At 66.8% G+C, this 55,814-nt stretch carries 57 protein-coding genes (2 of these 57 only partly in view); 36 read left to right on the top strand and 21 right to left on the bottom strand.

Annotated elements, in window-relative coordinates; all coding sequences use genetic code 11:
• Positions 1-716, top strand: the 3' portion of a protein-coding gene (locus AC5P57_RS01125; protein WP_262236051.1) for a LysR family transcriptional regulator. The gene continues 181 nt to the left of window position 1, outside the view; the window shows 716 of its 897 coding nt (coding positions 182-897); its start codon lies beyond the left edge, outside the window; its stop codon occupies positions 714-716.
• Positions 717-758: 42 nt separating this feature from the next.
• Here AC5P57_RS01125 and AC5P57_RS01120 read toward each other — a convergent pair whose 3' ends face one another.
• The 3 genes from AC5P57_RS01120 to AC5P57_RS01110 form a co-directional block, all read right to left on the bottom strand.
• Positions 759-1,742 (bottom strand): aldo/keto reductase, encoded by a 984-nt coding sequence (locus AC5P57_RS01120; protein ID WP_142807415.1) that lies wholly within the window; start codon positions 1,740-1,742, stop codon positions 759-761.
• Positions 1,743-1,863: 121 nt separating this feature from the next.
• Entirely contained in the window at positions 1,864-3,027 is a 1,164-nt protein-coding gene (locus AC5P57_RS01115; RefSeq protein WP_049400675.1) for a PilT/PilU family type 4a pilus ATPase, read from the bottom strand.
• A 79-nt stretch (positions 3,028-3,106) separates the two neighbouring features.
• Positions 3,107-4,144 carry a type IV pilus twitching motility protein PilT gene (locus tag AC5P57_RS01110; RefSeq protein WP_004147099.1) on the bottom strand — a complete coding sequence of 346 codons (1,038 nt, stop codon included), beginning with the start codon at positions 4,142-4,144 and terminating at the stop codon, positions 3,107-3,109.
• A gap of 87 nt (positions 4,145-4,231) precedes the next feature.
• Between AC5P57_RS01110 and AC5P57_RS01105 the strand changes: the two genes are divergently transcribed.
• On the top strand, positions 4,232-4,909 hold the full coding sequence (locus tag AC5P57_RS01105; RefSeq protein WP_262236049.1) for a YggS family pyridoxal phosphate-dependent enzyme: 678 nt from the start codon (positions 4,232-4,234) through the stop codon (positions 4,907-4,909).
• 18 nt (positions 4,910-4,927) lie between these two features.
• A complete protein-coding gene (proC, locus tag AC5P57_RS01100; RefSeq protein WP_262236048.1) occupies positions 4,928-5,749 on the top strand; it encodes a pyrroline-5-carboxylate reductase in 822 nt (273 codons plus the stop codon).
• A gap of 59 nt (positions 5,750-5,808) precedes the next feature.
• Here the strand turns inward: proC and AC5P57_RS01095 are convergent, their stop codons facing one another.
• A complete protein-coding gene (locus AC5P57_RS01095; RefSeq protein WP_099553948.1) occupies positions 5,809-6,684 on the bottom strand; it encodes a LysR family transcriptional regulator in 876 nt (291 codons plus the stop codon).
• A 98-nt stretch (positions 6,685-6,782) separates the two neighbouring features.
• On the opposite strand from AC5P57_RS01095, the gene AC5P57_RS01090 reads away from it, so the two are divergent.
• Positions 6,783-7,385 carry a short chain dehydrogenase gene (locus tag AC5P57_RS01090; protein ID WP_099553946.1) on the top strand — a complete coding sequence of 201 codons (603 nt, stop codon included), beginning with the start codon at positions 6,783-6,785 and terminating at the stop codon, positions 7,383-7,385.
• Positions 7,386-7,451: 66 nt separating this feature from the next.
• Here AC5P57_RS01090 and soxR read toward each other — a convergent pair whose 3' ends face one another.
• The gene (soxR, locus tag AC5P57_RS01085; RefSeq protein ID WP_099553943.1) at positions 7,452-7,886 is read right to left on the bottom strand and encodes a redox-sensitive transcriptional activator SoxR; all 435 of its coding nucleotides are present in this window, start codon (positions 7,884-7,886) and stop codon (positions 7,452-7,454) included.
• Positions 7,887-7,915: 29 nt separating this feature from the next.
• Here soxR and AC5P57_RS01080 point away from each other — a divergent pair, with 29 nt between their 5' ends.
• Entirely contained in the window at positions 7,916-9,337 is a 1,422-nt protein-coding gene (locus AC5P57_RS01080) for an MFS transporter (RefSeq protein WP_262236045.1), read from the top strand.
• Between the two features lie 96 nt (positions 9,338-9,433).
• Here the strand turns inward: AC5P57_RS01080 and AC5P57_RS01075 are convergent, their stop codons facing one another.
• Both AC5P57_RS01075 and AC5P57_RS01070 read right to left on the bottom strand, forming a co-directional pair.
• Positions 9,434-11,455 (bottom strand): esterase/lipase family protein, encoded by a 2,022-nt coding sequence (locus AC5P57_RS01075; RefSeq protein ID WP_099553939.1) that lies wholly within the window; start codon positions 11,453-11,455, stop codon positions 9,434-9,436.
• Positions 11,455-12,444, bottom strand: coding sequence for an Lnb N-terminal periplasmic domain-containing protein (locus tag AC5P57_RS01070; RefSeq protein ID WP_447385411.1), 990 nt, complete (start codon positions 12,442-12,444; stop codon positions 11,455-11,457). The genes AC5P57_RS01075 and AC5P57_RS01070 overlap by 1 nt, the downstream gene beginning before the upstream one ends.
• A 157-nt stretch (positions 12,445-12,601) precedes the next feature.
• Between AC5P57_RS01070 and AC5P57_RS01065 the strand changes: the two genes are divergently transcribed.
• Positions 12,602-13,006 (top strand): GFA family protein, encoded by a 405-nt coding sequence (locus AC5P57_RS01065; RefSeq protein WP_180851415.1) that lies wholly within the window; start codon positions 12,602-12,604, stop codon positions 13,004-13,006.
• 268 nt (positions 13,007-13,274) lie between these two features.
• Here AC5P57_RS01065 and AC5P57_RS01060 read toward each other — a convergent pair whose 3' ends face one another.
• Positions 13,275-16,376, bottom strand: a complete 3,102-nt coding sequence (locus tag AC5P57_RS01060) for an efflux RND transporter permease subunit (RefSeq protein WP_262236040.1) — start codon at positions 16,374-16,376, stop codon at positions 13,275-13,277.
• Positions 16,377-16,379: 3 nt separating this feature from the next.
• Positions 16,380-17,567, bottom strand: a complete 1,188-nt coding sequence (locus AC5P57_RS01055) for an efflux RND transporter periplasmic adaptor subunit (RefSeq protein WP_262236038.1) — start codon at positions 17,565-17,567, stop codon at positions 16,380-16,382.
• 157 nt (positions 17,568-17,724) lie between these two features.
• Between AC5P57_RS01055 and AC5P57_RS01050 the strand changes: the two genes are divergently transcribed.
• The 3 genes from AC5P57_RS01050 (at position 17,725) to AC5P57_RS01040 (ending at position 21,964) form a co-directional block, all read left to right on the top strand.
• Positions 17,725-18,408: a response regulator transcription factor gene (locus tag AC5P57_RS01050; RefSeq protein ID WP_099553929.1), complete on the top strand. Its 684-nt coding sequence runs from the start codon at positions 17,725-17,727 to the stop codon at positions 18,406-18,408.
• Positions 18,395-19,771, top strand: a complete 1,377-nt coding sequence (locus AC5P57_RS01045; RefSeq protein ID WP_099553927.1) for a sensor histidine kinase — start codon at positions 18,395-18,397, stop codon at positions 19,769-19,771. Before AC5P57_RS01050 ends, AC5P57_RS01045 begins: the two co-directional genes overlap by 14 nt.
• Before the next feature lie 99 nt (positions 19,772-19,870).
• Positions 19,871-21,964: a TonB-dependent siderophore receptor gene (locus AC5P57_RS01040; RefSeq protein WP_262236037.1), complete on the top strand. Its 2,094-nt coding sequence runs from the start codon at positions 19,871-19,873 to the stop codon at positions 21,962-21,964.
• Here the strand turns inward: AC5P57_RS01040 and AC5P57_RS01035 are convergent.
• Positions 21,948-23,465, bottom strand: coding sequence for an MFS transporter (locus AC5P57_RS01035; RefSeq protein WP_262236036.1), 1,518 nt, complete (start codon positions 23,463-23,465; stop codon positions 21,948-21,950). The two genes, AC5P57_RS01040 and AC5P57_RS01035, sit on opposite strands and share 17 nt — an antisense overlap.
• A gap of 106 nt (positions 23,466-23,571) precedes the next feature.
• Here AC5P57_RS01035 and AC5P57_RS01030 point away from each other — a divergent pair, with 106 nt between their 5' ends.
• On the top strand, positions 23,572-24,471 hold the full coding sequence (locus tag AC5P57_RS01030; RefSeq protein WP_142807395.1) for a LysR family transcriptional regulator: 900 nt from the start codon (positions 23,572-23,574) through the stop codon (positions 24,469-24,471).
• Here AC5P57_RS01030 and AC5P57_RS01025 read toward each other — a convergent pair.
• The 3 genes from AC5P57_RS01025 to AC5P57_RS01015 all read right to left on the bottom strand — a co-directional run bounded on the left by AC5P57_RS01025 (position 24,382) and on the right by AC5P57_RS01015 (position 27,298).
• Entirely contained in the window at positions 24,382-25,356 is a 975-nt protein-coding gene (locus AC5P57_RS01025; RefSeq protein ID WP_262236034.1) for a LysR family transcriptional regulator, read from the bottom strand. The two genes, AC5P57_RS01030 and AC5P57_RS01025, sit on opposite strands and share 90 nt — an antisense overlap.
• Entirely contained in the window at positions 25,353-26,276 is a 924-nt protein-coding gene (locus AC5P57_RS01020) for an SDR family NAD(P)-dependent oxidoreductase (protein WP_262236033.1), read from the bottom strand. Before AC5P57_RS01020 ends, AC5P57_RS01025 begins: the two co-directional genes overlap by 4 nt.
• A gap of 158 nt (positions 26,277-26,434) precedes the next feature.
• Positions 26,435-27,298 (bottom strand): DMT family transporter, encoded by an 864-nt coding sequence (locus AC5P57_RS01015; RefSeq protein ID WP_099553919.1) that lies wholly within the window; start codon positions 27,296-27,298, stop codon positions 26,435-26,437.
• A 133-nt stretch (positions 27,299-27,431) separates the two neighbouring features.
• Between AC5P57_RS01015 and AC5P57_RS01010 the strand changes: the two genes are divergently transcribed.
• Positions 27,432-28,811 (top strand): aminotransferase-like domain-containing protein, encoded by a 1,380-nt coding sequence (locus tag AC5P57_RS01010; protein WP_262236032.1) that lies wholly within the window; start codon positions 27,432-27,434, stop codon positions 28,809-28,811.
• On the opposite strand, the gene AC5P57_RS01005 is transcribed toward AC5P57_RS01010, so the two are convergent.
• Positions 28,750-29,694 (bottom strand): LysR substrate-binding domain-containing protein, encoded by a 945-nt coding sequence (locus tag AC5P57_RS01005; RefSeq protein WP_262236030.1) that lies wholly within the window; start codon positions 29,692-29,694, stop codon positions 28,750-28,752. The two genes, AC5P57_RS01010 and AC5P57_RS01005, sit on opposite strands and share 62 nt — an antisense overlap.
• A gap of 115 nt (positions 29,695-29,809) precedes the next feature.
• Here AC5P57_RS01005 and AC5P57_RS01000 point away from each other — a divergent pair, with 115 nt between their 5' ends.
• Together AC5P57_RS01000 and AC5P57_RS00995 are read left to right on the top strand one after the other, a co-directional pair.
• Positions 29,810-30,508: a glutathione S-transferase family protein gene (locus AC5P57_RS01000; protein WP_099553913.1), complete on the top strand. Its 699-nt coding sequence runs from the start codon at positions 29,810-29,812 to the stop codon at positions 30,506-30,508.
• Positions 30,509-30,595: 87 nt separating this feature from the next.
• Positions 30,596-31,270: a class I SAM-dependent methyltransferase gene (locus AC5P57_RS00995; protein WP_099553911.1), complete on the top strand. Its 675-nt coding sequence runs from the start codon at positions 30,596-30,598 to the stop codon at positions 31,268-31,270.
• A 3-nt stretch (positions 31,271-31,273) separates the two neighbouring features.
• Here the strand turns inward: AC5P57_RS00995 and smqnr are convergent, their stop codons facing one another.
• The gene (smqnr, locus tag AC5P57_RS00990; protein ID WP_099553909.1) at positions 31,274-31,921 is read right to left on the bottom strand and encodes a SmQnr family pentapeptide repeat protein; all 648 of its coding nucleotides are present in this window, start codon (positions 31,919-31,921) and stop codon (positions 31,274-31,276) included.
• A gap of 159 nt (positions 31,922-32,080) precedes the next feature.
• On the opposite strand from smqnr, the gene AC5P57_RS00985 reads away from it, so the two are divergent.
• Positions 32,081-32,857: a DeoR/GlpR family DNA-binding transcription regulator gene (locus tag AC5P57_RS00985; RefSeq protein ID WP_142807389.1), complete on the top strand. Its 777-nt coding sequence runs from the start codon at positions 32,081-32,083 to the stop codon at positions 32,855-32,857.
• Positions 32,858-32,868: 11 nt separating this feature from the next.
• The gene (locus AC5P57_RS00980; protein WP_262236029.1) at positions 32,869-34,002 is read left to right on the top strand and encodes an MFS transporter; all 1,134 of its coding nucleotides are present in this window, start codon (positions 32,869-32,871) and stop codon (positions 34,000-34,002) included.
• Positions 34,003-34,068: 66 nt separating this feature from the next.
• Here the strand turns inward: AC5P57_RS00980 and AC5P57_RS00975 are convergent, their stop codons facing one another.
• The 6 genes from AC5P57_RS00975 to AC5P57_RS00950 all read right to left on the bottom strand — a co-directional run bounded on the left by AC5P57_RS00975 (position 34,069) and on the right by AC5P57_RS00950 (position 40,396).
• Positions 34,069-35,349, bottom strand: a complete 1,281-nt coding sequence (locus AC5P57_RS00975; protein WP_099553902.1) for an RICIN domain-containing protein — start codon at positions 35,347-35,349, stop codon at positions 34,069-34,071.
• Positions 35,350-35,523: 174 nt separating this feature from the next.
• Positions 35,524-37,029 (bottom strand): PepSY domain-containing protein, encoded by a 1,506-nt coding sequence (locus tag AC5P57_RS00970; protein WP_262236028.1) that lies wholly within the window; start codon positions 37,027-37,029, stop codon positions 35,524-35,526.
• 11 nt (positions 37,030-37,040) lie between these two features.
• Complete coding sequence (locus AC5P57_RS00965) at positions 37,041-39,179, bottom strand: TonB-dependent receptor (RefSeq protein ID WP_262236026.1); 2,139 nt, start codon at positions 39,177-39,179, stop codon at positions 37,041-37,043.
• A 128-nt stretch (positions 39,180-39,307) separates the two neighbouring features.
• Positions 39,308-39,694, bottom strand: a complete 387-nt coding sequence (locus tag AC5P57_RS00960; protein ID WP_262236025.1) for a DUF2946 family protein — start codon at positions 39,692-39,694, stop codon at positions 39,308-39,310.
• A 211-nt stretch (positions 39,695-39,905) separates the two neighbouring features.
• The gene (locus tag AC5P57_RS00955) at positions 39,906-40,160 is read right to left on the bottom strand and encodes a hypothetical protein (RefSeq protein WP_005408345.1); all 255 of its coding nucleotides are present in this window, start codon (positions 40,158-40,160) and stop codon (positions 39,906-39,908) included.
• Positions 40,161-40,171: 11 nt separating this feature from the next.
• Complete coding sequence (locus AC5P57_RS00950) at positions 40,172-40,396, bottom strand: hypothetical protein (protein ID WP_005408344.1); 225 nt, start codon at positions 40,394-40,396, stop codon at positions 40,172-40,174.
• Between the two features lie 488 nt (positions 40,397-40,884).
• Between AC5P57_RS00950 and AC5P57_RS00945 the strand changes: the two genes are divergently transcribed.
• From AC5P57_RS00945 to AC5P57_RS00845, 21 genes are all read left to right on the top strand, one after another.
• A complete protein-coding gene (locus tag AC5P57_RS00945; protein WP_495219413.1) occupies positions 40,885-43,221 on the top strand; it encodes a VapE domain-containing protein in 2,337 nt (778 codons plus the stop codon).
• Entirely contained in the window at positions 43,222-43,497 is a 276-nt protein-coding gene (locus AC5P57_RS00940) for a DUF7696 family protein (RefSeq protein ID WP_262236022.1), read from the top strand.
• A gap of 74 nt (positions 43,498-43,571) precedes the next feature.
• On the top strand, positions 43,572-43,799 hold the full coding sequence (locus tag AC5P57_RS00935) for a hypothetical protein (protein ID WP_012510243.1): 228 nt from the start codon (positions 43,572-43,574) through the stop codon (positions 43,797-43,799).
• A 41-nt stretch (positions 43,800-43,840) separates the two neighbouring features.
• Positions 43,841-44,479 (top strand): deoxynucleotide monophosphate kinase family protein, encoded by a 639-nt coding sequence (locus AC5P57_RS00930; protein ID WP_262236020.1) that lies wholly within the window; start codon positions 43,841-43,843, stop codon positions 44,477-44,479.
• Between the two features lie 152 nt (positions 44,480-44,631).
• Positions 44,632-45,015 carry a hypothetical protein gene (locus AC5P57_RS00925; protein ID WP_049444117.1) on the top strand — a complete coding sequence of 128 codons (384 nt, stop codon included), beginning with the start codon at positions 44,632-44,634 and terminating at the stop codon, positions 45,013-45,015.
• A gap of 355 nt (positions 45,016-45,370) precedes the next feature.
• On the top strand, positions 45,371-45,799 hold the full coding sequence (locus tag AC5P57_RS00920; protein WP_239503738.1) for a helix-turn-helix domain-containing protein: 429 nt from the start codon (positions 45,371-45,373) through the stop codon (positions 45,797-45,799).
• Positions 45,796-46,146 (top strand): hypothetical protein, encoded by a 351-nt coding sequence (locus tag AC5P57_RS00915; RefSeq protein ID WP_043033662.1) that lies wholly within the window; start codon positions 45,796-45,798, stop codon positions 46,144-46,146. Before AC5P57_RS00920 ends, AC5P57_RS00915 begins: the two co-directional genes overlap by 4 nt.
• A complete protein-coding gene (locus AC5P57_RS00910; RefSeq protein ID WP_262236019.1) occupies positions 46,143-46,628 on the top strand; it encodes a glycoside hydrolase family 24 protein in 486 nt (161 codons plus the stop codon). The genes AC5P57_RS00915 and AC5P57_RS00910 overlap by 4 nt, the downstream gene beginning before the upstream one ends.
• Positions 46,629-46,708: 80 nt before the next feature.
• Positions 46,709-47,002, top strand: coding sequence for a hypothetical protein (locus tag AC5P57_RS00905; RefSeq protein WP_262236017.1), 294 nt, complete (start codon positions 46,709-46,711; stop codon positions 47,000-47,002).
• Positions 46,926-47,237 (top strand): hypothetical protein, encoded by a 312-nt coding sequence (locus tag AC5P57_RS00900; RefSeq protein ID WP_158230222.1) that lies wholly within the window; start codon positions 46,926-46,928, stop codon positions 47,235-47,237. Before AC5P57_RS00905 ends, AC5P57_RS00900 begins: the two co-directional genes overlap by 77 nt.
• 117 nt (positions 47,238-47,354) lie before the next feature.
• The gene (locus AC5P57_RS00895) at positions 47,355-47,909 is read left to right on the top strand and encodes a hypothetical protein (protein WP_262236016.1); all 555 of its coding nucleotides are present in this window, start codon (positions 47,355-47,357) and stop codon (positions 47,907-47,909) included.
• Complete coding sequence (locus AC5P57_RS00890; RefSeq protein ID WP_262236015.1) at positions 47,906-48,496, top strand: phage baseplate assembly protein V; 591 nt, start codon at positions 47,906-47,908, stop codon at positions 48,494-48,496. The genes AC5P57_RS00895 and AC5P57_RS00890 overlap by 4 nt, the downstream gene beginning before the upstream one ends.
• A 52-nt stretch (positions 48,497-48,548) precedes the next feature.
• Entirely contained in the window at positions 48,549-48,887 is a 339-nt protein-coding gene (locus tag AC5P57_RS00885; protein ID WP_005408332.1) for a GPW/gp25 family protein, read from the top strand.
• A gap of 2 nt (positions 48,888-48,889) precedes the next feature.
• Complete coding sequence (locus AC5P57_RS00880; protein ID WP_262236014.1) at positions 48,890-49,786, top strand: baseplate assembly protein; 897 nt, start codon at positions 48,890-48,892, stop codon at positions 49,784-49,786.
• Positions 49,787-50,009: 223 nt separating this feature from the next.
• Positions 50,010-50,558 carry a phage tail protein I gene (locus AC5P57_RS00875; RefSeq protein ID WP_227860081.1) on the top strand — a complete coding sequence of 183 codons (549 nt, stop codon included), beginning with the start codon at positions 50,010-50,012 and terminating at the stop codon, positions 50,556-50,558.
• A 7-nt stretch (positions 50,559-50,565) separates the two neighbouring features.
• Positions 50,566-52,557 (top strand): tail fiber domain-containing protein, encoded by a 1,992-nt coding sequence (locus AC5P57_RS00870; protein WP_262236013.1) that lies wholly within the window; start codon positions 50,566-50,568, stop codon positions 52,555-52,557.
• 1 nt (position 52,558) lies between these two features.
• Positions 52,559-53,218, top strand: coding sequence for a hypothetical protein (locus AC5P57_RS00865; protein ID WP_262236012.1), 660 nt, complete (start codon positions 52,559-52,561; stop codon positions 53,216-53,218).
• 106 nt (positions 53,219-53,324) lie between these two features.
• Positions 53,325-54,527, top strand: coding sequence for a phage tail sheath C-terminal domain-containing protein (locus tag AC5P57_RS00860; protein ID WP_262236011.1), 1,203 nt, complete (start codon positions 53,325-53,327; stop codon positions 54,525-54,527).
• 2 nt (positions 54,528-54,529) lie between these two features.
• On the top strand, positions 54,530-55,033 hold the full coding sequence (locus AC5P57_RS00855) for a phage major tail tube protein (RefSeq protein ID WP_262236009.1): 504 nt from the start codon (positions 54,530-54,532) through the stop codon (positions 55,031-55,033).
• An 80-nt stretch (positions 55,034-55,113) separates the two neighbouring features.
• Positions 55,114-55,404, top strand: a complete 291-nt coding sequence (locus AC5P57_RS00850) for a phage tail assembly protein (protein ID WP_262236007.1) — start codon at positions 55,114-55,116, stop codon at positions 55,402-55,404.
• Positions 55,405-55,524: 120 nt separating this feature from the next.
• Positions 55,525-55,814: the beginning of a phage tail tape measure protein gene (locus AC5P57_RS00845; protein ID WP_430542882.1), read on the top strand. Its footprint extends 2,158 nt past the window's final position; only the first 290 of its 2,448 coding nucleotides appear in the window; it begins with the start codon at positions 55,525-55,527; the stop codon falls past the right edge of the window.

Genomic DNA, 55,814 nt, shown 5'->3' with positions numbered 1-55,814 from the left:
CCGAAGCCGGTGCCCGCCTGCTCGATACCCTGGGCCCGCGCCTGGCCGAGATCGAGGAGGGGCTGGCCGCGCTGGCCGAATACCGTGAACGCCCGGCCGGCACCATCCGCATCAATGCCACCGGCCACGCCGCCGAGTACATCGCGTGGCCACGGCTGGCGCCGCTGCTGCAGCAGTATCCGGATTTGAAGGTGGAACTGGCGGCCGACTACGGGCTGGCCGACATCGTGGCCGAACGCTACGACATCGGCATCCGCCTCGGCGAGCGGCTGGCCCGTGACATGATCGCGGTGCCGATCAGCCCGCCGCTGCGCATGCGCGTGGTCGGCGCACCCAGCTACTTCCGCCAGCATGTGGTGCCACGGCATCCGGACGAACTGGCCGAACACAACTGCGTGACCCTGCGCCTGCCCACGCATGGCGGGCTGATGCCGTGGGATTTCGGCCAGGACGGCAACGAACTCAGTGTGCGCGTGTCCGGCCAGTGGACCTTCAACACCATGGGCATGACCCGCGCCGCTGCGCTGGCCGGCAGCGGACTGGCCTGGCTGCCGGAAGACCAGGTGCAGCCGATGCTGGACGACGGCCGCCTGCAGTCGGTGCTGGACGACTGGTGCCCGCACTTCGATGGCTACTACGCGTACTACCCGTCGCGCCGCCACGTCACCGTGGCGATGCGCACGGTGCTTGATGCGCTGCGCGGGCCGATGGGGTGAGGGTCAAGGAGTGCGGACCAACGGTCCGCACCCGCCTGATGGTCAGCCCTTGGCCTGGGCCGCACGCTGGGCGTTGTAGCGCTCACCAACAATCGATACTTCGTCCAGCGCCTGCGCGATGCGCTGCAGTTCCTCCGGCGCCAGCTGCAGGTCGATCGCGCCCAGGTTTTCTTCCAGGCGGTGGACCTTGGTGGTGCCCGGGATCGGCACGATCCACGGCGCCTGCGCCAGCAGCCAGGCCAATGCCACCTGCGCCGGGGTCGCACCCCGCGCCGCGGCGATCGTGCTGATGCGATCCACCAGCGCCTGGTTGGCACGACGCGCTTCCACTTCGAAACGCGGCACGGTGTTGCGGAAGTCGTTGGCGTCGAAGGTGGTGTCGGCGTTGATCGCACCGGTCAGGAAACCGCGGCCGAGCGGGCTGAACGGCACGAAGCCGATGCCCAGTTCCTGCAGCGTCGGCAGCAGTTCGCGTTCCGGCTCGCGCCACCACAGCGAGTACTCGCTCTGCACGGCAGCCACCGGCTGCACCGCGTGCGCGCGGCGCACGGTGGCGGCACTGGCCTCGGACAGGCCGAAGTGGCCGACCTTGCCCTCGGCGATCAGATCGCGCACGGTGCCGGCCACGTCCTCGATCGGCACGTTCGGATCGACACGGTGCTGGTAGAACAGGTCGATGTGGTCGGTACGCAGGCGCTTGAGACTGGCTTCGGCCACCGCACGGATGTTCTCCGGGCGGCTGTCCAAACCGGTGTCGACACGCGCATCCTTGAAACCGAACTTGGTGGCGATCACCAGCGTGTCGCGGTACGGCGCCAACGCCTCGCCAAGCAGATCTTCATTGGTGTACGGGCCGTACACCTCGGCGGTGTCGAAGAAGGTCACGCCGCGTTCAACGGCGGCCTGCAGCAGGGCGATGCCCTGGCTGCGCTCGACCGGCTGGCCATAGCCATGGCTCAGGCCCATGCAGCCCAGGCCCAGGGCGGAAACCTTCAGGCCACTGCGGCCGAGTTCACGTGTCTGCATCGTCGTGCTCCAGAGGGGGAGCGCTGACGATACGCCCGCTTGGGCGATGGATTGAACCGACGGGATGGCAGTCGGTCATGACTGGAATTCATCAATCCAGTCACGACCGTTGCCGGCCGGGTCACCGGATCTCCGAGATCTCCACGCCATCCAGCCCCTGCGACAGGGTGCGGGCGTCGCCGCCCTGGCTGAGCTTGATGCGCAGGCGTACCTCGTTCTGCGAATCGGCGTAGCGCAGCGCGTCCTCGTAGCTGATCTCGCCGGCCTGGTACAGCTCGAACAGGCTCTGGTCGAAGGTCTTCATGCCCAGCTGGACCGAGTCCTTCATCACTTCCTTCAGCTTGTGGATCTCGCCGTCGCGGATGTAGTCCTGAACCAGCGGCGTGCCGAGCAGGATCTCCATGGCAACCTTGCGCGAACGGCCATCGGGAGACGGCACCAGCTGCTGCGCGACCACGCCCTTGAGGTTCAGCGACAGGTCCATCAGCAGCTGGTTGCGGCGGTCTTCCGGGAAGAAGTTGACGATGCGGTCCATCGCCTGGTTGGCGTTGTTGGCATGCAGGGTGCACAGCACCAGGTGGCCGGTCTCGGCGAAGGCGATGGCGTGGTCCATGCCTTCGCGGGTACGCACCTCGCCGATCATGATCACGTCCGGCGCCTGGCGCAGGGTGTTCTTCAACGCGGCTTCCCAGCTGTCGGTATCGATGCCGACTTCACGCTGGGTGATGATGCAGCCTTCGTGCTTGTGCACGAACTCGATCGGGTCTTCGATGGTGATGATGTGGCCGGTCGAATTCTGGTTGCGGTAGCCGATCATCGCCGCCAGCGAGGTCGATTTACCGGTACCGGTGGCACCGACGAACAGGATGATGCCGCGCTTGGTCATCGCCAGCGTCTTGATGATCGGCGGCAGGCTCAGTTCTTCCACGGTCGGAATGCGCGTCTCGATGCGACGCAGCACCATGCCGACCTGGTTGCGCTGGTAGAAGCAGCTGACACGGAAGCGGCCGACACCGGACAGGCCGATGGCGAAGTTGCATTCATGGGTCTTCTCGAACTCCTCGCGCTGCGCCGGGGTCATCACGTTGAGGACCAGGTCGCGGCTTTGCTGCGGCGTCAGCGGGGTCTGCGTGATCGGCGAGATCTTGCCGTTGACCTTCATCGCCGGCGGCATGCCCGCGGTGATGAACAGGTCCGAGGCGCGCTGGTGCGCCATCAGCTTGAGGAACGAAGTGAAATCGATGGTGGTCGCGGTGGTGTTCACGGCGGGCTCCCAATGGGGCATGTACCAGGAAACGGTCGGTGGAGGAAACGGCGCGGGAACGGCGGCGCACTGGCACACGCCGCCCCGTTGCGGCCCCGCCTTACTCGAACAGGCGCTTGTCCTTGGCGTACTCGCGGGCCTGGTTGCGGGTGATCAGGCTGCGCTTGACCAGGTCCTGCAGGTGCTGGTCCAGGGTCATCATGCCGTACTGTTGGCCGGTCTGGATGGCCGAGTACATCTGCGCCACCTTGTCCTCGCGGATCAGGTTGCGGATGGCAGGGGTGCCGACCATGATTTCCCACGCTGCGGTACGACCGCCGCCAACCTTCTTCAGCAGCGCCTGCGAGATCACCGCACGCAGCGATTCGGACAGCATCGAGCGCACCATCGGCTTTTCGCCGGCCGGGAATACGTCGATGATGCGGTCGATGGTCTTGGCCGCCGAACTGGTGTGCAGGGTGCCGAACACCAGATGGCCGGTCTCCGCGGCGGTCAGCGCCAGGCGGATGGTTTCCAGATCGCGAAGTTCGCCGACCAGGATGATGTCCGGGTCCTCACGCAGTGCCGAGCGCAGCGCTTCATTGAAGCCATGCGTGTCACGGTGCACTTCGCGCTGGTTGATCAGGCACTTCTGCGAGGTGTGCACGAATTCGATCGGATCCTCGACGGTGAGGATGTGGCCGTACTCGTTCTTGTTGATGTAGTCGATCATCGCCGCCAGCGTGGTCGACTTGCCCGAGCCGGTCGGGCCGGTCACCAGGATCAGGCCCTGCGGCTGCTGGATCACCTCGCGGAACAGCGGCGGGCAGGCCAGGTCCTCGAGGGTGAGCACCTCGGACGGAATGGTACGGAACACCGCACCGGCACCGCGGTTCTGGTTGAACGCGTTCACTCGGAAGCGCGCCAGCGATGGAATCTCGAAGGAGAAGTCCACTTCGAGGAATTCCTCGTAATCGCGGCGCTGCTTGTCGGACATGATGTCGTACACCAGCGCATGGACCTGCTTGTGGTCCAGGGCTGGGATGTTGATCCGGCGAACGTCGCCGTCCACGCGGATCATCGGCGGCAGGCCTGCGGACAGGTGCAGGTCGGACGCTTTGTTCTTTACGGAAAACGCCAACAGTTCGGCGATATCCATGAGCGGCTACTCCCCAATAACGGCTTCGACTGGAAGGATCTTTCCCCGGGCGGCAGTATAGCCTCCTGATTCAACGGAACGCGTTACGTGGCCACTCCCCTGCCCCAGATCCTGAGCAACCTGCATGCCGCCGCCGAGGCCGCGGGCAGGCCCGATCCACGCCTGCTGGCGGTGTCCAAGACCCAGCCTGCCGAGGCTGTGGCCGCGCTGGCCGCACAGGGCCAGCACGCCTTCGGCGAGAACTACGTGCAGGAAGCGCTCGCCAAGATGCAGGCGCTGCAGCACCTGGCGCTGGAATGGCACCTGATCGGCCACCTGCAGTCGAACAAGGCCGATGCCGTGGCCAGCCATTTCGACTGGGTGCAGAGCGTGGACCGCCCCAAGCTGGTGACCGCGCTGGCACGCCATCGCCCGGCCGCGCGCGGCCCGCTGAACGTGCTGATCCAGGTCAACATCGACGACGAATCCAGCAAGCATGGCTGTGCACCGGAAGAAGTGGATGCACTGGCCGCCGAGATTGCCGCCGAACCCACCCTGCGCCTGCGCGGACTGATGGCGATTCCCGCGCCATGGCCCGAGGCCGAGCGCCGTCGGGATGCATTCGTGCGCATGCGCACACTTTTCCAGTCGCTGGCTGCCCAGCACGCGCAGGTCGACACGCTGTCGATGGGCATGAGCAGCGACTACGCCGAAGCCATCGCCGAGGGTGCCACCCTGGTGCGCATCGGCACCGCCCTGTTCGGCGCCCGCCCGCGCCCGGCTTGATTTTCCAAGGAGACTTCCATGGCAGCTGATTCCATCACCTTCATCGGCGGCGGCAACATGGCCCGCAGCCTGATCGCCGGCCTGATCCGCCAGGGCGTGCCGGCCGCGCACATCCACGTGGCCGAGCCGGTGGCCGAACTGCGCCAGGCGCTGGCCGCCGACTTCGGTGTGCAGGTGCACGACAACGCCGCCGATGCCGCCGCGCAGGGCCGCACCTGGCTGCTGGCGGTGAAGCCGCAGGTGCTGCGCGATGTCTGCCAGTCGCTGCAGGCACTGGCCCAGGCAAACCAGCCGCTGGTGGTGTCGATTGCCGCCGGCATCACCAGCGCCCAGCTGGAACGCTGGCTGGGCGGCAACCTGCCGGTAGTGCGTGCGATGCCGAACACCCCGGCCCTGCTCGGCGCCGGTGTGACCGGCCTGTACGCCACGCCCTCGGTGGATGCGCAGCAGCACGCGCAGGCCGAACAGGTGCTGGCCAGTGCCGGGCGCACGGTGTGGATCGACAGCGAGTCGCTGATGGATTCGGTGACTGCCGTTTCCGGCAGCGGACCGGCCTATGTGTTCCTGCTGGCCGAAGCGATGGAAGCGGCGGGTATTGCCCAGGGCCTGCCGGCCGACGCCGCGCGCACGTTGGTGGTGCAGACCCTGCTGGGCGCCTCGCGCATGCTGGATGAGGCTGGTGAGAGCCCGGCGGAACTGCGCCGCCGCGTGACCTCGCCCAACGGCACCACCCAGGCCGCGATCGAGAGCTTCCAGGCCGGTGGCTTCGAGGCCCTGGTGGATACGGCACTGCGCGCCGCGCAGGTGCGTGGGCAGGAACTGTCTGCGGCGAATGATTGATCCCCTGGGGTCAGATCCCTTTGCCGAGGCAAAGGGATCTGACCCCATCTACCCGATGATCACCGCCCCAATGTGGTCATGACGAAATCAACGAAGCACTGCAACCGCGGGCGCGGCCTGCGGTCGGGCAGGTAGATCAGGTGCATCGGCCGCGGTTCGGGCAGGTAGCCGCGCAGCAGCGGCTTCAGGCGCCCGGCGGCAATTTCGGCAGCCAGCAACGCCGTCGGTTGCAACACCAGGCCGGCACCGGCCACGGCAGCTTCACGCAACGCGAAGCCATCGTTGCAGGTCAGGCGTGCGTCCCAATCCACCTGTTCGCCATTGGCCAGCTGCCAGCCGTGGCCACCACGCCAGGCCAGGTGGCTCAGGCAGTCGTGCCCTTCCAGATCATCGGGTGTGCGCGGCGTGCCGCGCCGGCGCAGGTACGCGGGCGCCGCGCACAGGCTCATCGCGTACGGCGGCAGCGGTCGCGCCACCACTTCCTGCGACGGCAGCGGCCCCACCCGGATCGCCACGTCGAAACCATCCTCGATCAGGTCCACGCGGCGGTTGCTCAGGTCCAGCTCGATGTTCAACTGCGGCTGCGCGCGCAACAGCGTGGCCAGCTGCGGAGCCAGCACACAGCTGCCCCAGGTGGTCGGCGCGCTGACCCGCAGCAGGCCGCGTGGCTGCACCTGCAGGCCGGCCACATCCGCCTCGGCCTGCTGCACCTGCTCCAGCACCTGCCGGCAACCGGCCAGGTAGGCCCCGCCGGCTTCGGTCAGGCGTTGGCGGCGGGTGTTCCGCTGCAGCAAGGCCGTGCCCAGATGCGCCTCCAGCTGCTGGATGTACTTGCCGACCATCACCGCCGACACCTGCAGCTGTTCGGCAGCCCCTGCAAAGCTCCCGCGCTCGGCCACGGCGACGAAGGCCTGCATGCAGCGCAACGTATCCATTACTAATCCAGAGTTAGGAATCAGCGAAGCATACGCTCCTTACCTAACCCCTTTGTGAGGGTGCAGACTGCGCCCATCCCCCTCCTCAAGGAACGGCCATGAAGATTCTCCTCGTCGGTGCCAGCGGCACCCTCGGCCAGGCAGTCGCCCGCCAGCTCGGCCAGCATCACCAGATCCTTGCCGCCGGTCGCCACAGTGGCGAACTGCGCGTTGACCTGACCGACGATGCCAGCGTTGCCGACCTGTTCGCACGCAGCGGACCGGTCGATGCGGTGATCTCCACCACCGGCGCGGTGCACTTCGGCCCGCTGCAGGCGATGACGCCGGCACAGTTCAACCTCGGCCTGCAGGACAAGCTGCTTGGGCAGGTGCGGTTGGCGCTGGCCGCCCAGCACCACCTCAATGCAGGCGGTTCGATCACCCTGACCAGCGGGATCATCAGCGCGCATCCGATCCGCGACGGCGTCAACGCCACCGCAGTGAATGCCGCACTGGAAGGCTTCGTGCGTGCCGCTGCGCTGGAGCTGCTGCCACGTGGCCTGCGCATCAACGTGATCAGCCCCAACGTGCTGGTCGAGTCGATGGCCGACTACGGCCCCTACTTCCCGGGCTTCGAAGCGGTGACCGCACAGCGCGCGGCACTGGGTTACCAGCGCGCGGTGGAAGGCATCCAGAGCGGCGAGACGATCACGGTCTGGTAAGAAAAAGGGGACGGAGGGGATTAAGTCGTTTGTGCACTTGCGACTTAATCCCCTCCGTCCCCTTTTTCATTCCCAGCGCATCGGGCCGTCACCGCGTTCGCCGAGGACGTCACCGGGGTTGGCCAGGCGGCAGCGCTGCAGCGACAGGCAGCCGCAGCCGATACAGCCGGTCAGCTCATCGCGCAGCAGCTGCAGCATGTGGATGCGCTCCTCCAGCTCGGCGCGCCAGCGCGCGGACAACTTGGCCCAATCCGCCTTGGTCGGTGCGCGGCCGTCGGGCAGGCTCTCGAAGGCCCGGCCGACCGCTTCCAACGGCATGCCCACGCGCTGCGCTACGCGGATCACCGCCAGCCGGCGCAGCACGTCGCGGCTGTAGCGGCGCTGGTTGCCCGAAGTGCGCAGGCTGCTGATCAGCCCCTTGCGCTCGTAGAAGTGCAGCGCCGAAACCGCCACGCCACTGCGCTGGGAGACTTCGCCAACGCTCAGTTCCTGGGACACCATTGCTTGACCTCAACTACAGTTGAGGTGTCATGCTGCTATCTTCGCCGCCTGTTGACAAGCGCGGCCCGCATCTGACCCGTATGACCCCCACGCTCTCCCCCGCCAACGCCAGTTCATCGGCTGACACTTCGATCCTGTCCGCGCGCTACCGCGCCACCACCATCGGCATGGTCGCGCTGGTCGCGCTGCATGCCTTCGAGGCCCTCGCGGTGGCGGCCGCCATGCCGACCGTGGCCGTGGCACTGGACGGCCTGCGCCTGTACGCACTGGCCTTCGGCGGTACCTTGGCCACCAGCGTGATCGGCATGACCCTGGCCGGGCGCTGGGCCGACCAGCATGGGCCGGCACGGCCACTCTGGTACGGGTTGGCCTGCTTCGTGCTGGGCCTGCTGCTGGCTGGCTTTGCCATGCGCATGGGCATGCTGGTGGCGGGGCGCCTGCTGCAGGGCCTGGGTGCGGGTGCGATCTCGGTCTCGCTCTATGTGATGGTCGGGCGCAGCTACCCGGAGCACCTGCGGCCGAAGGTATTCGCCGCGTTCTCCGCAGGCTGGGTGGTGCCGTCAATGATCGGCCCCGCGCTGAGCGGGCTGATCGTGCAGCATCTCGGCTGGCGCTGGGTGTTCCTGGCCGTGCCGCTGCTGGCCATTCCGGCCGCGCTGCTGCTGCGCCCGGCACTCACGCGCATGCAACCCACCGATGGCGGCCTCGCCGACGATGGGCGAGGCAACGTGGTGCGCTGGGCCAGTGGTGCCTCGTTGGCGGCGCTGCTGCTCTACTTCGGCGGCCAGCAGCAGGGCCTGCCTGCACTGCTCTGCATCGGCGTGGCCATGCTGGCCCTGATGTTCTGCGTGCATCGCCTGCTGCCGGCCGGCACATTGATCCTGCGCCGCGGACTGCCCAGCGTGATCGCGCTGCGCGGCGTCGCGGCAGCCGCATTCTTCGCCTGCGAGGCCTATCTGCCCCTGCTGTTGCAGCGCGAACGCGGGCTCTCACCCAGCTGGGCCGGTGCCGTGCTCAGTCTTGGCGCACTGGGCTGGTTCGCCGGTTCATGGCTGCAGGGCCACCAGCAGCGTGGCTGGTCGCGCCAGCAGCTGCTGCGCATGGGCACGCCGCTGATGACGATCGGTATTGCCGCCACACTGGCCGTGCTGTTCAACGCAGTGCCGCTGCCGGTGGCCCTGGTCGGCTGGGCCATGACCGGCTTCGGCATGGGCATGATCTACGCCAGCCTGTCGGTGCTGACGCTGTCGTTGTCCGCACCGCACGAGCAGGGTGCCAACACCTCGGCACTGCAGCTGAGCGAAGCGCTGTCGGTGACCACCGCGCTGGCGGTTTCCGGTGCACTGTTCGCGCTGTTCGTGCAAAGCGCACCCCACACCGGCTACGTGCTGTGCCTGGCGATCACCTTCGGCCTGGCGCTGCTGGCCACGGTGATCGCACGGCGGGTGTAGCGCCGCCGGACTCCGGTAGTGCCGGCCGCTGGCCGGCAACCTCCGCGCACGCGGAAATCCCGTGATGGTGCCTGCCAGCGGCCGGCATTACCGGCATTACCGGGTGCCAGTCCCCATGTCATCGATATCCCGGTGAAGGATGCGCCGCACCTCCAGCACCGCCTGTGGGGTCTCCTGCACGCTGTGGCCGGAAATGATCACCTTCTCCGACAGTGCGGCCGGCAGGTGCGCGCTCCAGTACGGCACCAGCCCATCATCGGACTTTTCCACCGGCAGCTCCGGCTTGCGCTGGGCGATGATCGAGTGGTACTTCAGGCCCGCTTCGATCGGCAGCTGCGCGGACGCCTTCACGAATGGATCGCTGGCCTTGAGATTGTCGATGCTGTTGGGGATCTTGGGCTTGGCCGTACCATCGACCTGCTGTTCGGCCTGCGCCAGCGCCAGGAACACGTCCTCGAACTTGCCGAGGATGGTCAGCGGCAGGCGCACCAGGCGACCGATCAGGCGACCGACCTTGTTGCCGGCGATGTCGGTGCCCTGGTGTGGCGCGGCGATGAAGATCGCGCGCTCCACGTTCGGTTGCGCCTTGAAATGCAGCAGCGGCCCCAGCTTGTTCTGCACCCGCTTCAGGCGCTCGCCCTTCAGGTCGTAGTTGGCCAGCAGGTCATTCCACAGCACGTCGCCAGAGTCGCTGACCAGCAGGCGCGCCAGCACGCCGCCCATGCTGTGCCCGATGTAGACCATGTCCTTCGATGCACGCGTACTGCCATTGGGATCGAAGTGCTTGAGCGTATCGTTGAACGCATTGGCGATCTCGTAGCGGTTCAGCGCGATCGGCGCATTGGTCGGGTAATAGACCTGCCAGACCTGGAACTGCTGGCGCAGCTCGGGGTCGCCCATGATCTCGTTGGCTAGGTTCACCCAGGCTTCCGGGCTGCTGGCCAGGCCGTGCAGCATGAAGATGATGCGGCGGTTCGGGTCCCACGGCTGCATCAGGTAGATGTGCGGTTCGCCGATGCCCTCGCTCATGCCGAACAGGGTGCGCAGTGATTGCCGGGCGAAACCGCTCTGCGCCAGCCACAAGCCGTAGGCAGCCGTGAAGTTGCCGGCCAGCGGCACCTGTTCGCCGTGCAGGGTGATGCGCTCGGTGGCTTCCGGCGAATAGGCATCCAGTTCGACCCGGCGCGTGCGCATCACATCGTCCAGGCTGCTGCCCTCGAAGCGCAGCAGCGCAGTGACGTTGATCGAGGACATCTCGCTGAACTCAGGCACCGAGTCGTCATGGCGATGGCGGCGGCCACGGCGCGCGTCGTCCTCATCCTCCTGCGGCGTCTCGGCCTTGGGGCCATCGGGTGCGATCACCGGCGCGACCAGCTTCGGCGGGTCCATCACCATCACCAGCTCGGCACCGAACCCATCGCGGCGATAGGTACTGCGCAGGCCGACGAAGCTGACCGTGCCAGCCGGCACCAGCTGCGCGGGAATGCTCTTCAGGTTCAGCTGCTGGTAGTTGGAGGCCAGCGACCAGCTGCCGACCGTGAGCGGCTTCGTATAGTCCTCGCCGGCCAGCGCAGCGGCGCGTGCGCGCACGAACAGCACCACCGCCGCCTTCTCGGCCGCGTAGTTGTAGTAGTCACGCACCTGCGTCTGCCGGTCCTCGAAAGCACGATCAGACGGAGACCGGCCGCTGTAGAACAGGTAGGCGTAGGCATAGCGCGCCGCTTCCAGCCAGGCATCCAGCGCCGCATCGCTCATCGGCGGATCGCCGGCAGCGGTCTTCTTCGGGGTCAGCGCCAGCGCTGCCTTCACCCACAGTTCGGACAGCGCCGACAACCTCTGCTCGACATTGAGATCGTCGGTCATCAGCAGCGTGCTGCGGCAGACCAGGAAGTCCTTCTCGCACTGCGACTCGTCCAGGCCTGCCGCGCTGAGCGTCTCGCGCGCGGCCGGGCTGAGCTTGCCGGTGTTGAGCACGTCGGCACGCTTGTTGACCAGCGAATCACTGGATTTGACCTGCTTGACGGTGACCATCGCGCAGCCACTGCTGCCCAGCAGCAGGAAGACGGCGAACAACACCGGCAGCAGGCGCTGCCAGCGGGATGGGAAGAATCGTGTCATTACTGCGGGTCCTGCTCGGTGCCGGGCACGCCCTGGCGGATTGCGGTGGAGAAATTGGCGCCATCGCCCAGGTCCAGCGCACGCTGGGTGATGCGGCCCTTGTCGTGCAGCTCGGCGTACGGCACGCCCGGGGTGAGCGCGCCGACCTCCTGCGCGTACTCGGCCAGGTAACCGGACAACAGCAGGCGGTAATCCAGCGGCAGGCGCGGTGCGATGTGGCGGGCCAGGTCGAAGACGATCGTGGTGCAGTTGCTGGTCAACGTGTTGTAGAAGCCGGGCTTCGCATCCAGTTCACGGGCCTGCGCAATGTACGCAGCGAACAGTTCCTTCAGCTGCGCGCGGTCCATGCCATGCAGCCGGTACAGGTAGACATCCTCGCCACGCGCATTGGTGCGTGTGCGGATGATGTCGGTCTCCTCCGACGCCACCAGGGTCATCTCGAACTTGCGGAAGAAACCGCCCAGTGCCGAGAACGATTCACCGCGTTCCTTGCGGATCTCCAGCGAGAACACCACGTGGCGGCCATCCTCGAAGCCGAACGAGATCAGCGTGTGGGCGATGGCCGGGCCCATCCAGTACGACAGCACCAGGTCGGCCGAGCGCAGCTGGTCCAGGTCGTACTCGCGACGCACCCAGTGCGCGTCATAGTCGGTCTCGGTGCGCCAGGTGAAATCACGCACGTTGTTGAACACCACGTGGCGGCCATCGAAGGACACCACGTGCAGACGCTGCGCGACGTCGTCGGCCCACAGGCGGTCCTGGCGCGGGGTCAGCAGCAACCACCAAAGCACGGCCAGCGCCAGCGACGCGCCGAACATCAGGCCCGACCTGCGTGAACCGCGGCCACGCGCGATCCTCCACGACGCCCACAGGGCAACCAGCAGCCACAGCACGGCCACGCCGATGGCCAGCCAGCCCGGCCCCGGCAACTGGTACGCCAGCAGCCCGGTCACCCACAGCGCCGCCAGCGCTGTGGCACTTCCTGTCATCCAACGTCCTGCGGCGTTCACTGGCATCCTGTCGCGGTCTTGAAGCCGCATAGTTAGCCACAAGCCGGATCAGCGTGGCATCTACGGTCCGTTCAGGCTGGCCGGCGCAGGGTCGGCAGCGGCCCTTGTGGCCGCCTTCCACCACACAGGAGCAACGATGGGTATCACGTCCGTGGCCGGCGTTCCGGTCCAACCCCGGCACCGCGCCACCTGCCACTGCGGTACGGTCGAACTGCTGCTGGACCTGCCCGACGGCATCGTCGACCCGCGCCGCTGTGACTGCTCCATGTGCCGCCGCCGTGGCGCCATCGCCGCCAGCGTCACCCGCGCGGGCCTGCAGGTGGTGCGCGGGCAGGACCACCTGCAGCTGTACCAGTTCAACACCCATGTGGCCGAGCACTACTTCTGCGGCGTGTGCGGCATCTACACCCACCACCGGCGTCGCTCCAACCCGGACCAGTACGGCTACAACGTGGCCTGCCTGGAGGGCATCGACCCGTTCGCACTGGGCATGATCCCGGTCAACGACGGGGTCAACCACCCCGCCGACCGCACCGCCTAGTGGCGTGTGCGCCGCGGCGGTGCGGCAACCTTCTGCCAGGGGGCCATGCCGCTGCGCCCGGCCCGCACCGGGCGTTTCAGCCAGGGGCGACGGGGCGTCGCCTGCGGTTCGACGGCGACCGGGGGAGGGACAGGTCTGCGGCCGGGCCAGAGATGATCGAGCAGCCACATGGCAGATCTCCGTGGGGGACGGGGACGGCCTACGCTAGCGACACCTGGGCAAAGGACGGGTGATGGTGCTGCGGCAGCCAGATGACAGCCGCGCCCCCTCAGTCCTGCAGCCGTGACCGGCCCAGGCGGCGCACCAGCACGAAGAACAGCGGCACCAGCACCACCGCCAGCACCGTGCCGGACACCATGCCGCCGATCACGCTCATGCCGATTTCACGGCGACTGACTGCACCCGCACCGGTCGCCAGCGCCAACGGAATCACGCCGGCCACGAAGGCCAGCGACGTCATCACGATCGGTCGCAGGCGCAGGCGTGCGCCCTGCAGCGCAGCCTCCACCGCGGAGTTGCCCGCACGATAACGGGCCTCGGCGAACTCCACGATCAGGATCGCATTCTTCGCCGACAGGCCGATGGTGGTCAGCAGACCCACCTGGAAGTAGATGTCGTTGACGAAGCCTGCCGCCGTGGTCGCCAGCACGGTACCGATTACGCCCAAGGGAATCACCAGCACCACCGCCACCGGCACCGTCCAGCTTTCATAGAGCGCAGCCAGGCACAGGAAGATGAAAGCAATCGAGGCAAGGTAGAGCCAGATCGTCTGGTTGCTGGCCAGCCGCTCCTGGTAGGACAGGCCACTCCACTGCAGGTCGAATCCCGGCTGGTCCGCAACCAGCGCCTGCATGCGCTGCATCGCTTCACCCGAACTGCGTCCTTCCGCGGCGCTGCCCTGGATCTGCATCGCCGGCAGACCGTTGAAGCGCTGCTGCAGCTGCGGCCCGCGTGCCCAGTGGCTGCTGGCGAAGCTGGCGAACGACGCCATCTGGCCGTTGCCACCGCGCACATACCACTGGCCGATGTCGTCGGGCACGCTGCGGTAGGGCTGGTCGCCCTGCATGTAGACACGCTTGACCCGGCCGCGATCGAGGAAATCGTTGATGTAGCTGCCGCCCCAGGCCGCGGACAGGGTGGAATTGATGTCAGCCTGGGACAGCCCCAGCGCGCTGGCCTGGGCATGGTCGATGTCCAGCCGCAGTTCGGCCTTGTCGCCCAGGCCATTCAGGCGCACCGAGGTGAGCCCATCGTCTTCGCCGGCCGCACGCACCACCTGTTCCTGCGCCGCCTGCAGGGCCACGCGCCCGGCGGCGCTGGTGTCCTGCAACCACAGTTCGAAGCCGCTGGACTGGCCCAGTCCACGCACCGCCGGCGGTGCCAGTACATTGACCTTGGCATCCGGCAAGCTGCGGAAGTAGGCATTGGCACGCGTGATGATCGCCGCAGCGGTGTTGTCGCCGGTACGCTCATCCCAGGGTTTCAAGGCGAGAAAGCCCTGTCCGGCGTTCTGGCCGGTGCCGGCATTGTTGCGGCCGACCACCACGAACACCACGTCCAGGTTCTGCTTCTCGTGCTCCATGAAGTAGCGGCTGATCTGCTCGCCCAGCGCTTCGGTACGCGCCATCGGGGTGCCCTCCGGCGTGGAGAACTGGAAGGTCACCTGGCCCTGGTCTTCCACGGGCAGGAAGCCGGTGGGCATGCGCGCGTACAGCGCAATCATGGCGACCACCAGCAGCAGGTAGAACGCCATCCAGCGCCGCGGCCGGGCGACCACGCCACCGAGCTTTCCCTGATAGGCCAACTGGCTGCGCTCGACACCGCGGTTGAACGCCCTGAAGAAGCGGCCCTGCGGTTTCTGCGCCGAAGAGGGCTTGAGCAGGGTCGCGCACAGCGCCGGGGTCAGCGTCAGTGCGACCAGCGCCGACAGCGCCATCGCCGAAGCAATGGTGATCGAGAACTGGCGGTAGATGATGCCGGTGGAACCACCGAACAGGGCCATCGGCAGGAACACCGCGCCCAGCACCACGGTGATGCCGATCAGCGCGCCGGTGATCTCACCCATCGATTTTTCGGTGGCCTCGCGTGGCGGCAGGTGCTCGTCGTGGATGATGCGCTCGACGTTCTCCACCACCACGATGGCATCGTCGACCAGCAGGCCGATCGCCAGCACCATCGCAAACAGGGTCAGCGTGTTGATCGTGAATCCGGCGACCGCCAGCACGCCGAACGTGCCCAGCAGTACCACCGGCACCGTGATCGCGGGGATCAACGTGGCACGCAGGTTCTGCAGGAACAGGAACATCACCACGACCACCAGCACGATGGCCTCGATGAGGGTATGGATGACACCTTCGATCGAGACCCGCACGAACGGCGTGCTATCGCGGGGATAGGCGACCTGCAGCCCGGGCGGGAACGTTGGTCGCAGGCGTTCGATCTCCTCACGGACCGCATCCGCGGTGGCCAGCGCATTGGCCCCGGAAGCCAGCGTGACCGAGAAACCCGCCGCCGGATAGCCATTGAGATAGCTGCTGGTCTGATAGTTCTCGGCACCGATCTCCACCCGTGCCACGTCGCCCAGGTGTACGGCGGCGCCGCTGGGAAGCGTGCGCAGGATGATCGCGCGGAACTGTTCGGGCGTCTGCAGGCGCGACTGTGCGGTGACGGTGGCATTCAGGCTCTGCGTTGCGCTGGATGGCAACGCCCCCAGCTCACCGGCGGTGACCTGGGTGTTCTGGGCCTGGATGGCCGTGCGCACGTCGGCCGGCATCAGGTCGTAGGCGCGCAGCTTGTGCGGGTCCAGCCACACGCGCATCGCATAGGCCGAGCCGAACACATTGATCTCGCCGACACCCGGGATGCGGCTGATCGGATCCTGCACGTTGCTGACCAGGAAATCGGAAACGTCCACCCGTTCCATGCGCCGGCTGGTGTCGTACAACGAGACCACCATCAGCGAGTCGCCCTGCGACTTCGCCACGGTCACGCCCTGCTGCTGCACTTCCTGCGGCAGTCGGTTGATGGCCTGGTTGACGCTGTTCTGCACCTGGACCTGGGCGATATCCGGATTGGCGCTCTGGTCGAACGTGACCGTGATCCGCGCCTGCCCCGATGACGAACTGGTGGAGGAGAAGTACAGCAGGTGATCGATGCCCTTGATCTGCTGTTCGATCACCTGGGTAACGCTGTCTTCCACCGTCTGCGCCGAGGCGCCGGTGTAATTGGCGGTGATGTTGACCTGCGGCGGTGCGATATCCGGGTACTGTTCGATGGGCAGCTGGCTGACGGCGATCGCGCCGAAGGCCATGATGCAGATCGCCAGCACCCAGGCGAATACCGGGCGATGGATGAAGAAGCGCGGCAACATGGCTCAGCCCTTCCCGGCGGCTGCCGGCGCGACTGCCGCCACGGGCTTCACCTGCACCGCCATGCCATCGGAGAGCCCCTGTGCGCCGGCCACGACCACCCGTTCGCCGGCCACGATGCCATCCAGCACCAGCCACTGGTCGCCAATCGCCCGCGCGGTACGGAACAGGCGCAGCTTCGCCTTGCCGCCCTCATCCACCACCCACACCTGCGCCTCGCCCTTCGGGCTGCGGTCCACTGCAGACTGCGGCACCAGCAGCGCCTGCCGCTGCGTGCCCTGCCCCACCTGCGCGCGCACGTACATGCCCGGCAGCAGTTGCCCGGCGGGATTGGGGAAACGTGCCCGCAGGGTGATGCTGCCGGTTTCCTGCTGCACGTCGATATCGGCAAATTCCAGGGTGCCGGGCAACGGATACTCACTGCCATCGGACAGGCGCAGCCGCACTGCAGCGGTGGTGGCCTGCACGCCTCCGTCGGCGATCGCACGGCGCAAAGCCAGGTACTCGTTGCTGGACTGGGTGATGTCCACGTTCATCGGGTCGACCTGCTGGATCCGCGCCAGCGGATTGGCCTGGCCCGAGGTGACCAGCGCACCCGGTGTGAACAGCGCACGACCGATGCGACCGGCAATCGGCGCGGTAACCGTGGCGAAACCAAGCCGCGTGCGCGCGGTATCCAGGCTCGCCTGTGCCGCCTGCACCGCGGCTGCGGCCTGCTGCCCACTGGCGATGGCGTCATCCACGTCCTGGCGCGCGGCCAGCTGCTCGCCACCCAGCGCCTGCATCCGCTGCGCGCGCAGGCGTGCGGTGACCGCCGCCGCTTCGGCGGTTTTCAGGTTGGCCTGGGCCTGGTTCACTGCCGCCTGGTACAGGGCCGGCTCGATCTGGAACAAGGGCTGCCCGGCATGCACGGATTCGCCCTCTTCGAACAGGCGCTTGACCAGCACGCCATCCACCTGCGGGCGCACATCCGACTCCTGCGATGCGATGGTCCGCCCCGGCAGCTCCTGTTCCATCGCCAACGGCTTCTCCTGCAGGGTCAGCACTTCCACCTCATGAAGCCTGCCGGCCGGCTTGGGCGTCTCCTTGCCGCAGGCCGACAGCAGGCTGAGCAGAACGAGTGCAAACAGCGCCGGCCGGCGCATCCTCAGTGGCCGGGCGTGGCGTGGCAACGGGGTGTGCAGGAGGTTCATCGGTGGCCGGGATTCCGCGCGCCGGGGGGGAGACGCTCGGCGCCGAATATAGAAGACCCGTGCGTGGATTCCGGCGAATCGCGCATGAAACATTTTTCATTTGCAGTCACCGCGCGCGGTTGCGAGGATGGCAGCCATCCAACCTGCACACTGGCCCATGCCGCGCGTACTCACCATCGAGGACGACCTTGTCACCGCGGAGGAAATCGCAACCGAGCTGCGCAGCCATGGCTTCGAGGTCGACGTTGCCGTTGATGGCACTGCCGGCCTCGCATTGGCGCGTGCGGGCGACTACGCGGTGATCACCCTGGACCGCATGCTGCCCGGTATCGATGGCCTGGCGCTGGTCACTGCCCTGCGGCGCGAAGGTATCGTCACGCCCGTACTGATGATCAGCGCGCTGTCGGACGTGGACGAGCGCGTGCGTGGCCTGCGTGCAGGCGGTGACGATTACCTGACCAAGCCGTTCGCCTCGGATGAGATGGCGGCCCGCGTGGAGGTATTGATCCGTCGCCAGAGCCAGGCCGGCCCTGCAGACAATGTCCTGCGCGCCGGCGACCTCGAACTGGATCTGATGACCCGTTCGGCCCGGCGTGGCGGGCAGGAGATCAGCCTGCTGCCGACGGAGTTCAAGCTGCTCGAATTCCTGGTCCGCAATGCCGGCCAGGTGGTCACCCGCAGCATGTTGTTCCAGGAAGTCTGGGGCTATCACTTCGACCCCGGCACCAACCTCATCGACGTCCACATCGGCCGTGTTCGCAAACGCATCGAGCAGCCGGGCCGCCCGCAACCCATCACCACCGTACGTGGAACCGGTTATGTCTTCGATGCGCAACCCTGACCAATGGCGCTCGTCCAGCAGCCGCCTGCTCGGGTTGTACTGCATCCTGTTCGTCGCCTGGTCGAGCCTGCTGCTGGGCGTGATGTACTGGCGCATCTCGGACTATCTCAATGACCTGACCGAATCCGGGCTGCAGCAGCGTGCCCATCTGTTCATGGCATTCGACGGCCAGGCACTGGACGATGCATTGCGCGACAGCCAGCGCTTCGACCTGCACCAGGTGTACACCTACGGGTTGTTCGACCGCCGCGGTTCACCCATGGGCGGCACGCTGATCGCCATTCCCGAGGGGCTGCCACTGGATGGCCGCTCGCATCCGGTGCAGGGATGGACGCTGGCCGGCGGCCGGCACGACAGTGGTGGCAACGCGCTGGGCATTGCGACCCGGGATGGGCGGACGCTGGTGTTCGTCCGCCAGAACGGCAAGCTCACTGCGGTCAACAGCATCATCCTCGATGCGCTGTTGTGGGGGGTATCGCTGACCGTCATTCCCGGCCTGGTGGGCTGGCATCTGCTGCGCCGGCGCCCGCTGAAGCGGATCCAGCAGATCGAAGCCGCCACCAACCGCATCGTGGCCGGTGACCTCGGTCAACGCCTGCCGGTATCCAACCGTCGCGACGAGATCGATCGGCTGTCGAGCATCGTCAATGCCATGCTGGAACGCATCGAACAGCTGATGACCGAGGTCAAAGGCGTGTGCGACAGCATCGCCCACGATCTGCGCACCCCGCTCACCCGACTGCGGGCGCACCTGTACCGCATGCGCGTCGGCCTGGACGAGCAGGATCCGCATGCCGACCCGCTGGACAAGGCATTGGCGGAAACGGACATGCTGATGGCGCGCTTCACCGCGCTGCTGCGGGTGTCCGAACTGGAGAGCCACCAGCGACGTTCGGCCTTCGACGAGGTCGACGTTGCCGAGCTGCTGCAGGAACTGCACCAGTTCTACCTGCCTCTGGCCGAAGAGAAGCAGCAGTTGCTGGAGCTGCAGGTGGACCCACAGGTTGGCCTGCTGCGTGGCGACCGTGAACTGTTGTTCGAAGCGGTGGCAAACCTGCTGTCCAACGCCCTGCAGTTCACCCCTGCGCACGGGCGCATCCTGCTGCGTGCAGTCGACGATCACGGCGCGCCGAGGATCGATGTGATCGACAACGGGCCCGGCATCCCGCCGCAGGACCGCACGCTGATCTACCAGCGCTTCTTCCGAGGCAGCAGCAGCGCCGGCCAGGGGCCGGGATTCGGCCTGGGCCTGTCGATCGTGGCCGCCATCGCCGGCCTGCACGGCTTCCGGCTGCGCGCAGGCAGCGCCCCGGGCGGTGGCGCCTGGCTGAGCATCCGCGGCGCCTCGGACGGCCTGCCCTGACATCCACCCCGGACAACTCAATCGCATTTGGGAATCATTTGTATTTGCAGGCAGGCATCCGGATAATCCGCCGTCACCGCCCTTCCCGGATTCCTGACGATGCCCGCCCTGTCGCCGCGCCGCCCGCTGCTGTACACGCTCGCCCTGCCCACCCTGCTGGCCTCGGCCATCGCCCAGGCCCAGGACGGCCCGGCGGCACGCACATTGGACAAAGTGACCGTGGTGGCCGAGCGGGCCAGCACCGCGACCAAGACCGACACCGCCCTGACCGAAACGCCGCAGGCGATCAGCGTGGTCACCCAGCAGCTGTTCACCGATCGCGGCGCGCACAACCTGCAGGAAGTGCTGCGCTACAGCGCCGGCGTCACTGCCGATGCCTGGGGCCTGGATACCCGCAACGACGCGACCTCGGTGCGCGGGCTGGACCCGGTGCAGTACCAGGATGGCCTGCGCCGCAGCTATGGGTTCAGCCCCCTCGCCCGCCCGGAAATCTATGGCCTGGAGCGGGTGGAAGTGCTGCGCGGCCCTTCTTCGGTGCTGTACGGTGCCGGCGCCACCGGCGGCATCATCAATGCAATGAGCAAGCGCCCGACCTTCGGCGCCCTCGCTGGCGAGGTCGGCGTGCAGCTCGGCAGTTTCGACCGCAGGCAGCTACAGGGGGACTTCAGCGGCGCCTTGAACGATGCCGGCACGGTTGCCGGACGCTTCGTCGGGCTGCTGCGTGAATCGAACATGCAGACCGATGTACTGAAGGACGACCGCGTCTATCTGGCGCCCTCGGTCAGCTGGCGCGGCGAACGCAGCACGCTCACCCTGCTGGCCAGTTACCAGCATGACAGGACCGGCTCCAGCCAGCAGTTCCTGCCGCTGGCAGCGACCCTTCTGGCGCCGCCAGGCCGTCGCCTGGACACCTCCACCTTCATCGGCCACCCCGGTTTTGATCGCATCGATTCGCGCGTCTACAGCCTGACCGCGCTGTTCGACCACAGCTTCAATGATGTACTCAGCCTGCGCTCGGCGGTGCGCTACATCGATGGCAGGACCACCCTGCAGCAGATGTACGTGGACAGCTACAGCAATCCGGCAGATCCCTTCATCGACGCCGACCGCCGCGTGGTCAACCGCACCGCCTACGGCACCCGCCCCGACGTGCAGATCTTCAGCGCCGACAATGCGCTGCAGTTCGATTTCGCCACCGGTGCCTTCCAGCACCTGCTGTTGGCCGGCGTGGACTACAGCCAGTACAAGGAACAGCTGCAGCGGCTAGATGCCACCGGCACGCCCATCGATATCTACGCCCCGGTGTCGGTCGCGCCGATCGTGCGTGGCTGGGATCGTCAGCCGGACCAGACCTCCACCCAGCTGGGTGTCTATGTGCAGGACCAGATCCGCTGGGCCGACCGCGTCTCGCTGGTGCTGGGCGCGCGCCGCGACCATGCACGCTCCAAGACCGAAGGCCAACCCAGCCAGACCGACAACGCCACCACCTACCGCGCCGGCCTGATCGGCGACCTCGGCGCGGGCGTGTCGCCCTACCTGAGCTACAGCGAATCGTTCCTGCCGGTGGCCGGCCAGGACCTGTTCGGCCAGGCCTTCAAGCCGATGCGCGGCCGTCAGGCCGAGGCCGGCATCAAGTGGCAACCGGCGCGCAACCTGCTGCTGACGATGGCGGCGTACCGCATCACCGAAACCAACCGGCAGACCAACGACCCGGACAACGTATTGAACGTGGTGCAGACCGGGCAGATCCGCTCCAAGGGCGTGGAACTGGAAGGCCAGTTCCAGTTCGCCAACGATCTCACCGTCACCGCCGCCGTGGCACGCAACGAGGCCGAAGTCAGCCGCAGCAACTTCGCGCTGGAAGTGGGCCAGCGCCTCAATGACACCCCGCAGGACCTGGCCTCGGCCTGGGTCTCGAAGGGCTTCCAGCTGGACGATGCCGCACGCCTGCGCCTGGGCTTGGGCGTGCGCCACGTCGGCAACACCGTATCGCTGGGCAATGGCGGACGCATCATCACGCCCAGCTACACGCTGGCCGATGCATTGGTGGAAGTGCAGGTGACCGACTGGACGATGGCATTGAACATCACCAACCTCACCGACAAGCGCTACTACGCCCCGTGCCGTACGTTTGGCGACTGCTTCGCCGGCTACCCGCGGGTGGTCACCGGCACCATCAGCTATCGGTTCTGAGCATTGCCATTGCCGGCCGCCGCAGCAGCAGGTGCAACAGCACCGCGCATGCGGCGGTCAGCAGTGCCAACAGACGCAGCAGCACCGCCAGCGCCTCGGCACTGGCGTGCTGCAGCTGTGCGCCGCTCATCGCCGGAAGCAGTGCCTGCGCCTGTGCCTGCGCCCCCGTGGCCAGATAGGCACCGGCACGCGCCAGCGACGCGGGCGACGCTCCCTGCAGCTGGTGGCCGATCAGCAGCGCAAGCAGGGCAGTGACTGCGGCCAATGCGATGCCTTCACCGGCCACCCGCACGGTTCCGAAGATGCCCGCAGCCATGCCCGCACGTTGCACCGGTACCACGCTCACCGACAGCCCATCCATCAGCCCCCATGGCAAGGCCGTCCCTGCACCGACCAGCATCAGCAACGGCACCCACTGCGACGGCGACGGCTGCGACGCGTGGCGCGACAACAGGTACAGGCCAGAGGCACAGACCAGCAGTCCCAGCGTGCACAGCCGCGCAGTTCCCACGCGCTCGACCCAGCGCGCGGCCAGCATCGGCAGCACCAGCATCGGCGCGGACAGCGCCAGCATCTGCAGCCCCACCAGCGTCGCGCTCTGGCCATGCACGCCCAGCAGTTGCAGAGGTAGTACGACCAGCAACACCACGTAGCCGAAGCAGGTCGCCACCGGCAGCAGCTGGACACCGAGGAACGCCGGTTGCGAGAACAACGAGAGGTCCAGCAAGGGTGAGCGGTGCAGTCGTTCGATGCAGACGAACACCAGGCCCAGCAGCAGCGTCGCCAACAGCGCCCACTGCACGCGCACGGCATGCGGGCCGAATTCACCCAGCCACAGCAGGGCCAGCGTCAACGCCGCCAGCATCAGGCTGAAGCCCAGCATGCCGCCGATATCCAGCCGGCCGCGCTCTCCATGGCTCTCAGTCAACACGCGCGCGCCCAGTGCAAAGGCCGCCAACGTCAGTACACCACCAGCTGCGAACACACTGCGCCATCCCAGTGCCTGCAGCAGCAGGCCCGCCAGCAACGGTCCAAGCGCCAGCCCCGCACCGAACGTCGTGCCCAGCAGGGCGAAGACGCGGCCACGCGCCGGCCCCTGCCAGCCCTGCGCCAGCGCCGCCGTGCCCGAGGCCAGCGCTGCGGCGGCCGCAACGCCCTGCAGGCCGCGCGCCAGATCCAGCCACAGCAGCGTCGGGGCCATGCATACAGCGGTCGTAGCGGCGGTGAAACCCACCGTGCCCAGCAGGAACAACCGCCGCCGACCATAGCGATCGGCCAGGCCACCGGCAGCAAGCAGCAGGCTGCCGAAGGTCAGCATGAAGGCATTGGTCACCCAGGCCAGCGCGGTGGGCGAGGCCCCCGCAGAACGAGCCAGCACCGGCACCGCGACGGCGCCGGCCGAAAAGGACAACGGCAGCGCCAGCGCGGCCAGGCAGACCGCAAGCAGCGTCCAGTGCTGCTGCGTGCGGACAGGTACAGGGAGTATCGAAACCGGGGCCATGCGGGCCTCCATCCATCAGGAGCATTGATGATGGACAGGCCGCTATTCCCGAAAAACAAGCTCTATGGACGTTGATTGCGGCGCATTGTTCCGCAATCATGACTGCATGGACTCCATCTCCGCCCTGCTTGCCTTCGTCCGTACCGCCGAGGCCGGCAGCATCGTCGGCGCCGCCCGTGTGCTCGGCCTGTCCGCCTCGGCGGTCGGCAAGCGTATCGCCCGCCTTGAACAGGAACTCGGCACCCGCCTGTTCCATCGCACCACCCGCCGCGTGCACCTCACCGACGAAGGTGAACTGCTGCTGCAACGCTGCCGCCGCGCACTGGATGAGCTTTCCGAAGCACAGGCTGATCTGGCGCAGCGACAGCATGCCCCCAGCGGGCTGCTGCGCATCGGCCTGCCCACCATCGGCTACCGCTTCCTGCTGCCGGTGCTGCCCGGCTTCCAGCAACGCTATCCGCAGGTGCAGCTGGAACTGGACTTCAACGACCGCATCGTTGATGTGGTCAGCGAAGGCCTGGACGCAGTGATACGCAGCGGCGAACTGGCCGATTCCAGCCTGACCGCACGGCGCCTGGGTGGCTTTCGTTTCATGCTCTGTGCGGCGCCGGGCTATCTGCAGGCGCATGGCACGCCCGGTGATGTGAGCGAGCTGCGCATGCATACCGCGCTGCGTTTCCGTTACCCCACCACCGGAAAGCTGCATCCGTGGCAGCTGCCGGGCATCGAAGGCGACGCCGGGGCACGCCTTCCCACGGCGATGACCTGCAACAACATGGAGGCCGTGCTGGCCGCTGCGATCGGTTGCATGGGCCTGGCTTGGATGCCTGACTTCCTCGCAGCCGACGCGCTGGCCGACGGCCGCCTGCATCGGGTACTGCCAGCACTGCCCACGCACCAGGGGCAGTTCTCGTTGCTATGGCCCGGTGGGCGCCATCCCAGTGCACGCCTGCGGGTGTTCATCGACTATGCCGTTGCGCATCTGTTCCGCAACGGCCACGCATAGCCAATCCGCAGGATCGGTTGCAGCCATCAGGAAATTACGCACCACCGGCAACGCCTGTTCCGGGCGCACGCAGAACTGCAGGGCGAAGCGAGCGGCTTCGCCCTCCAGCACGCGATAGGCGATTTCCTGCGGGCGGAAGCTGGCCATGCTGGCCGGGACGATCGCCACGCCGGCGTCCACCGCCACCAGCGACAACACCGCGTGCATGCCCTGCGCTTCCTGCACCACGCGCGGAGTGAAGCCCGACGCGGTGCACAGGCCCAGCACCTGCGCGTGGAAGCCGATGCCCTCGCCCGCCGGCCATGAAACGAACGGTTCGTCGGCCAGCATCGCCAGACTGACCTCCGGCGCGTCGGCCAGCGCATGAGCGCGCGGCAGCGCGATTGCCAGGCGGTCATGGTCGAAATCGTGCAGCACCAACTCGGCGGCGGGAATCGGCGGAATCAGCACGCCGACGTCGATGCGCTGCTCACGTAGCCACAGTTGCTGCTGGCGCGACGTGGCTTCCTGCAGGTGCAGCTGAACGTGCGGGTAGATCTGGCGGAAGCGGCGGATCAAGCCCGGCAGGCGACCATACAGCGCACTGCCCACATAGCCCACGCGCAGGCTGCCGGACTGCCCGGCGGCGGCTTCGCGCGTGCGCTGCAACGCCCGCTCGGCCTGCTGCAGCGTTGCCCGCGCCTCCACCAGCAGCGTCTGCCCGGCCACGGTCAGGCCCAGGGTACGGTTGCCGCGCACGATGAGTTCACTTCCGAGTTCGTCTTCCAGCCGTCGTATTGCCGCCGTCAACGGCGGCTGCGACATGTGCAGGCGGGCCGCGGCACGGTGGAAATGCAGCTCTTCGGCCACGGCCACGAACTGGCGAAGCAGGCGCAGGTCGATCATCTCGATGCAAGCAATGGGAACCCGCCTAGGGTACGCCCTCCGCTGCGCGCGTCCACGCTGGCGCGGGCAATGGCTGGCCATTGCAGCGCGACTGATTCGATGCTGTCGGCACTGACCGCACGCAGATCGCGCGGATACGCCACATGTTCGGCCTCCTGCAGTCGCAGTGCATGGAACTGCCCGTTGCTGGCGCGCAGCACCCATCCGCCGTCGCGGCAACGCGTGGATGCCAGATAGGCCACGCCCTGCGCGACTGCATCCGGATGCAGTTCGTCGGGCTCGCCGTCGATGCCCCACATGCGCGTCTTCGCCACCGGCGAAACCGCATTGACCACGATGCCATGCTCGGCACCTTCCAGCGCCAACACATTGACCAGGCCAAGCGCGGCGAGCTTGCCCATCGCATAGGCGGACAGTCCGCGCTGTGCGTACTGCGGATACAGCGCGCGATCGGAGGTGGTGATGACGATGCGGCCACCGCCCGCCGCGCGCATCGCGGGCCACGCCGCCTGTGCCAACCACAGCGGCGTCTTCGCCGCCAGGCACAGCATCTGCTCCAACGCCTCGTCCTCGATCGCTTCCAGCGTCTGGTACTCGACCCAGCCCGCGTTGTGGATCAGGAAGTCGATGCGGCCGTGCGCCTGCAGCAGTTCCTGCACCAGCGCATGGCAACCGGCGCGATGGTCGATGGGACCGCTTGCGGCCTGCACCGGCAACCCCTGCCGCTGCAGCGCTTCGACGCTGCGCAGGATGCGCTGTGGATCGGCGCCGCGGCCATCGGTACCCGCACCGACGTCGTGCATCACCACCTGCGCACCGCGCTCGGCCAGCAGGCGGCTGTAGGCCAGGCCCAACCCACCCGCGGCACCGGTCACCAGGCCGACCTGGCCCTCAAAGGAAATACGCGACATCGGCTTCATGCGCACAGCTTCAGCCAAGCTCACCGCCCCGGCCAATACCGTTCACCGCCCTCCACGATACGCGCACGCTATCGTCGAAAAAGGGGACGGAGGGGATTAAGTCGTTTCAGGCACAGTGTGGCCAGTTGCGACTTAATCCCCTCCGTCCCCTTTTTCGCTCAGCGGCTGAAGCGGCGCGCGCCGGCGACGCAGATCACCGCGACCACGGTCACCAGCACCATGCTGAGGCTGACCGATTCGTGCAGCAGCAGCGCGGCCAGGGCCAGGCCGAAGAAGGGCTGCAGCAGCTGCAGCTGGCCGACGGCGGCGATGCCGCCCTGGGCCAGCCCGCGATACCAGAACAGGAACCCGAGCAGCATGCTGAACACCGCCACGTAGCCCAGTGCCCACCATGCCGACGCACCGACCGCGGTGAACGAGGCCGGGCGCATCAGCACCGTCAGCGGCAGCATCACCGGCAAGGCCAGTAGCAGCGCCCAGCTGATCACCTGCCAACCGCCCAGATGACGGGCGAGCCGGCCACCTTCGGCATAGCCCAACCCGCACACCACGATCGCCGCCAGCATCAACAGATCGGCCTGCAACGAGGCTTCAATGCCGTTGCGCGCGGCATAGCCGACCACGCAGGCACTACCCAGCAATGAGAACAGCCAGAAGGCAGGACGCGGCCGCTCGCCGCCGCGCAGCACGCCGAACACCGCAGTGCTCAGCGGCAACAGGCCGAGGAACACGATGGTGTGCGCCGACGATGCGTGGCGCAGCGCGAGTGCGGTCAACAACGGAAAGCCGACCACCACCCCGAGGCTGACCACTACCAGCCCCGGCAGGTCACTGCGCCGCGGCCACGGCTGGCGCAGCAGCAGGAGCAGGCCAAGGCCGAGCACGGCGGCAATGGTGGCGCGTGCAGCAGTGACGAATCCGGCATCCAGCTGCAGCACCGCCAGGCGGGTGGCCGGCAAGGAGCCAGCGAAGATCACCACACCGATGAAGCCATTGATCCAACCACTCGCCGACCGTTCCACGCCTGTACTCCTGAAGGTGCCGGACGATGCCCGGCTGGACCTGTATGGAAGCATCCAGCGCGGGACGACCCCAGCTACAATCCAGTACAGTCGCAAGTAACTGTACTGCCCACACTTCCACTACGGTTCCGCCATGCCGCGTCCGCTTACCCGCATCGAATCGGTCATCCAGACCGTCCGCACCCGCATCAGTGCGCGGCTGGATGGCCCCGGCTCACGCCTGCCCTCGGTACGTGCACAGGCGGCGGCGATGGGGGTTTCGGTCTCGACCGTGGTCGAGGCCTACGAGCGCCTGGCGGCCGAAGGCCTGATCAGTGCGCGCGCAGGCTCGGGCTTCTACGTCAGTGGCCCGGCCACACCGCTGGCGCTGGCCGAGATGGAGCCGCGGCTGGACCGCGCGGTGGATCCGCTGTGGGTATCACGGCAATCGCTGGAGACGCCGGCGGGCCACCTCAAGCCAGGTTGCGGCTGGATGCCCAGTGACTGGCTGTATCACGATGGCGTGCGCCGCGGTCTGCGCCGGCTGGCGCGTGCCGATGCCATGCAGCTGGTCGACTACGCCGGCCCGCTCGGGTTGCCCGCATTGCGCCAGCTGCTGCAACGGCGCAGCGCGGCGCTGGGCATTGATGCACCGATGGAGCAGATCCTGCTGACCGAATCCGGTACGCACGCGGTCGACCTGCTCTGCCGTTTCCTGCTCAAACCCGGCGACTGCGTGCTGGTCGACGATCCCAGCTACTTCAACTACCACGCGCTGCTGAAGGCGCACCAGGTGCAGGCCATCGGCGTGCCGTACACGCACAGCGGCCCGGACCTGGAGGCGTTTGCACTGGCACTGCAAGCGCATTCGCCGCGGCTGTACATCACCAACTCCGGCCTGCACAACCCGACCGGCGCGGTGTTATCCGCGAGCACCGCACACCGCCTGCTGGGCCTGGCCGAACGCAGCGAACTGATCATCGTCGAGGATGACATCTTCGCCGACTTTGAACTGCAGCCGGCACCGCGGCTGGCCGCGCTCGATGGACTGTCACGGGTGATCCATGTCGGCAGCTTCTCCAAGACGCTGTCGGCGGCGTCGCGTTGCGGTTACATCGCCACGCGCCACGACTGGATTGAAGCGCTGACCGATCTGAAGCTGGCGACCAGCTTCGGCGGTGGCCATCTGGCCGCACAGTTGATGCACATCGCGCTGACCGACAGCGGTTACCGCCGCCACATGCAGTCGATACGTTCGCGCCTGGCCGATGCGCGCCGGCACACGCTGCGGAAACTGCAGACGCTGGGCATCACGCCTTGGCTGCAGCCGGAAGCCGGTCTGTTCCTGTGGTGCCAGCTGCCCGATGGTCGCGACGCCGCCGCACTGGCGCGGCAATGCCTCCGCGAAGGCATCGTGCTGGCACCGGGCAACGCATTCAGTCAGTCGCAGCGCGCGACCGACTATGTGCGTTTCAACGTTTCGCAGTGCCAGGACCCGAGGATCTGGCAGGTAGTGGCGCGCGCGCTGCGTTGAGCTGGTAATGCGCGACCAGCGCATCCACCACCACGCGCACGCCCGGCAACTGGCCGCGACGATGCGGCAGCAGCACGCTGGTGGTGACTTCGCCGGCATGCCACGCTGGCAGGACCTGCTGCAGGCGGCCGGCAGAGATTGACGCCGCACACAGGCTGTGTGGCAGCACGGTGATGCCAAGACCCGCTTCGGCCGCCGCGACCAGCAGATGCGATTCATTGCCGACCAGCGCCACCTGCGGCTCCACCTGCACAGTGCGGGCGTCGGCGCTGTGCAGCGTCCAGCGCGTTGCATGGCGCGCGGTCAGCAGGCCGGCATGCGCGCGCAGCTGCTCGGGCGTATCCACTGCCGGCGCGGCTGCCAGATAGCCAGGGGACGCCACCAGCACGATACGCTCGCTACCGAGCATGCGTTGCACCAACCCGGAATCGGGTAGCGGACCGAAGTGGCTGCGCAGGGCGATGTCGATGCCTTCCTGCACCAGGTCGATGAAACGATCACTCACTTCAACTTCGATGCGCAGCCGTGGATAGCGGCGGGCCAACGCGGGCAGGCACGCGGCGAGCTCACCCTGCACCACCGGAATCGAAGCGCTGATGCGCACGGTGCCGCTGGGCTCGGCCTGACGGCCACGGACGATGGTTTCTGCCGCTTCCACTTCCGACAGCGCCGCACGTGCGCGTTCGAAGAACTCCTGGCCGACCTCGGTGAGCGCGAAGCGACGCGAACTGCGTTGCAGCAGCCGCACCTGGAGCTGTTCTTCCAGCAGCGCCACGCGCTTGCTCAGGGTCGAGCGCGGCAGGCCCAGATGGCGCCCGCCTGCAGCGAAGCCGCCCTGCTCCACCGCGGTCACGAACAGGGCCAGATCGTTGAGGTTGAGCATGGACAACGTCCACAGATGTGGACTTCAGGATGCCATTCGAACGGCTTCCGGGGCAATGTCCACGCAGGCACGCTTTCTTCACCCGCCGCATCGCGGCTTGAACCGGAAACCTGCCATGACCCCGATCCTCTTCTACGGCGTGCCCTCGGGCTGCTCGTTCGGCTCCATCGTCGCCCTGGAATGGCTGCGCCAGCCCTATCACCTGTGCCGCATCGACATGCCCGGCCAGGTGCAGGGCGAAGACTACCGCCGCCTCAATCCGCTGGGCGAAACCCCGACCCTGCGAACCGCGCAGGGCGAGCTGCTCAGCGAGAGCCTGGCCATCCTCAACCACCTGGCCGCGAAGGGCATCGCGCAGGGGCTGGGCTTCGCACAGGGCACGTCCGGCTTCGATCGCCTCAACCACCGGCTGGCCTATCTCAACACCAGCTTCTTCGGTGCCTACGCCCCGCTCTGGCATGCGCTGGAACACGCCGGGGGTGATGACGGCGAGGCGCTGCGTGCCTATGGCACCACCAAGGTGCGCCACGCACACCAGGCGCTGGAGCAGATGATCGGCACAGGCCCGTGGCTGCTGGGCGAACAGCGCAGCTTCGCCGATGCGTACTTCGCCGGCATCGCGCGCTGGAACGACTATCACCAGGTGGTCGATCGTCGCGAGTTTCCCAGGGTGCAGCAGCTGTTCGAGCGCCTGCAGGACGACGCCGGCGTGCAGTTCGCCCACGCCATCGAAGCGCAGCAGCCGGCAGCCAGCAGCGGCGGCTTCCTCGGCGAGGTGCGGCTGGAAGACGTGCTTGAGGCAGCAGCGGCCTGAGCCCTGTCCTGCCCGTGCGGCAGCGGCGCGCAATGCCTCTTGCGCGCCGCGCTACAGTGGTATGTCCCCCGTCGCAGGAATCCGCGCATGTCCTCGTTCTCCGATCCGCAGGCGGTGGCCCGCTATGCCGAAGGTCCACTGCGCCAGGTGCCGGGCTTTGTCGCCCTGCAGCAGATGAGCCGCCTGCTGCTGGCCGAACGTGTTCCCGCACAGGGCCGCGTGTTGGTACTCGGTGCCGGCGGCGGGCTGGAGCTGAAGGCCTTCGCCGAGGCGCAGCCGGGCTGGCAGCTGCTGGGCGTGGACCCGGCCGCGCCCATGCTGGCCCTGGCCGAGCAGACACTGGGGCCGCTGATGCCGCGCGTGCAGCTGCTGGAGGGCTACATCGACGATGCGCCCGATCTGCGCTTCGATGGGGCCAGCTGCCTGCTGACCCTGCACTTCCTCGATGCCACGCAGCGCCTGCACACGCTGCGCGAGCTGCACCGGCGCCTGCAACCCGGCGCGCCGCTGGTGGTGGCCCACCACAGCGTGCCGCAGGATCCGGCCGGCAAGCTGCGTTGGTTGCAGCGCTACGCAGCGTTCGCCGAAGCCTCGGGCGTTGCCCACGCCGATGCACAGCGCGCGATCGACGCCATTGCCGAGCGGCTGCCGCTGCTGGCCCCCGAACAGGAAGTGGCGCTGCTGCAGGAGGCCGGATTCGACGGCGTGGAGCTGTTCTATGCAGGCTTCAGCTTCAAGGGCTGGGTGGCGTACGCCGGGTGATGCCTACGGCACCACCGTGATGCCGATGCGCTGCATCAACAGCGCCACCTGCTGCACGTCCAGCGTGGCGCCGCGCAGGTTGGTGCTGCGCAGGTCCAGCTCACCCAGCTCCGAGTTGGTCAGGTCGCAGTCGGTGAAGTTGGCGCTGTTCCAGTCGATGCCCTCGAACTGGCCGCCCGACAGGTCCGAGCCGGCGAAGCTGGCGCCGCTCACGTTCGCACCGTCCCAGCGGTTTTCCCACAGTTCGCATTTCTCCAGCGTTACCCGCGAGAAATTGGCATAGCGCAGGTTCGACTTCTTGATGAACGCACTGCAGAACCAGCTGCGCGTGGTGATCTGGTTCATGAAGCTGGCGTTGCTGAAATCCGCGCCCTGCGCACGGCACTCGCTGATCTCCAGGCCCAGCGCCTTGATGAAACTGAAGTGGCACATGCTGATGTCGCAGCTGCGGAAACTGGCTTCCTTCAGCGTGGCGCCGTTGAAGCGGCAGCCGGTGCGGCTGTCGGCATCGTAGAAACTGCAGTTGATGAACTCGGTGCCGGTCAGGTCCGCGCCGGAGAAATCGCACTCGTGGAACTGCTGGTCGACCACTTTCTGGCCGGTGTACTGGTCCGCGCCGATGCGCAGCTTGCGGTGAACGGTGGGGGACATCGGGGATTCCATGCCAAATGCCCCGCCATGATGCCGGTCCGCGAGGGCGATCCATAGACCCCGGGGCGGGCGGGTTCACCGGCAGTCCAGCCGCCCTGTGCCCACTTCCACCAAATGCACGTTGTTGCACATTTATGCACGAACATGCAGACTTGCGTCATGAGCTCCGATCCCAGCCCCCTCCCCGCCCAGCGCACCCGGCAGATCCTCGAGGAACTGCGCCAGCAGGGCCGCGTGGTCGCCGCCGAACTGGCGCGCCGCTATGCCGTTTCCGAAGATTCAATCCGCCGCGACCTTCGCGAACTCGCCGCCCAGGGCCTGTGCCAGCGCGTCTACGGCGGCGCTGTATTGCCGCCACCGAAGGAACGCCCGCTGCGCGAGCGCCTGACCCGCGACCGCGGCGACAAGGCCGAACTGGCCGCCCGCGTCTGCGCACTGCTGCAGCCCGGCCAGGTGGTGCTGCTTGATGCCGGCTCGACCAACCTGGCCATTGCCCAGCAGCTACCCGCCGCCCTCGGGCTGACGGTGATCACCAACGCCCCGCAGATCGCCGTCGCCGCCAGCTTGCATGAAGGCACTTCCGTACAGCTGATCGGCGGCCGCCTGGCCAGCGGGGGGGGCGCGGTCGGCGCCGAAGCATTGGCCCAGGTCCAGCGCCTGCGTGCTGACGTGTACCTGCCCGGCCCCTGCGCGGTGGACGGCGACACTGGCGTGTGGGCGATGGATGCCGAAGAAGCCACGCTCAAGCGCGCGATGGTGGCCTGCAGCAGCCGCATCATCGTCGCCGCCACCACGGAAAAGCTCGGTGCCCGCGGCCACTGGCAGATCGCCAGCCTGGACGAGATCGACGATCTGGTGCTCACCACATCGGCACCGCCCGCACTGGCGGCGCGCTTCCACGCCGCCGGCATCGCGGTACACCCCACTCCGCCCTGAGCGCATCTCCAATGTCCCTCGCCAACCGCGCGCGTGCAGAACAGCACGCGACCCGCGCTGCATTCTTCATTCCCGGCTTCGCCACCGCGCTGTGGGCCACGCTGGTGCCGTTCGCCAAGGCACGCACCGACATCAACGACGCCACATTGGGCCTGGTGCTGCTCTGCCTCGGAGCGGGTTCGCTGCTGGCCATGCCCTTGTCCGGCGTGCTGGCCGCGCGCCTGGGCTGCCGCCGGGTGATGGTGGCCAGCAGCCTGCTGATCTGCCTGACCGTTCCCGGCCTGGCATTGGCCAGCTCGGCGTGGGCGCTGGGCCTGGTGTTGTTCGTGTTCGGTGCCGCCGTGGGTGCGATGGACTGCACGATGAACGTACAGGCGGTGATCGTCGAGCGCGAGGCGCGTCGCGTGATGATGTCCGGCTTCCACGCCTTCTTCAGCATCGGCGGCTTCCTCGGTGCGGCCAGCATGACCGTGCTGATGTCCGCGCAGCTGCCACCGCTGGCATCGGTACTGATCGGCGTTGCCGCCATGCTGCTGGTGATGCTGCTGTCGGCGTCCTACTGGCACAGCGAGCGCATGCCCCATGACACCCCGATGCTGGCCATGCCGCATGGCATCGTGCTGTTCATCGGCGTGCTCGCGTTCGTCGCCTTCCTGGGTGAAGGCGCGATGCTGGACTGGAGCGCGGTGTTCCTCAGCGATGTGCGCCGTGTCGATGCCAGCCTGGCAGGCATCGGCTATGTGACCTTCACCCTGACCATGACCGTCGCCCGCCTGTTCGGCGATGCACTGGTCTCACGCATGGGACGCCAGCGCGCGATCGTATTCGGTGCATTGCTCGCTGCCAGCGGCGTGCTGGTGCTGACCCTGGTCACGCCGTGGCAGATGTCGTTGGCCGGATACGTGCTGGTCGGCCTCGGCTGCGCCAACATCGCGCCGGCGCTGTTCTCGCTGGCCGGCCATCAGAACCGCATGCCCGGTGCACTGGCGATCACGGCCGTCTCTACGCTGGGCTTTGCCGGCATCCTCGCCGGCCCGGCACTGATCGGCTTCGCCGCCAACCACTTCGGTCTGATCGCTGCGTTCATCGGCGTGGCCATGGCCTTGCTGCTGGTGGCGGTCTCCATCCGTTGGCTGCGGGTGTGACGCCTGTACGGAACCGCGCGCCCGAAGGCACGCGGCTCCAGAGCATGACATCAGCCCTGGCTCTCCTCAGTAGGAGGAGAACTGCCAGCGCTGGTTGTCGCCACCATGGCACATCCACATGTGCACCTTGGAGCCATTGGTGTTGCCCAGGCCAGGATCATCCAGGCACATGTTGGTCTGCGGATTGCGGATCTCGCCGACGAGGCGCCACGACTGGTGCGCACCGCCGTTGCAGGTCCACATGCGGATCGCATTGCCGTCATGGCTTGCGCCGTCGGCTGCCTCCAGGCACTTCCCACCCAGCCCACGGATCGACCCATCCGAACCCAGTTCGAAGCGCTGCTGCGGTACACCCGTACAATCCCACAGCTGTACGCGGGTGCCATCTGCCGTGTTGGCGCCTTCCACATCCAGGCACTTGCCGCCGACACCGACGATCGAGCCGTTGGCCGGATTGAACTCCCACTTCTGGTTGGCGGTCTGCGCGTTGCTGTAAAGCTGGATCTTGGTGCCGTTGGCGCTGGAGGCGCCGGTCGCGTCAAGCACCTTGTTGGCCACGCCTACGATGGAGGTATTGGTGAACTTCCACGACTGGTTCCAGTCACCGTGCGCGTCATACAGCTGGATGCGGCTTCCATTGCCGGTGCCGTAACCCACGATATCGAGCACGCGGTTGCTGGGCACGCCGGTGATGGTCGAAGTGTTGGGCTTCACCGTCCACAGCTGCTGCGGGGTACCAGGTGTGCAATCCCACACCTGGATGGCGGTTCCCGGACCGGTGTTGGCACCCTCGGCATCGAGGCACTTGTTGCCCGCACCGCGGATCTCACCAAAGGTCGGAATGTTGCGCAGGTTGATCGGCGCCGACACCGAGCCCCGTGAGAACTGGCCATCGCCGCTGAAGGCGGCGGTGATCGACGCGGTGGTGAAACCGGCGGGCACGGTGTAGTTGATCGCAACCTTGGCTTGACGGCCATAGGCAAATTGGTGCGTGCAGATCCGGACATCACGGAAAGCAGCCCAGCACCCCTTGTTCAGATCAGAAACCGTTCCCAGAAAGGGAGTGTTGGAGGTATTGACCTGGACCTTGCCCACCGGCTGGCCGTTGACCTTGAATTCAACGAAACCACCGATCTGGTCATTTCCGGGAATGTGGTAGAGCCCCAAGGCCTGGGAATCGACCTGTGCGGAAAGCTGGATCACCTGCCCGGGTGCGGGCAGCGCATTGGATACTGAAGCCGTGGTGGTGGTCGGGAAGTTGTACAGGCGCGGGAGGGAATCGGCCTTTGCACCTGCAGATACCGCTGCAATTCCAATTGCGAGAACACCCATTGAAACGTAGTTCATCCTTGCTCCATTTACGCTGTGTGGAAATCCTATCCAGGGACGACCTTTGAAACGCTGCAAACATGGCGTCCCTGCACTCCCCCTGGCCATCGACAGCAACATCGACTGCACGCCGTGGCCTTCTTGGCCAGGAACTCCCGATAGTCTCACAGCCTACGCGCTTGTGGCAGGACGCTACCGCCGCCTTGGCCGCAACTTCATCCGCAACCGGCGGTAGCCAATCACCACGGCCGTCGCGCACAACGCCGCACCCGCAACGCTCAACAGCAGCAGAACAGCCAACCGGGTGCTGTCGAAGCGCAGCATCGCCGGCAGGTCCCAGCTGTGCAGGAAGTAGAACAGCCAGCGCCCGACACGCTCGCGATGTCCCATCGTCAGCAGCGGATCGCCGGTGGCCAGGTCGAGATAGACACGCGTCGCCTCGGCATCACCGAAGTCCGCCACCGCCACCGGGAAGCGGCGTACGGCTGCACCGTTCATCGCTTCGGGTGCGCGCGGATAGAAGTACGCGTCCGGCCCCTGCTGGACCGCGAACGCCTGCATCGGCGCATCGGACATGGCGCGCGCCTTCTGCCGCAGCCAGCCCGCAGGCAGTTGCCGCAGGACCCGCAGCTCTCCATCTGCACTGGACACGATGCGGGTATCGCCCCGTCCATCCAGCAACACTGCGAACAGTTCGCCGCCGATGCGCCGCCACTGGATCTCCACCGGCCTGAAGTTCCGGGTACCCGCCGCCGCCAGCAGCACTGCAGGTTCACCCAGCATTCCATCCACGGCTGCCACACCGCCACGATAGCGCTCGCTGTCGATCGCCTCGCGCGTGCTGCTGAAGACGCCCAATGGATTCATCGACATCAGGCCGCTGAAGATCCAGGTGAACACCAATGCCGCTGCCACCAACCCGATCAGGTGGTGCCAGCGCATCCACGGCTCGACATACGGCGTCTTCGCGCCAGTGCGGTAGTGCCCACGGAAGCGCCAGCGCCACACACCCACCACGATGCCGCTGATTGCCGCCACCGTGCACAGCGCTGAGAGCACGATCACCACCCACGTCCACACCGGATCGACCGACTGCATGCGCAGGAAGTAAAGCCAGTGCAGCCACGCGCCCACGTAGTTCCAGCGCTGCTGCACGCGCGGTGCGTCCAGCACCACTTCGCCGGTGTGCGAGGACACATACACATCCCCCGGCTGCGCACCGCCCACTTCAACCCGGTACAGCGGCCGATGCGCATCCAGCGCACGCGAATGGGTCCAGCGGTCCTCATCCACGCGCATCGCACCAACGAAGGCCTGCCCACCGGCGAACTGCGCGGCCGACGCCTCGGCGCGCTGCGTGGAAACCGGCAGCAGCGCCTTGCCGGTCCGTAGCGACCACGCACCGACGTTGCTGCCGCTGCGCACCACATACGCCGCTTCACCGCCTACCGTGGTCAGGGCCACGACTTCCGGCTCGGCCTGTACAGCATCCGGCAGCGCCGACAGTCCTCGCCAATCCCTTGCATCACCCAGCACCGGCAATGCCGCCAGCCGTTCGCCAGGCGTCAACTTCGGGTAGCCGATGAACAGCATCACCATGCCGCTGACGAACCACAGCAGCATCAACAGGCATCCACCGATGCCCAGCCAGCGGTGCACCAGATAGGTCCAGCGCTTGGCAGTGGATCGCAACGACATGGCCAGCGCCCTCAGAACCGATGGTCGACGGTGAACTCGACGCGCCGATCCGGTCCCAGCAGCCATTGCGTACTGGTGTAGTACGCCGTGGCGTAGTACGCCTTGTCGAACACATTGAACAAGCGCGCCGACAACCGCGTGCGCGGTGACGCCTGCCAGGTCAGCGCCAGGTCGGTGGTGCTGTAGCCGGGCAGCTCCAGGGTGTTGGCATTGTCGGCGTAGCGCTCGCCGACGTAACGCACGCCTGCGGCCGCGCTCCAGTCGGGCAGGAACTGCCAGCTCACCCACACATTGGCGAGGCGCTCGGCCACGTTCGGCGGCACATTGCCATCACGCGAGACCACTACCGGCGGCGAACCGGTGGTTTCCAGGAAGTCCTCGAACTCGGCCTTCAGCACCGTGGCATTGGCATCGAGCGACCACCGCGGCGCGAAGCCCCAGTTGAGCGATGCCTCGATGCCGCGCGAGGTCTGCGCGCCCACCTGTACCCGGCGATCCGGCACCAGCGGGTCGCGGCTGAGCAAGCCGGTCTTGCGGATGCGATAGGCCGCCAGGGTCCACTCGCCACCGTCGAACGCCTGCTTCAGGCCCACCTCGACCTGCCGTCCCTTGGCCAGGTCGAAGGCGCCGTTGGCCGGGCTGATCATCAGCAGGCCGCTGACCGGGTCCACCGCCTGTGAGTACTGTGCATAGAAACTCAGCGTTGGCTGCAATGCGAACACCGCGCCCACGCGCCAGCCAGTACTGCTGTAGGTCTTCGAGAACGCATTCTGGCCGCTGACCAGATCCGTACGATCAATGCGCGCGCGGTCGTGGCGCAGCCCGCCCAGCACCGACCAGCGTTCGCTCAGCGCCAACCGGTCCTCCACAAACAGAGCGTACTGCTCGGCACCGTTGCGGTAGCGCGGCAGATTCGGCGCATCGCTGGCGAACTGCCCCGGCACCGGATGGAACGGATCGACCGGGCCGGAGCTGCCGGCGTAGGTATTGTTGGTGTGCTTGAAGTGCGCACGGTTGGCGTCCAGGCCCACGGCAAAACTGTTGGCCAGGCCCGCGATGTTCCCCTGTACCCGCAGCGTCGAGGTCAGCCCGGTCTGGTCCTGGTTGTGGGTGATCCGGGTATTGCCCGAACGGTCGATCAACCCGGTTCCAGGGTTGTAGACATAGGCCTCGGCATTGCGCCAGTCGCGCTGGCTGTCGATCTGGTAGATGCGCGTGCGCCATTCCACGTTCGCGTTCGGTGTCCACAGCGCATCGAGCTGGGTCCAGCGGTCACGAAAGCGAATGTCACTGTCTTCCACGTTGTAGTTGCGGTGGCGCAGTGCGTCCAACTGTCGGCCATCCACCAAGGGCGTACCGAAGTAGCGCATCGGCTTCTGGTGGCCCTGCGCATGGGTCAGGGTCAGCTGCAGGTCCGTGCGTGGCTGCCACAGCAGTGCGCCGGAGAAGGTGGCATCACTGTTCCGCCCGCGATCAACCCAGCCACCGCTGTAGTTGCCGCTCACGTCCAGCCGGTAGGCCAGCTCCGGCGCCAGCGCGCCGCCACTGCCGAAGCCCAGGCGTGCGGTGTCCTCGCTGCCCACGGTCACGCTGATCTCGTTCTCGATGGCACCGCGCGTCGGCTTCTTCGGCACGATGTTGATGACCCCGCCAATGGCACCATCGCCATGGATGACCGAGGCCGGACCGCGCAGCACTTCGATGCGCTCGATGGACCAGGTATCGAACGGGAAGGTGATGCCCACACCGCCGTACTGGCGCAGCCCGTCATACAGGCGCATCACTGAAGCGCCATCGGTGAAGCCACGGCTGGACAGCGCACTCAGGCCATTGCCCGGGTGCGGCATCGCACTGATCGCACCGGCGCGACTGATCGCATCATTGAGGTTGGTGTCGCCGCGCTGTTCCAGCTGCTCGCGCGAAATCACCGTCAGGCTGGCCGGTGTCTGCAGCACGCTCAGGCCCAGCGCAGAGCCTGCGCTGGCGGTGGATGACAGCTCGCCGCTGCGGGTATCGACCACGCGCACGGTATCCAGCGTGGTCGGTGGTGCCGCATCGGCGGCAAGTACAGAGGCGGTGTGCAGGAGCAACGCGCACATGGCAGGCAGCGTCGCCCGGCGCAGGCGCGCGGAGTTGGGGTTCGTTTTCATTTGTTCACGGCATGCAAGGCCACCCTGCAATGGCAGGGCAGCAATCAGAAAGGGACAGACACGCGCGTGCGGGCACCGGCCGTGGCCGGCAACCTCATGAAAAACGATCAATGCACCGCGCGTGTGGCTCAGGCAGCCATGAAGGCCGGTGGCCCGCGTGCTCCCAATGTGCCGCTGACCCGCTGCGGCAACGCCTGCACTGCACCACGCAGCGCACGGCATATCGATACCATCGGTGCCAACAGCAGGAATGCCGCCACCAGCAGGGTGATCAGCCGCGCGGCGATCAGGCAGTAGTCGCAGTCCACGCCCATCTCATGCTCGGCGTGTGGATCGGCGGGCGGCTTCTTTGCGACCTCGCCCTGCTGCATCGCCATCGCGTGGTGGTCGTGATGGCCCTCCATCGCATGCTGCGCATGCTGGGAATGGTCCATCGCCGCTACCGGCACAGCCGCTGCAACGTGACCATGCGCCAGCCAGCGGCTCACCAGCGGGGCAAGCAGCACCAGCAGCATGGCTAGCCATGCCAGGGTCTGGAACCGGCGGTGGAGGACAGAACGACGCACCCGGCCATTCTACGGGCCTGCGGTCAACCTTGGACCACGTTCAGGGTTGCCCGGCGGCCAGTGCGACGTTATGACGCAGCCTCCAGCGCAGGGGATCGTCCACTGCCCGAGGGGGACGGAAGGCAGCCTGGCCGGCCCCTTCCGCCCCCGCACCGGATGACTAGAACCGCGCCGGCTGCTGCACCGCGCGCTCCAGGAACATGACACCCGCCTGCAGGCTGTTGCGGGCGTTCTCCAACCAGCGCTCCGGATCGGCTACCGCGAATCGCTCCTGTGCATCCACATCACCCGAGTCGGCCAGATCAGCCAGCTGCAGATGGATGTGGTTCTCCACCAGGCTCACCAGCACGGCGAGCTCGGCCGATAGACCGGCGATGCGTTCGGTGAAGCCAGCGTCGTTGCTGTTCAGAGACATGTCCCCTGTTCCTATGCGTTGCGGTGTTGATGGATGGCTTCGAAACGCTCGGCACAGGCAGGCCCACAGAACAGCCTTGCCGGATCGTTGTCGAAGTCTTCGCTGCAGTCCGGGTTGTGGCATTCCCCCATGGGAGTGAGAGGGGCAACGTTGCTGGCCCGCGTTGCGTGCTGGGCCAGGGCGCGTTGCAGGTGGCGCGCTTCCATTTCCTGCGCTTCGTCGATGGTGTCCGTCATGCGGGTTGTATTTTATCGAGGGGTGGTCGCACCGATTGAGAACGTCGCAACGACCGTCAACGACGTGGATTCCGCGGCGGATCGGTGTTCGTGGTTGCAGTGGATTTCAGGCATGCAGGCTCCTTGTGCACGGGCGCCCGAAGGCGCGATGGAGAGAAACAAAGGGCCGTCGCTGACGGCGATCGCATCATCCGAAAACCGGTTCTCGCCAACTGCGACGCACCGGCGCGACCACAGCAATCTGCGGATCGTCATCACAGATCCAACGAGTACCGGGCAGCCTGTTCGCGACCGGGGATGCAAGGTGCTGGAAGGTGTTGCAATTGAACACTCATTCCGACACCATGACCGTGTCACCACCTCCCATCACATCCTGACCACACTGCGTCGGTCGGCCGCTGCGTGGCCTGCGCACGCCAGGTACTGCACAGCACGTTGGCCACCATCGGCCGCCGTGGACCGATCCACGTTCCCAGGGGCCCCGTCGAATGCACACACCGCATCCCACGCAGGACATCGTTCCCGCGTTCCTGCAGGCCATGCACGCGCACGGTATCGTGCCGGACGCGCGCGGCCGCGACGCGCTCAACGCCGATGGCACGCTGGTGCGCTTCCATGTGGAAGGCGACCGTCGTGGCACACGCAATGGTTGGGCGGTGTTGTTTGGCGACCACGTGCCGGCCGGCGAGTTCGGCAGCTGGCGGACCGGCATCCGCCATGCCTGGTGCGCGAAATCGCCGACCGCGTTGAGCGCCGGCGAGCAGCGTGCCATCCGGCAACGCCAGGAGGCGGCCCGCAGCGCGCGCGAACGGGATCAGCGCGAGCGCGAGGACGCCGCCGCCAAGGTGGCCAATGTGCTGTGGAACCGCGCCATTCCCGCGGATGCCCACCATCCCTATCTCATACGCAAGGGCATCCATGCACATGGCCTGCGTGTGGCGCCATGGCCGGTGCGCAACAGCGATGGGCTGGTCTTCCGCCACATCGACAATGCCTTGCTGGTACCGGTGATGAACAGTGCGGGCCGGATTGTCTCGCTGCAGGCGATCTTTCCACGCATGGATCCGGCACTCGGACGCGACAAGGACTTTCTTTCCGGCGGCCGCAAGCAGGGCTGCTTCCATGTCATCGGCAAGCCGGTTCCCGGCCAGCCGATCGCCATTGCAGAAGGTTACGCCACGGCCGAATCCATCCACCAGGCCACTGGCTGGTGTGTGGTAGTGGCTTGGGATGCGGGCAACCTCGGCCCGGTCGGCCAGGCCTGGCGCGGCGCCATGCCGGACGCGTCGTTCGTGCTATGTGCCGACAACGATCAGTGGACGCGGCAGCCACTGGACAACCCTGGCGTCACTCTGGCCACGCGGACCGCTGCAGACATCGATGCCCGCGTGGTCTGGCCCGAGTTCGCTGCGCTGCATGGCGATGATGACCGTCCTACCGACTTCAACGACCTGCATCTGCGTGAAGGGCTGGACGCCGTGCGTATCCAGCTGTTGCCTCCCGCGCCGCCCGCGGCAGGCGACGACGTGGTGCGGGACGATGCGCCGTCATCGGCCAGCGCGCGCTACCAGGTGCCTGGCAACCTGTCCGCATTCGATGCCTTCACCCCGTTTCCCGACACCAGCGCGCGCGGGCGGCCGTTGCCAACGGCCCGCAACCTGGCCGAGCTGTGCCGCCGTACCGGTGTGACCGTGCGCTACAACGTCATCCGCAAGGATCTGGAAATCCTGGTCCCTGGGCTGCAGACGACCGTGGACAACGCCAAGGAGGTCGCGGCTGGCGAAGTGATGGATTGCATGCACCGCGCCGGCATGGCCACCGCCAGCTTCGAGACCAACCTGTGCCAGGTGGCCGAAGCCAATCCCTACAATCCCGTCGCCAGCTGGATCACCTCACGGCCGTGGGATGGCCAGACCCGCCTGCAGGCGTTCTTCGACACCGTGCAGGAAGCCCAGCCCACGCGCATGGCCGACGGCCGCGTGCTGAAGGAGGTCCTGATGCGGCGCTGGCTGATTTCCGGCGTGGCGGCCGCCTTTGAGCCCGATGGCGTGGTCGCGCGTGGCGTGCTGACGTTCGTCTCGAAACAGAACCTGGGCAAGACGCGCTGGGCACGGCAACTGGCGCCGGCGGAGCTGCAACTGATCGCTGACGGGGTCGTGCTCGATCCGGCCAACAAGGACAGCGTCAAGCAGGTCATCTCCAAGTGGATCGTCGAACTGGGCGAAGTCGATGCCACCTTCCGCCGTACCGATATCGCCGCGCTGAAATCATTCATCTCGCGCAGCCATGACGAGATCCGCCGCCCCTACGCGCGCACCGAATCCCGCTATGCACGGCGCACCATCCTGTTTGCCAGTGTCAACGACGAACGCTTCCTGCGCGATGCCACCGGCAACACCCGCTGGTGGACCGTGCATGCCGTAGCGTTGGGCGAACCGGCGCGGATCGACATGCAGCAGGTCTGGGCAGAGGCCCATGCGTTGTACTGCGGGGGCGAGACCTGGCACTTGAGTGCCGAGGAACTGGATGCGCTGAATGCCACCAACAGCCAACACGAACCCATCTCGCCGATCGCCGAACTGATCGATCGCCATTTCGACTGGTCGCTCCCTGCCGAGCACTGGAGCGCGCATTACCGCGCCACCGAGATCGTCATCGCGGTGGGCATCGACAAGCCCAACCGTCGCGAGGTGAACGAGGCCGCCGCCTACGTGGTCAAACGCCATGGCGTACGCACCCGCGTGGTGGGCAAGGAGCGTGCCAAGGTCTGGCTGATGCCAGAGCGCAGACGCAGTCTCGCCGAGCATGCGGCAGGCCCGTTCTAGATGCCACGCATCCATGATGGTCGCGACGTTGACAGCAGCAGCGACGACTGGCGCCTGCACTGCGAAGCACGTCGCCTGCTGCAACTGGACGGCTACCGGCGCATGGGCAACGACGGGCGCTGGACGGCGGTCAGTCCGCGCCGACATCGCCAGCAGTATCTCGAGGGTGTCCTGGCGGCACGCGGCGCGGTTGAGCGCGAGCGCCTGGCAGCAGCGGCATTGCGGCTGTGGACCGCCAGCCCGTCCGGCCGACCACGTCACGATGAAAGTAGATGAAAGGTGTTGACGGAGACCATCTACAGAGGCAAGATGGCTGTATCGGCCCGCCACCTTCCAGGAGCGCTTCCGCCATGCCTCATCCCCGACTGCATGCCTTCGAAGGTGAGCAGCTGACCGTGCAGCAGATCCATCAGCGGGTACCGGTGCTGTCCGAGCGGACCATCCGCGACCACCTTGCTGCCGGCCGACGTACCCGCACCGCCATGCTGTGCTTTGACCCGATCGCCGCGGCGGCCCGGGGTGGTCGCATCACCCAGCGCATCCTCCGCGCCCGCAGCCTCGCCGGCCGCGATTCCTGATCCTCCGGCACCTGCCGCATTTCTCCAGGAGTAGATTCCGCATGATTCCCGCCTCCCTCGACAGCGGTCATCGCATGATTGCCGACACACTGGCCGCGTTCCGTGCCGGCCCTGCACTGGGCAGCATCGCCCTGCGGCCGGCGCCGCGCGCACGTGTACCGCTCTACATCGGCATCGCCGGCAGCAAGCGCTCGGGCAAGGACACACTCGCCAATGGGCTCGCATCGGCGTTGGCGCTGCCACGCGACAGCTTCGCGGCCCCACTGCGGCAGTTCGTCGCCTCTCTCCTTGGGCTCTCCCTGCACGAACTGGACCGCCGCAAGGAGGACGCCATCGACTGGCTGGCCGAACTCACCCCGCGCCACCTGATGCAGGCCGCCGGTACCGAATGGGGGCGTGACCGCGTCCATCCCGAACTGTGGGTACGCTCGCTGTTCGCACGCCTGCCCGAGGGCGGGCTGGTACCCGACGTCCGCTTCGCCAATGAGGCCCGCGCGATCCGGCGTCGTGGTGGTGTCGTGATCCGCGTCAACCGCCCGGGCCATTGCAGCAGCGACCCTCATGCCAGCGAGCAGCCGCTGCCGCATGAACTGGTCGACATCGAAGTCGACAACGACGGTACCCCGGCCGATCTGGTCCGCAGATCGCTGGACCAGCTGCTTGCACGCGGTGTGATCTGATCCGTAATCAGGACCCGCTACCCGCCCCATCCGCTGAACCCACCGCAGGCCACGACCCATCATCGGCGAAAATGATGTAAGGTCATCCCCCATCACCGACGACACCTGTCGTCACCCTGCATCCCCAACCCATTTCGCAAAGAGGAAACGCCATGGAGGTCGAACAGTTCACGTCGACGCGCCTGAAGGCCATCGAGTTGTTCAAGTCCCAGCCCAAGGGCAGCAAGGACAACGTGAGCCTGGATGCGATCTTCATCTCGCTGTGCACGCTGGCCACTGCCCGGGCAGGCGCTGGCAGCGCCCAGCAGGCGCGTACCGTGGCCCGCCCGGGCAACCAGCAACCGCCCGCGCCATGGTTCGTCGAAACCCTCGCGGCCCTGAAGGGCAAGGGCGAGTCGATCACCGTGGCGCGCTTCCTGATGTTCGCCAACCGCTTCCCGGTCAAGCGCATGGACCAGGTCAACGCGGCACGCTGGCTGCGCGACGCCGGGTACATCCCCCGCAAGACCGGCGGCAACCTGGTATTCGATCTTTGATCCAGCGCCTCCTGCAGTCCTGAAGCCCCGGCATCGTCCGGGGCTTTTTTGTTTCCGGCCAGTACACGGCGCATGAGGCCATGCGGCGGGGGGCCGTCCTCACCCTGTACCTGCCCCATCCCCTTGATCTGCCTCTGTTCCTGCCAGGTGAGGACAGCGAGTACGGATCTACAGGAAAACACCAGCGGTCGGTGCAAGCGGATACGGCGCACTGCAAGCAGGCGTGTCGTGCTCCTCACCCGTCCTCGCGCACCACTGAACGTCTTCAGCGCACCGATATAAAAGTAGATGAAAGGTGTTGACTGGACAGGCGGGATGGCAACAGTGGAGATCAATGCCACTGAAGACATCCTCCATGAACGCCCTGCCCGACAGTATCCAGACCCTGGCCGAGGTCATCGGCGAATCCGCAGCCCTTACGCTGGTGCGTGCGTGGCCGCCGACCACCTCCAGCACCACCGGCCGTCACCGCGTCATCGTCTACGTCCCCTCCACCCTGCCCGACCAGCATCGGCTGATCGACATCCTTGGCCACGACGCCGCCCGGCGGCTGGTCGCGCACTTCGGCGGCGAACTGTTGTTCCTGGCATCCTGCTTCGCCGCCGGCGCGCACGAACGCCGTGAGCAGATCGCCCGCGCGGTCGCCAGCGGCATGCCGCGCGAGCATGTCGCGCGTGAGTTCGGCGTCTCACAGACCACCATCAAGCGCGCCCTGCGCGGTGCGCGCACCGCGCTGCCACCGGCGGTCCATCCGGCCCTGCTCAAGGGGTACGCACGCGCATGAACGAGAGCGACCTGCTGGCGGGCGTGCCGGATTGGGCCAAGTACCTGGGCGGGACCTCGGGCGTGCTGATCGCGGTGTCGTTGTGGTTGCGCCAGTGGCTGTCGTCGGCCAAGGTCGACCGCACCGCTGACGAAGCCACCAGCAACACCCTGCGCACCCTGCAGGAACAACTCGCGGCCGAACGTACACGCGCCGATGGACTGATGCACGAACGCGAGGCAATGGCCCAGGAGATCGGGCAGCTGCGCGGTGAGGTCAGCGCCCTGCGTGCACAGATCGCCCAGCAGAGCGTACAGATAGACGCCCTGCTGGCCCTGGTTCGCAAGCAACCAGGAGCGGCCGCATGACCGTCGCCGCCGCCAGCGCCCTCGGTGGCACCAACGTCGCTGCGTTCCTGGACATGCTGGCCGTGTCCGAAGGCACCGACATTCCGGGCCAGCGCTCACGTGACCACGGCTACGACGTCATCGTCGGCGGCCAGCTGTTCACCGACTACCGCGACCATCCCCGCATGCTGGTGTCGCTGCCGCGCTATGGCATCAAATCCAGCGCCGCCGGCCGCTACCAGTTCCTGCGCAGCACCTGGGACGACCTGCGCGCAGGCCTGGGCCTGCCCGACTTCGGCCCGGTCTCGCAGGACCGGGCGGCGGTCGCCCTGTTGAAACAATGCGGTGCCTACGAGCTGATCCGGCTGGGACGCTTCGATGCCGCCGTCACCGCGGCACGACGCATCTGGGCGTCGCTGCCAGGCGCCGGCTACGGGCAGAAGGAGCACGCACTGGAAACGCTACGCGCGGCCTACCGTGCCGCCGGCGGAGCCCTGCAGTGACACCCGGGGCACTGAAGCTGGGCATCGGACTGCTGGTCCTTGCCGGCAGCCACGCGAGCTGCGCCTGGCTGGGATGGACCTTGCGCGACCGCAGCGCGGACCTTGCCGCTGCCACCACCCGGGCAGCGCAGCAGGCGGCCCGCACCGATGCAGCCCAGCGCGCGCACCAGAAGGCCCTCGCCAACAGCGCCGCAGGCGCGCAGGCCGAATCACAGCGCCTGGCCCAGCAGGCCCGGCGCACCGAACAGTTCAACACCCTGCAACGGGACATCGAGACCCATGCCAAGACTCCTGGTCGTGATCGCGGCGACGCTGACGCTGAGTTCGTGCGCATCTGGCGCGAGGCCAACGCCGGCCACGCCCTGCCGCGCTGATCTCAGCATCGCACCTGCCCAGCTGCTTCCCCCTTCCCGCCTGCCGGACCTGCACGCGGCCAGCGATGACGCGCTGCTGCGCAATCACGTTGCCGTCGCACAGCAGTACCACGCGCTGGCCGACCAGCTGAGTGCGCTGCTGTGCAGCCTCGGCAACCAGCGCGGCATCACCATCAATGGCGCCGCGCCGGCAGCACCTGCCGACTGCAGCAGCAGCGCCACTCCCGCGCACTGAGCCTGCCGGATACGGCCACGCCTGCAATGCCACCCCACTGCGGTGATGGCAACACTGGCTGCAGACCGCGCGCGCCGCACAGGCCACGCCCTTCTTCCCTTCCCTGCATGAGCTGACATGGCGAACGATCCCTTCCCTCCCACGCTCGATCCACTGGTTGCTGCGATCGAAGCCGCAATCCGCGCACGCTTTCCGGGGTTTGCAAGCGTTGAATTCCATCGCGACGCCAGCGCTGAGGGGATGCCCCTGCCGGCCTGCCTGCTGGCGATGGCCCGCTGTGACCGCAGCAGGGAAAACAATGATGGCAGTGGCCTTCTGCAGGCCACGTTGCGCTTCGAAGCACGCATTGCGCTGCCGGCAACCGATGCAACCGCCGCGCTTCAGCTGCGCAACGCGGCCCTCGCCCTCGCGACCTGGCTGCACCAGCTCGGCCGCTTTCCCGGCGTTGCCAGCGGCGCGATCGATGTGATCGCGGCATTGCCCGAAGACCCAGCGGCAGCACAGCCGGGCCTGCGCACCTGGATCGTCGAGTGGTCGCTGCCGATCGCACTGGGCGACAACCCGTGGGACGACGCCGGTGGCGTGGTGCCGCAGGCGTCCTACAGCTTCGCGCCGGAGATCGGCCGCGCCCATGAGTCCCGCTACCTGCCGTTGCCGGAGCGCGCACGATGAGCGCCGAACACGCGCGGTTGATCGGCAACCTGCTGATGATCGGTGTGGTACGCGAGCTGGACGAAGCGAACGGGCGCGTTCGCGTCGATGCCGACGGCATGCTTACCGACTGGATTCCCTGGCTGGAGCGCCGCGCCGGACCAGGCATGCGCAGCTGGTGCGCGCCCGAACCGGGCGAGCAGGTCGTGCTGGCGTGCCCCTACGGCGACCCCGGCCAGGCACTGGTACTCGGCAGCCTGTACCAGGACCGCTTTCCGCCGCCGGCCGACTCGCGCCTGCGGCAACGCACCGAGTTCGCCGACGGCAGCAGCGTCGAATACGACCAGGAAACCACCACGCTCAACGTCCATGTCGGCAGCGGCAAGGTCATCGTCACCTGCGCGCATGCACAGGTGATCGCCAGCGAATCGATCGTGCTCGATACGCCGTCGATCAAGGCGACCGGCGATCTGGTTGTCAGCGGCGCGATCAGCGCTGGCAAGGACATCAGCACACCGGGCGAGATCAAGGCTGGCGCCATCGGTCTGAAGGCACACAAGCACACCGCACAGGGCCCAACCGCCCCGACCACGCCGGCCCAGGCCTGAGCGGCCACGCCTGCAATGCCCTGAAAACCCGCACTCCACGACGATAGAGGCCATGCGAGGAATCGACGCCAACACCGGCAAATCACTGGATGGGCTCGCCCATCTCCACCAGTCCGTGCGTGACATCCTCACCACGCCCCTTGGCTCCCGCGTACTGCGCCGCGAATACGGTTCACGCGTGTTTGAACTGATCGATGCGCCGACCAACCGCTCGCTGCGCATGGACCTGATCGCGGCCACCGTCGACGCGCTGGCGCGATGGGAACCGCGTCTCCACGTCGAGAACGTCGACGTCTCCCTCCCCGCCCCCGGCGTGATGATCCTGGCAGTGACCGGGATCCACCTGCCGGACGGCGAGGCCATCACCATCGAAGGAATCGAGGTTCGCTAACCGTGGCATCCGGCTCGTTCACCAGTGTCAATCTGTCCCAGCTGCCTGCACCGGCGGTCATCGAAGTGCTCGATTTCGAAGCCATGTTCGATGAATCGCTGACCGCACTGCAGGCCCTGGATCCCACTTTCGACGCGCTGCTGCCGTCGGACCCGGCCTTCAAGATCCTGGAGGTCTGCACCTACCTGCGCCTGCTCGATCGCCAGCGCGTCAACGACGCCGCGCGTGGCGTGATGCTGGCGTATGCCGGTGGCAGCGACCTGGACCACCTCGCCGCGATCTTCGGCGTCGTCCGCCAGGTGCTCGACCCGGGCAAACCGCAGGAGGGCATTCCTCCTCGATATGAAAGCGATGAGGACTTCCGCCGCCGCATCCAGCTGGGTCCGGAAGGATTCAGCGTGGCAGGGCCGGAAGGTGCCTATGTATTCCATGCGCTGAGCGCGGACCCGCGCGTGCTCGACGCCAGTGCGACCAGTCCTGCCCCCGGCGAAGTGGTGGTCTCGGTGCTGTCGCGCGAAGCGGATGGAACCGCCACCCAGGGCCTGCTCGACATCGTCGAGGCGAAGCTGAGCGCGGATGACGTGCGACCGCTGACCGACCACGTGCTGGTGAAGCCGGCCACGATCGTCAACTACACGGTCGACGCCACGCTGTTCACCTTTGCCGGCCCGGATTCACAGGTCGTGCTTGCCGAAGCACGCACCCGCCTGGACCGCTACATCAGCGAGTCACATCGTCTCGGCCGCGATGTCACCCGTTCGGGGTTGTTCGCCGCATTGCATGCCGAGGGCGTGCAGCGCGTGGAGATCGTCCGTCCGGCTGCAGATGTGGTGGTGGACCGAACCCAGGCCACGCACTGCACCGGCGTGACCCTGACCCACGGCGGCACCGATGAATGAGCCGAGCACGCGCCTGATCAACGCGCGCCTGCGCGGCGCGATCGATGGCCGCAACCGCACCTTCCGCCACCCCGGCGGCGCGCTGGCGAGCCTGCAGGCGGTATACCGCACCGATGCGCAGGGGCGGCAGCTGCTGCAGGGCGCCGTCATCGACGGCAGCAGGGTCACCCTGGCCGCTGCACCGGCGCCCGGCGAGGTCATCGATGGTGACGCCCAGGTGGTGGTGCCCTCGGCGGCTAACCTGCTGCCCGCCAACGCCACCCACGCCGAGCGCGCGCTTGCCCGCGCCATCGTTGCGCGTCCGTTGCCGGTGGACATCACCGCGCTGTGGGACGCCGACCGCTGTCCGACCGCACTGCTGCCCTGGCTGGCCTGGGCGCTGTCGGTGGACGAATGGAAGGCCTACTGGCCCGAAGCCGTGAAGCGCGCCCGGGTGCGTACGGCCATCGCCATCCAGCGACGCAAGGGCACCGCCGGCAGCGTGCGCGACGTGGTGGCCGCCTTCGGCGGCTCGGTGCTGATCCGCGAGTGGTGGCAGCTGCAGCCCAAGGGCGCGCCGCACACCTTCGAAGCGGTGATGACCATCGCCAACCAGGATGGCCAGTCCGCCACGGCGATGTTCGTCGAGGACGTCATCGGCGAAATCACCCGGACCAAGCCGGTGCGCTCGCATTTCACCTTTACCCAGGGCATGCAGGCCGACGCCGCCGTCGGCGCACTTGCAGCCGCCCACGCCACGGCCTTCCGCCGCCTTCAACTGATCGGAGAGTAACCCCCGCATGCGCTTGAAAATCACCGATGCCGGCTTCGCCAAGCTGGTCAATCCGCCGAACACCGGCACCAACGCCGTGCTGATCACCCAGATCGGCCTGACCTCGACCGCCTTCGTGCCTTCCGCGGGGCTCACCGCGCTGCCCGGTGAGATCAAGCGCGTCGCCACCTTCGGCGGCCAGGCGGTGGGCGATGACACCGTGCACGTCACCATCCGCGACGACAGCGCCACCTCCTACACGCTGCGCGGCTTCGGCCTGTACCTGGCCGACGGCACCCTGTTCGCCAGCTACGGCCAGGCCGATCCGATCATGGAGAAGTCGGCCGCGTCGATGCTGCTGCTGGCCACCGATACCCGCTTCAGCGGGATCGACACGACGCAGATCCAGTTCGGCGATGCCGGCTTCCTCTATCCTCCGGCCACCACCGAGGTCGTCGGCGTGGTCGAGCTGGCCACCAGCACCGAAGCCGAAGATGCGACCGACACCCAGCGCGCAGTTACCCCGCGTGGCGTGCGCGCTTACACCGACAAGCGCTTCGGCACCAGCGCCCCGACTGCGCTGGCGAAGACACTGCTGTCTGCGGCGAACACCAGCGCGGCCCGCACGGCGCTGGAGCTGAAGAGTGCCGCACTGAAGGACACCGGGCATGGCAACGGCCTGGACGCCGACACCCTGGACGGTAAGCACGCCTCCGAGTTCGCCCTGGCCGGTGACTTCGCCACCGTGGGCCACAAGCATGTGATTGCTGATGTGACCGGGCTGCAGGACGCGATCAACGAAAAAGCCAACCTGTCGCGCAATGACTTCCGCGACCAGCAGTTCATTGGGGGCACATACCCGCTTCTTGGCTTCGGCAAGTACGGCGCGGAAACCGCGTACATCGGGGCCTGGGAGGGCAAGTCGACCTGGAGGTCATGGAATGCCGGCCGGACCGCCGCAGGCGAACTGACCATCGCACACAATGACGTGCCGCGCTGGAACGGCTCGGCGATGTGGCACGCAGGCAACTTTTCGCCTGACACGAAGATGGACAAGACCGGCGGAATCTTCAGTGGTCACGTTGCTGTGAATGGAAACTCGCTTCGCTCTTATGGCTGGGCCGGAGTGGCGAACGACGGCGTCCTGGTACTTGGCGATGCCAGTTCCTACATTTTCAAGAACGGACCGAATTTCACTTTTTCCAACTCCGCTGGCGGCTATGGCGCAACGCTGAATGCGGGCGGCACGATTTGGACCAGCGGCAACTTCGATCCGGCAAGCAAGATAAGCAAAGCCGGCGACACGGTGTCTGGTGCACTGCGCATCAATGCCTATCTGTATGCCCAGGCAGCTGCGGGACACAATCTGATCCGATTCATCAGCAATGGGGCGGGAAACACCGTGCTCCAATCAGTGAATCCGGCCGAGAATGCCTTCGCACCACTTGAGCTGCGCGGCTCCTCCGTTTCCGTGATCGGTCCCGCCTCCTTCAATGAAACCCTCACCGCAGCAGGCTCGGTTATCAGCGCGGGCGGCTGCGTTCGAACCAACGCCGGTACCGATGCACTCGCTGGCTACGTCGCGTTCCATCGCGCGGATGGAACACGCATGGGATACGTAGGCTGGGGTGATGGCAATCGGATTCAATACTCAGCGGAGAATGGGTTCACTGGCCATGCCTTCATCGGCAGCGTATCTGCCACGGGAGGCTACGACGTTGGCTCTTCGCGCAAGCTGAAGAACATCGAAGGCACGCTCCCCTACGGCCTGGCGGCTGTCGAACAGATGGAACTGGCAGCCGGCCACTACAAGCCTGAGTACAACGACGACGGTCGTCGCCGCCTGTTCTTCGTCGCCGAGCAGCTGGCCGAACTGGTGCCGGAAGCGGTCGACCTGGAAGGTGTCGAGTTCCAGGGCGAGCGCGTGGCATCGGTCAAGCTCGACCAGCTGCTGCCGGTGATGGCCAAGGCCATCCAGGAGCTGGCCGCCGAAGTGCGCGCACTGAAAGCGGAGCGCTGACATGCCCAGCGGATATCGCTCTTCCGGTGTCGACTTTGACGACCTGTTCGATCCGTACGTCGAAGGTCCACTTGCACAGGATTCGGGCCGCCGTATCGGCGGCACCGACCTGAGCCGCCGCTACGCGCACATCCAGTACGGCAGCAAACGTGCGGACGTAGGCCATCGCATCAACGGCATGGACGTATCCAACCTGTGGGCGGCCCGCAGCAGCGCCACCTACAGGCTACCGTTCCATGGCAAGGGCTACTCGGCAAGCAATGGCGCCAAGACCAACTCCACCGGCTCCGTGTCGGCAACCGTCTCGATCCTGATGTATGCCGACGGCACCTATGCCATCCGCACAGGCGTCGCCGGTGGCGGCAATGGAGGCAGCTCAGTAGCAGCGTCGGGCCAGTGGCTTCCGGCAGGTGCAAGCGTTTCCGAGTACGAAGTGCAGATCACCGGTTCCACGCCCGCGAAAGCCTCTTTCAGCACCAGTGCTCCCTCGTTCGTTCCGGCATCTGCGGCACCATCGGCAGGCGTGTCGATCAGCGTCCCTGCCAAGTCGGCCAGCTACGAATCAGACAGCGTCAGCATTTCCGTCGCGCTGCGCCGTGCCGGGGGTATCGCCCAGGTTTCAACCTTCAGCGCCAGAGTCAGCGCCTCCGGCTGGGTCTGATCGATCAGCGGGCCACCGCTGCAATTATCCCGACAACCACATTCTCCGAACATTACCCCGTCGCCTGCACAAGCCGGCACACACCCACACCGAGGAAGAACCCCGAATGACCGAATTTCTCCATGGCGTACAGGTCGTCAACATCGATACCGGTGCCCGCTCGATTGCCATCGCCTCCAGCAGCGTGATCGGCATCGTCGGCACCGCACCGCTGGCCGACACCGAAGCGTTCCCCATCAACACGCCCGTCCTGGTGACCTCGCCGTCGCAGGCCGCCAAGCTGTCGGCCACCACTGGCACCGATGCTGGCACCCTGCCCGGTGCGCTCGACGCGATCTTCGACCAGTCCAGTGCCGTGGTCGTCGTCATCCGCGTCGAGAAGGGCGCCAATGAAAGCGCCACCCTGGCCAACGTGCTGGGCGGCGTGAACGCCCAGACCGGCGCCTACGAAGGCGTGCATGCACTGCTGGCCGCCAAGTCCATCGTCGGCGTCAAGCCGCGCATCCTGGTCGCACCCGGCTTCACCCATGTGCACCCCACCGACCCGGCCAAGCCGGAGGCCGTGCTGGCCAACCCGGTCGTAGCGGAACTGCTCGGCATTGCCGACAAGCTGCGCGCAGTGATCATCAAGGATGGCCCGAACAGCAACGACGACGCTGCCAAGTCCACCGCCGCCCTGACCGGCTCCAAGCGTGTCTACGTGGTCGACCCGGCACTGCTGGTGCAGTCCGGTGATGCCATCGTCACCCGCTATGCCTCCGGTGCCGCGGCCGGTGCCATCGCCCGCAGCGACAACGAGCGCGGCTGGTGGGCGTCGCCGTCGAACCTGGAACTCAACGGCGTGGTCGGTACCGCGCGTGCGATCGACTTCGGCCTGTCCGATGCCACCAGCCGCGCCAACCTGCTGAACCAGGCCAACGTGGCGACGGTCATCCGCGAAGGGGGCTTCCGCCTGTGGGGCAACCGCACCACCAGCATCGACCCGAAGTGGCAGTTCCTGTGCGTGGTGCGCACCGCCGACATCATCGCCGACAGCCTGGAAGCCGCCCACCTGTGGGCCGTCGATCGCGGCATCAGCAAGACCTACGTCGATGACGTGCGCGAGGGCGTCAATGCCTTCCTGCGTGGCCTGAAAACCCAGGGCGCGATCCTCGGCGGCAACTGCTGGATCGACCCCGAACTGAACGCAGCGGACAGCGTGGCCCAGGGCCGCTTCTACTGGGACTTCGACTTCACCCCGACCTACCCGGGTGAGCAGCTGACCTTCCGCATGCACATGAACAACAACTACGTCTCGGAGATCTTCTAAGCATGGCGCGCAAGATCCGCAAGAACTTCAACTTCTACGTCGACGGCAAGGGTTATGCCGGCAGCGTGATGTCCTTCACCGCCCCCAAGCTGTCGCTGAAGACCGAGGACTTCCAGGCCGGCGGCATGCTGGCCCCGACCGAGATCGTGCTCGGCCATGAAAAGCTCACTGCTGATGTCGAGTTCGCCTCGGACGACGCGGAGATCATGACCAAGTTCCACGTCATCGAGAGCAAGGAGTATGGCTTCACCGCCCGCGAAGCGCTGGAAGGCGACGACGGCGAAGTGACCCAGGTCGTGCACAACATGCGCGGCAAGGTGAAGCTGCTGGACCGTGGTGAAACCAAGGTCGGAGAGAAGGGCACGATCAAGGTCAGCCTGGCGCTGAGTTACTACAAGCTGACCCATGGCGCCCAGGTCGTGCAGGAGATCGACGTGGTCAACATGATCGCCCGCCAGGGTGGCGTCGACGTCCTGGCCGGCATCCGCGGCGCGCTGGGCATCTGAGCCCACGCCGCACCGAAGAACCCGGGGGCGCCTCGCGCCCCCGCATCCATCGCACCGCATCGCATTCCAGGAACGCCTTCATGTCCAGCAAGACCAAGACCCCCACCGACACCGTCATCGAGCGCGATGGCTTTGCCGAGATCACCCTCACCCGCCCGCGCCAGGTCAACGGCATGGAGACCGCCGTGCTGCGCATGCGTGAACCGACCGTGGAAGACATGGAGCGCTACCAGGACGACAAGGGCAGCGACGCCCAGCGTGAGGTGCGGATGATCGCCAACCTGTGCGAGATCTCGCCGAACGACGTGCGCAAGATGCCGCTGCGCGACTACGCCCGGCTGCAGGCAGGCGTGGCGCTTTTTACCACCTGACCCTGCCGCAGATCAGGCAGGGAGTGCTTGCCCTGGCCGGACATACCGGCTGGGGCCTGCGCGAGATCATGACGCTGCGGGTGTCGAAGTTCATCTGGTGGATTCAGGGGTTGCCGGTACATGGCCAATAACGTTCAAACGACAACGATCACGATCGGCGGCTCGGTGTCCAAATCGCTGAAGGACGCATTGTCCTTCGCCAATGATGGCATCAAGCGCATCGGCACCGAGATGACACTGCTGGACCGCAGGCTTGCCCGTCTGAACACAACGAGCAAGGAATACGCTCGCATGCGTGCCCAGGTCGACGCATTGCGTGCCTCGCAGGAGGCACTGGAGAGCATCGAGGCAAAGCGCACTGCCAATCTGGAGAAGCGCGAGAAGCTCGGCTCGGCATTCGGCGAGGCACG

This window comes from Stenotrophomonas sp. YJH_SMC_79, from assembly GCF_059367995.1.
The sequence above is the reverse complement of the archived record's forward strand: the minus strand, read 5'-3'. Positions and strand labels throughout refer to the sequence as shown.

Coding starts and splice junctions, on each gene's coding strand:
- AC5P57_RS00930 (WP_262236020.1), top strand. CDS start 43,841: ATGATTCCCGCCTCCCTCGACAGCGGTCATCGCATGATTGCCGACACA.
- AC5P57_RS00895 (WP_262236016.1), top strand. CDS start 47,355: ATGGCGAACGATCCCTTCCCTCCCACGCTCGATCCACTGGTTGCTGCG.
- AC5P57_RS01095 (WP_099553948.1), bottom strand. CDS start 6,684: ATGGATACGTTGCGCTGCATGCAGGCCTTCGTCGCCGTGGCCGAGCGC.
- AC5P57_RS00975 (WP_099553902.1), bottom strand. CDS start 35,349: ATGAACTACGTTTCAATGGGTGTTCTCGCAATTGGAATTGCAGCGGTA.
- AC5P57_RS00945 (WP_495219413.1), top strand. CDS start 40,885: ATGCACACACCGCATCCCACGCAGGACATCGTTCCCGCGTTCCTGCAG.
- AC5P57_RS00950 (WP_005408344.1), bottom strand. CDS start 40,396: ATGACGGACACCATCGACGAAGCGCAGGAAATGGAAGCGCGCCACCTG.
- AC5P57_RS01110 (WP_004147099.1), bottom strand. CDS start 4,144: ATGGATATCGCCGAACTGTTGGCGTTTTCCGTAAAGAACAAAGCGTCC.
- AC5P57_RS01025 (WP_262236034.1), bottom strand. CDS start 25,356: ATGATCGACCTGCGCCTGCTTCGCCAGTTCGTGGCCGTGGCCGAAGAG.
- AC5P57_RS00995 (WP_099553911.1), top strand. CDS start 30,596: ATGTCCTCGTTCTCCGATCCGCAGGCGGTGGCCCGCTATGCCGAAGGT.
- AC5P57_RS01065 (WP_180851415.1), top strand. CDS start 12,602: ATGGGTATCACGTCCGTGGCCGGCGTTCCGGTCCAACCCCGGCACCGC.
- AC5P57_RS00860 (WP_262236011.1), top strand. CDS start 53,325: ATGACCGAATTTCTCCATGGCGTACAGGTCGTCAACATCGATACCGGT.
- smqnr (WP_099553909.1), bottom strand. CDS start 31,921: ATGTCCCCCACCGTTCACCGCAAGCTGCGCATCGGCGCGGACCAGTAC.
- AC5P57_RS00870 (WP_262236013.1), top strand. CDS start 50,566: ATGCGCTTGAAAATCACCGATGCCGGCTTCGCCAAGCTGGTCAATCCG.
- AC5P57_RS01005 (WP_262236030.1), bottom strand. CDS start 29,694: ATGCTCAACCTCAACGATCTGGCCCTGTTCGTGACCGCGGTGGAGCAG.
- soxR (WP_099553943.1), bottom strand. CDS start 7,886: ATGGTGTCCCAGGAACTGAGCGTTGGCGAAGTCTCCCAGCGCAGTGGC.
- AC5P57_RS01035 (WP_262236036.1), bottom strand. CDS start 23,465: ATGGCCCCGGTTTCGATACTCCCTGTACCTGTCCGCACGCAGCAGCAC.
- AC5P57_RS00985 (WP_142807389.1), top strand. CDS start 32,081: ATGAGCTCCGATCCCAGCCCCCTCCCCGCCCAGCGCACCCGGCAGATC.
- AC5P57_RS01080 (WP_262236045.1), top strand. CDS start 7,916: ATGCTGCTATCTTCGCCGCCTGTTGACAAGCGCGGCCCGCATCTGACC.
- AC5P57_RS00965 (WP_262236026.1), bottom strand. CDS start 39,179: ATGAAAACGAACCCCAACTCCGCGCGCCTGCGCCGGGCGACGCTGCCT.
- AC5P57_RS00955 (WP_005408345.1), bottom strand. CDS start 40,160: ATGTCTCTGAACAGCAACGACGCTGGCTTCACCGAACGCATCGCCGGT.
- AC5P57_RS00855 (WP_262236009.1), top strand. CDS start 54,530: ATGGCGCGCAAGATCCGCAAGAACTTCAACTTCTACGTCGACGGCAAG.
- AC5P57_RS01010 (WP_262236032.1), top strand. CDS start 27,432: ATGCCGCGTCCGCTTACCCGCATCGAATCGGTCATCCAGACCGTCCGC.
- AC5P57_RS00865 (WP_262236012.1), top strand. CDS start 52,559: ATGCCCAGCGGATATCGCTCTTCCGGTGTCGACTTTGACGACCTGTTC.
- AC5P57_RS00925 (WP_049444117.1), top strand. CDS start 44,632: ATGGAGGTCGAACAGTTCACGTCGACGCGCCTGAAGGCCATCGAGTTG.
- AC5P57_RS01075 (WP_099553939.1), bottom strand. CDS start 11,455: ATGACACGATTCTTCCCATCCCGCTGGCAGCGCCTGCTGCCGGTGTTG.
- AC5P57_RS01060 (WP_262236040.1), bottom strand. CDS start 16,376: ATGTTGCCGCGCTTCTTCATCCATCGCCCGGTATTCGCCTGGGTGCTG.
- AC5P57_RS00940 (WP_262236022.1), top strand. CDS start 43,222: ATGCCACGCATCCATGATGGTCGCGACGTTGACAGCAGCAGCGACGAC.
- AC5P57_RS01000 (WP_099553913.1), top strand. CDS start 29,810: ATGACCCCGATCCTCTTCTACGGCGTGCCCTCGGGCTGCTCGTTCGGC.
- proC (WP_262236048.1), top strand. CDS start 4,928: ATGGCAGCTGATTCCATCACCTTCATCGGCGGCGGCAACATGGCCCGC.
- AC5P57_RS01050 (WP_099553929.1), top strand. CDS start 17,725: ATGCCGCGCGTACTCACCATCGAGGACGACCTTGTCACCGCGGAGGAA.
- AC5P57_RS00885 (WP_005408332.1), top strand. CDS start 48,549: ATGCGAGGAATCGACGCCAACACCGGCAAATCACTGGATGGGCTCGCC.
- AC5P57_RS01070 (WP_447385411.1), bottom strand. CDS start 12,444: ATGACAGGAAGTGCCACAGCGCTGGCGGCGCTGTGGGTGACCGGGCTG.
- AC5P57_RS00920 (WP_239503738.1), top strand. CDS start 45,371: ATGAACGCCCTGCCCGACAGTATCCAGACCCTGGCCGAGGTCATCGGC.
- AC5P57_RS01090 (WP_099553946.1), top strand. CDS start 6,783: ATGAAGATTCTCCTCGTCGGTGCCAGCGGCACCCTCGGCCAGGCAGTC.
- AC5P57_RS00915 (WP_043033662.1), top strand. CDS start 45,796: ATGAACGAGAGCGACCTGCTGGCGGGCGTGCCGGATTGGGCCAAGTAC.
- AC5P57_RS00980 (WP_262236029.1), top strand. CDS start 32,869: ATGTCCCTCGCCAACCGCGCGCGTGCAGAACAGCACGCGACCCGCGCT.
- AC5P57_RS01040 (WP_262236037.1), top strand. CDS start 19,871: ATGCCCGCCCTGTCGCCGCGCCGCCCGCTGCTGTACACGCTCGCCCTG.
- AC5P57_RS00910 (WP_262236019.1), top strand. CDS start 46,143: ATGACCGTCGCCGCCGCCAGCGCCCTCGGTGGCACCAACGTCGCTGCG.
- AC5P57_RS01120 (WP_142807415.1), bottom strand. CDS start 1,742: ATGCAGACACGTGAACTCGGCCGCAGTGGCCTGAAGGTTTCCGCCCTG.
- AC5P57_RS00935 (WP_012510243.1), top strand. CDS start 43,572: ATGCCTCATCCCCGACTGCATGCCTTCGAAGGTGAGCAGCTGACCGTG.
- AC5P57_RS00850 (WP_262236007.1), top strand. CDS start 55,114: ATGTCCAGCAAGACCAAGACCCCCACCGACACCGTCATCGAGCGCGAT.
- AC5P57_RS01045 (WP_099553927.1), top strand. CDS start 18,395: ATGCGCAACCCTGACCAATGGCGCTCGTCCAGCAGCCGCCTGCTCGGG.
- AC5P57_RS00890 (WP_262236015.1), top strand. CDS start 47,906: ATGAGCGCCGAACACGCGCGGTTGATCGGCAACCTGCTGATGATCGGT.
- AC5P57_RS01030 (WP_142807395.1), top strand. CDS start 23,572: ATGGACTCCATCTCCGCCCTGCTTGCCTTCGTCCGTACCGCCGAGGCC.
- AC5P57_RS01055 (WP_262236038.1), bottom strand. CDS start 17,567: ATGAACCTCCTGCACACCCCGTTGCCACGCCACGCCCGGCCACTGAGG.
- AC5P57_RS01115 (WP_049400675.1), bottom strand. CDS start 3,027: ATGCCCCATTGGGAGCCCGCCGTGAACACCACCGCGACCACCATCGAT.
- AC5P57_RS01020 (WP_262236033.1), bottom strand. CDS start 26,276: ATGAAGCCGATGTCGCGTATTTCCTTTGAGGGCCAGGTCGGCCTGGTG.
- AC5P57_RS00960 (WP_262236025.1), bottom strand. CDS start 39,694: ATGCTGCTGGTGCTGCTTGCCCCGCTGGTGAGCCGCTGGCTGGCGCAT.
- AC5P57_RS00970 (WP_262236028.1), bottom strand. CDS start 37,029: ATGTCGTTGCGATCCACTGCCAAGCGCTGGACCTATCTGGTGCACCGC.